Raw genomic sequence first — 56796 nt, 5'->3', positions numbered from 1 at the left:
CGTTGATATGTTCTTCAGGATGACAGGATGGATCATTGCAAGATCGACCGTGACCAGGATTGCACCCAATCCCGCCGTCGGCGCAGGCATCTTTTCCGCCTGCAGAAACGGCAGCACATGATGGGCCTCGTCGATGATCAACCAATGCGGCCTGCCCGAGTTCCTCCGCAGATGCCGGACGCTGCGCGCGAGGTTGGAAAACAGCCGCTTGCGCTCTTCGATGCTGAGCGCCAGCGTGCTGACGACGACGTTTATATCCGCCTGCAGCAGAAGGCGCAGGGCATCCTCGGTCGTGGGTGGTTCGCTGACCCCGCCGACCGTCACCGCATCCTTGAGCTGAAGATAGTCGCCCTCGGGATCGATGACGCAGAACTCCTGGCCCTTCTCCACCATGCGTTCGGTGAGCAGCGTCATGAAACTGGATTTGCCGCAGCCGGAATTTCCCGCAACGAGGATCAGCTCCTCCGGCGCGATATAAACCTTGTTACCCTGCTGATCGATACCGGCAAGGATGCCGCGCTTCGGCAGCGGCAGGATCCTGTGATCCTCCTCGACAAGGCGGCCGATCAGGTCCTTTACGCCGAGGCCGTGATCCCTTGCCAGCTCGATATCGACTTCGCGCTTGAGCGAAGGAACGGCGTTGGCGACGGCAGCCGAGCATCCGCAGGTGGCAAGAAAGGCATGGTCGTTCTCGGCATCGCCGATCGCGACGACGTTGAGCGGGGAGATGTCGAGATCCCTTAATGCCTGGCGCAATCCGGAAGCCTTGTTGACATTGGCAGGCAGCACCATCACCGCCCCCTTGTTGAAGGTGATCTGCATCTCCAGGCCTGTCTCGCGGATCGCCTGCATGACCAAGTGTTCATTCGGTTGCCAGGTGGCAACGATCGAGCGCCCCACAGAAATCGGCAGGACGCCCAATTCGGAAAGCCGGTTCAGAAACTGCTGCTGCGGCGGCGGCGCCAGCGAAACTTCCTGTCCGGTTGATGGATGGAAAAGCAGAGCTCCGTTTTCTGCGACGATGACGTCGAACACATCGAGATTGCGGCAAGCGTGCTGCAGGTCCACGATCTCACGGCCTGTCACCAACAGCAATTTCCGGCCGCTCTGCCGGACCCTTGAAAGTGCTTCGAGCGTCTCTTGTGTGACATGGCCGTTCTCGGCAATCGTGCCGTCATAGTCGACCGCGAGGGCAAGGAAGTACACCGGCAATCTCCTTCAGGATCTCGGATGAAATGCGTTATCGGGACAATGCTGCAGGCGCAGGGTCACGGACCATCCATACAGGCGGTCCGGGTGCGGCCGCCATGATCCCCGTCAATTATGGGAGTTTCAGCTTACGAGCCGGAATCAAAATCGAACCGACATGGACATGGCGCATGGATCGATGGGCGCCATCGCACGCCTGAAGTGGCGATCATGCTGCCAAGGTGGCATCGCCATCAGCTTGTCCCCCGGCATGCCGGACCCTATTGCAGCGACAAGGTCGTCCGGCTGCTTGCCGCGAGCCGTCACAGCAGGTCTGGAACGTAAGGTGCCGTACCATCACTCCGCGGAGCGATCAGGCGCTTCAGAGTAGCCGTCAACAGTTCTGAGAAGGATTCTGCACTCTTTGACCAACGCCGCTTACCGGCGTTGAGAACGGCCGCGCCGAACGAAGCGGGACGCTCAGCCCCGTTCGGCGTGGAATTGATGGAAGATAATCTCTACTCGGTCACGGCAAGGCTTGCGTGCATGCCTGCCTCATAGTGACCTTTGATATTGCAGAAGAGCATGTAGTTGCCGGGAACGAGTTTGACCTTGAGCGTTCCGTCCGCGCCGGGCTTCAAGTCGGAGACTTCGCCGAGGCTCTTCAACTGTTTCTCGTCGAGGCGGTGTTTCGCCTTGTTGAGTGGCATGGCCTGGTCAGCCGATTTAAGCTTAACCAGAACCATCTCGTGATTTTCGGTCATTGCATCATTGTGGACGGCGAATACGGTTTCACCTGCTTTCGCGGTTGATTGATCGAGTGCCAGGGTCATTGCGCCTCCACCTTCGCCTCCCTCGGTGACCTTGATCGTGGTTGCAGCGAAAGACGGAGTGGCGAGGCAGATAACTGCGAGTGCGGCAAGCGCGCTTTTGTAAAGTCTCATGCGATTTCGACCTTTCGTTAGACAGCCCGCGAACCGAATAGGTACTGACGCTGACGACCACCTGAACGAACATATCAAGCCGGAGACCCCAAACCCGGGCCTGACGAGCGAAAACCACATGGCGTTGGTCAGCGCATCGTCGAACCCCGGTTTGGCTCGGAATGGCACCTGTCTGGAATGCGTGGCAACGCCGATGATCGCACTTTCGTCGGACCTGCCCCCGACCGAGCTTCATGCGCGGGCGCAAACAGGTGCCAATGGAGCGTCCAGCATAAATTGATACAAGTTGCCGACGCTCGCGATTCTGACAATGGCGATGGAATCTGAGGTGAAACTTAGAATCATTGCTCCCGTCGTCACTGTGCACAGACCATTCGATGGGAACGAATTCTTCGATGACCGCAATCGATCGCTTTATCCGGATGATAATGCTGGCTGTCAAAGACAGCATAGGATTGCGCTCGGGTTTCATCGCATGGGGGGCCGGCATCACCGTCGCTATGATTTCGACCATTGCTCAAAATCCTGCGAGACCTTGCGCTGCGGTCAGGCTGGAGCGGTACGGCATCGATAGACCGGACCGTTCAACCGGGCTTTCGATGGCGAGCCATCTTCATGCTCGCTTGAACTCGTCGGTGAACCAACCCCTTACCTCCTGGCATGGCGATGACTCGCTCTCGAATTCGACATAGTGGCCATAGTCGCTGGCATCGAGCCAGTCGAGGAAGAGGCGAAAATCTGGAGCTTGATCCTTGCAGTGGGAGCGAGCATGCCATTTGTAGCATAACAGTCTGATGGCGTTCCGTGCTTCCAACTTTCCCACGCTCGTTCCAGTCACTTTCGCATTGCCGATCGATCAGTAGGTGGCCGGAACTCGCTCAACGTCAATCGTTGTCCCCACGCGAACCACGGAAAATACGCAAGCTGGTTCGCGCAGGCTTTAAGCATCGACACGCATTTTATGCAGTTGGGGCGTTTCAAAGGTGCGCTGGAAACGGTGGTCGAGATCGGATCTGCCGTTCTGACAAAAGTGGCCGACCGTCGATTGGAACCATGAACGGTGAGACAGCCGCCAGGGCCGAGAGATCGTGTGGCGAAGGGCGGGCGCCAACGGAAAGGCCGTAGGCAAATGGATTTCAACTCCGACCGCATTTCCACAGTCTTCGCGCTTGCCATCCGTCAGCCGGGACCTTTCGGTCGCGCTTGCCAGGAGTTCAGATTGTTGTCAGCAAACAGGAGCAGGCTATTCCTTCTGTTGGAGAATTGCGTTGCGAATATTGCTGGTCGAAGACAACGTTCTGTTCGGCGACGCCCTGAGGGAGCATCTCGCGGCGGCGGGTTGGACCGTGACCTGGGCAACCGGCTGCAGCCCTGCCGTAGACATGCTCCGCCTGTCGACATTTGATCTCGTATGTCTCGATCGGCGCCTACCGGATGGCGACGGCTTCGATATCCTTCGAAGCGGACTAATCTCTTGCCCGACACTCATCCTTTCGGCGTTCGATCAGCTGTCCGACGCGCTGGAGGCCCGCCGCTTGGGTGCGTCCGATTATGTGATCAAGCCGGTTAACCTGGATGCCATTTTGGATCGTCTTGCCGCGCTCGCCATGCAGCCAGCTCAGGCGCGGCGCGCGTGAGCGCTGATGTCGATCGAAAGGCCTCCAGACAGTCAGTGTCATCGTTCAGGTGCTTGTCAGCCAAATGACGCAGGTGATGCCCCGACCATTGGATTTGGAGGGCAGGAAATGAATTGGCTTCGTCTTCGTCGCATTTCGCTAGCCTCGGTGGTTGTCGCCGGGTCCGTCGGTCTGGCCTGCGGTGCTTACGCCGGCTACCTCCAGCTCAGCGACAATTTCCATCCGGTCATCGAGGGTGAGCTATACCGTTCCGCGCAGCCGACCGCGGACGAATTGGCCGCCTATGTCAGGGCGCATCGAATAAGGACCATCATCAATCTCCGCGGAACCCATCCGGGTACTCCATGGTATGACGACGAGGTGGCAATGGCCGATGGCCTCGGTGTCGAGCATGTCGACTTCGGCCTATCGGCTTCCAAGGTCGTTTCCGCACAACAGATCGACCAGCTCGTCACGGTCATGGAATCCGCGCCCCGGCCCATCCTGGTCCACTGCCAGTCCGGCGCGGACCGCAGCGGGCTTGTTTCTGCGCTGTTCGTACGAAGGATTGCCGGAATGGATGAGCGAACGGCTCAGGCGCAATTGTCGTTCTATTACGGTCACGTCGCAATCCCGGTGATCTCTGCTGCCTATGCAATGGATCAAAGCTGGCAAAACGCAGAGGCGCGCGACAGGAAGCACGCCCGGACAGTGGCGTTTGCGGCGTCGCTTCTACACTGAGGCTGCGGTCCGGGGTGGCATCTTTGATGGCCCCTGGTTCTGGGACAGCAATATCGCCGGCGAGGAGGCGAGATATGCTTGTCTGTTTCCCCTAAGCGCCGACGGCGTTTGATCAGACAATTTCAGTCTCGAAAGAAGATTGGACGACCTGTTTGTCACCTGAAGTTGACGCCCGCGATGCTGTCCTACAGACCATTCACGCAAGACAACCCTTACCGATGCTTTCGGCCGCCCGCCTGGTGGCGGCCTTCCTCGATCTGGCGGTATTTGCCTTGCTTTGCGGCCAAGGCGTTGATCCGCTGAAGGCGCAGGTGCTCAGCTTTGCGGTATTCCTGCTGTTTGCCGCAGCATCTTTCGTCAGGGCACGTCGGATCGGGAAGGTGGATGAGGCAAATGGAGCACCTGTCGCTCCGATCTGGTTCGGATTGATGATCGTCCAGCTGGTGGCATTGGCGATCCGGAGCGGCGTATTCGGTGTGGCATTCGTGACGCTCGGCCTTTCGCCTCTTCTGGCGATCGGACCAGCGATTGCCGCGAGCATTGCTGCGAGTTACGCGGGGCAGGTCCACATTGGGCCACAAGGCATCCTTCGCACGGGATGGCAACCGGCGCTTGTGATCGGGGCGATCATCTGCCTGGTGATCCTGAGGCTCCTGTTTCTGGGGCTGGTCAATCTCATTCCCGAAGAAACCTACTATTGGAACTACGCCCAGCACCTGGACATCGGATATCTTGATCATCCGCCGATGGTGGCCTGGCTCATCTGGCTTGGGACGCACACCTTCGGTGACAATGAATTCGGGGTGCGGATCGGCGCTTTTCTCAGTTGGTTTGCGACGGCAGCCTTCTCCTTCATGCTTGCGTTAAATCTCTTCGGCCGGCGGGCAGCGCTTGCCTCCTGTCTCCTCGTTTCAGTTATGCCGTTCTACTTTCTTTCCGGTTTCCTGATGGTGCCCGACGCCCCCTTGACCGCTGCCTGGGCGGGCACGCTCTTTTTCCTGGAACGGGCGCTGATCGGAGGCCGACGCTTTGGATGGCTCGGGGCAGGGGTCTTTATCGGGCTCGGAATGCTTTCGAAATACACGATTGCGCTGCTCGGCCCCGCTGCGCTTGCTTTTGTCCTTCTGGATCCGAAGGCGCGGCGCTGGCTTGCACGGCCGGATCCCTACGCGGCTGCAGTCCTTGCGGCAATCCTCTTCTCTCCGGTCGTCTACTGGAATGCAAAGCACGACTGGATGTCCTTCGCCTTCCAGGGATCGCGGCGTTTGAGCGAGGCGACGCACTTCTCGTTGCCGTCGCTTCTCGGCTACGCAGCCATCGTGCTCACGCCGACCGGTCTGGTCGCTGCGATCATCCTGCTCGTCTGCTGTACGGTTGCCATCTTCTCGTCGCGCAGCGCCCCGCAACGGCGAAAAGCCCTGTTTGCCGTCGTCTTTACACTGACACCACTCTACGCGTTTCTCGCCTTCAGCCTGTTTCACGAAAACAAGCCGAACTGGACGGGTCCCCTGTGGCTTTCCATTCTACCGTTTATGGCGGCAGCACTGGTCGAGCGGCCGCAACAAGAGCCATGGATCGCCACCCGCACGAGGGCAGCAGCAATCCCGACGATCGGAATCACGATCTCGGTGTTCGCACTGCTCCTGTCTTATGTCGCTCTCGGCGTCCCAGGGATCGGCTATCGCAACAACATCCGCACACTCCCCGTTGCATGGGACGAGTTCGGCAAAGCGGTGGCATCGATCGAACAGGCGGTGGCGACCAAGACAGACAAGCCGGTCGTGCTGATCGGAATGGACAAGTATTTCCTTGCCAGTGAGATGGCCTTCTACGTCCGCCCCCGGGGATCGCCCGCGGCCAATTCTATCGGACGCAGCGCGATCGGAAGCGATAGCCTTATGTATGATGTCTGGTTCCCACCCGATCTTAGCAGTGGGAACATCGCGCTCCTTGTCTCGCTGAGCAAGGCGGAACTGTCAAAGGATGATCTGGCAGCACGCTTCTCCGCGTTGAGCGACATCCACGAAGAGGTCGTCCGGAAGCGTGGAGCCGTCATCGGGAGCTTCTACTATCGGGTGGGCTACGATCTGAGCGGCTGCGGATCCGGCAGCCGGGGATGTCCGTCTACCGGCGACGACTGATCTCTTGCGACTGCGATGGCTGCCGAATTGCATTGGCCGGTTCAGCATCTTGTCAGGCTTTCATGAAACGGTGCGGCCATCGATAGTCGCTCTGGTGTCATGGCGGGCCACCGGGTGACGAAGATTCGTTGAAAGATCGGGAAAGCCGGGCATTGGTTTGCGCCACCGTTGGCCTTAGTATCAGGCCGGCGTCTTTTGCGAACGCGTCGATCCGACTGGCCCTTCCTCCTTGGGAATATGAGACGCACATGAGTTCATATTTTTCTGCTTCACTCGGTCACAGAGCGGAGAATTTGATATCCATCGGCACGTCCGGTCCCGAGCTTTCGATCGTCATTCCCACATTCAACGAGCGCGACAACATCGTCCCGACCATTGACCGCCTTCGCATGGCCCTTAAGGGCATCGCCTGGGAGGTCATTTTCGTGGACGACGATTCTGCCGACAGGACGCTCGATGTCGTGCGCAATCTGTCACAGCGCGACCGGCGCATCCGGGCCATTCGCCGCGTCAACCGCCGGGGGCTCGCAGGCGCCTGCGTAGAAGGAATTCTGTCTAGCTCGGCTCCTGTCGTTGCGGTGATGGACGCTGATCTCCAACATGACGAGACGCGACTTGCCAAGATGCTCGAGGTCATTCGTAGCGGCGAAGGCGATCTGGTCGTTGCCACAAGGCACGGCGAGGAACAGTCGTCTCAGGAGGCGATGACCCGCGTACGCCAGACGGGGAGCCGGGTTGCGATCCGGGCGGCGCAACGGCTCTTGGACGTGCGGACGACCGATCCGATGAGCGGCTTTTTCATGGTGAGGCGTTCGGTCGTGGAGACTGCTGCGCCAAAGCTCTCTCAGCAAGGCTTCAAGATTCTTCTCGATCTGATCGCATCGTCGCCCTCTAGCTTGAAGATTGCGGAAATTCCATATGTCTTCCGTCCGAGGCTTCACGGCGAAAGCAAGATGGATGCGTCGGTCGTGCTGGAATATCTGGGTCTGTTGCTCTCAAAGTGGTCCGGAGACCTTCTTTCGCCACGTATCCTGCTTTTCTGCATGGTGGGTTCGACGGGCGTCCTTATGCATCTGGCGGTCCTGCGCCTCATGCTTCTCCAAGGGATCACGTTTCCGATCGCTCAGCTTGCGGCGATGCTTGCAGCTGTTGTGTCGAACTACACGCTCAACAACGCCCTGACCTACAGGGACAGGCGCCGGAAAGGATGGCGGTTCGTGACCGGCCTCGTCCTCTTTTCGTTGCTTTGCAGTGTCGGTGTCGTCGCCGGTGTCGGGGTCTCGTCGCTCTTTTACAGCGAGCAGCCGAGATGGTGGCTCGCCGGCCTGGCAGGCGCAGTCATCGGATCGGCCTGGAACTACATCACCAGTTCCATGATCACCTGGCGCCATGCTCGATAAGACAGCCGGTCCGGCCTTCCGGATTGATGGAGACGTCGCGGTGGTGGCGGCGGTCGCCGCGCTCACGATATTCAGGCTGCTGGCCATGGCTCACATCGGGCTGGTTCCCGATGAAGCCTACTATTGGCTTTGGTCGAAAGCGCCGTCTGCCGGCTACTATGACCATCCACCCATGATCGCGTGGTGGATATGGCTCTCGACAAAAATCGCGGGCGAGGGCGCTTTTGGTGTTCGCCTGTTCCCGGTCCTTTCAATTGCCGTTACGTCTTGGGCGACCTACATGACGGCGATCGAGCTGTTCGGCGACAGGGCGATTGCAAGGACCGCAGCCATCTGGGTCAATGCGATGTTCCTGATTGGACTGGAACACGTGTTCGCAACGCCCGACGCACCGTCGACCATGTTCTGGGCCTTGACCACCCTTGCTCTTTCACGCCTTCGCCGAACCGGCTATGCGCCGATATGGCTCGTCGTCGGCCTGCTTGCGGGCGCGGGATGCGTCTCGAAATACACCAATCTCTTCCTCGGTCTGGGCATTCTCGCATGGCTGGCGCTGGATCCCGCGGCACGCCGTTTTCGATTCGATCCGTGGGTTTTTCTTGGAGGCGCCGTCGCTTTCCTGACGTTTCTGCCCGTGCTTGTCTGGAACGCGTTCCACCATTGGGTCTCGTTTGAAAAGCAGTTTGGAAGGATCGGGCACGGGGCGGCGGGTAACTCGCACACGGCTGAATTTCTTGCCGGACAAATCGGGCTGATCAATCCGGTCCTCGCCGTTCTCGCCTCAGTTACCGTCTGGACCTATCTTCGCCGGCGGCCCCTGTTTGCCAGGAGCCCGCAAACCTTCCTGATCGCACTCAACGCGCCGCTTTGTTTGTATATGATCGTCCAGTCGCTTCACGACCGCGTCCATCCGAACTGGACGGCGCCTCTCTACCCGGCTATGGCCATCCTGGCGTCGCTTGCGGCAACAGACGGCCTTTCGTCGACATGGCTCGTCAGGGTTTCGCGTTGGGCCACTCCGATCGGGATCGGGCTTACCAGTCTGATTTTGGCGGCTTATGCCACGCCCCTCGGTCGTAACGTCCCCTTGCGTTCACCGGCCGACAATGTCCTTGGCTGGCGTGGACTTTATCGAGGCCTGGACGACATGCGCCACCGAAATGCGGCCCAGTGGATCGCCACCACCGACTATGGCCTGACAGCAGAACTGGCGTTTCAGGCAAAGGGCGAAGTCCCGATCATCCAGATCGTTGACCGGCAGCGCTACACGTTCGAGAACCCGGATCCATCGGTCCTCGACAAGACCGGCCTTCTGGTCGTATCGGCAGCCGAAGAGGAGCGTTTCGACCGATACAAACAATGTTTCGGCGCGTCTTCTCCAGTGGAAACGATCCATCGTGAAGCCGGCGATCGACAGATCGAGCTCTATTTTGTCGTTACAGTTTCGCGTGCGCCGGCCGATCTGCTCTCAACAGGATGCGGCCTTTAAGAAGCATGGTCGGCTCGTCGCGGCTGCCGGTTCATGAAATCGGTCTTGCAACGATTTCGCAGATCGTCGCCGTCGCTCAGCAGGTTCTGTCGTCTGACGACCCACGACGAGGCTGGAGAAGCCGGGATCTCTCGCCTGGGTGGCGCGTCGCACCCTAAGGCTGTCGTGCATGTGGCCCGTTCGCGCATCCCCTGATGGTGGAATTCTCGGCCGCCCCGATGCCTGTTATATTTTGCTTGTCGGAAGTCGTCATGACACGCGTTCGGGCGGCAGCACGGCGACCGCCAGTCGACAGCATGGCCCTTGGCCGGGCGAGCGACGTTTGCGGAGGATTTTTCTCACATCCTTTTGAGAGAAGTCAAAGAATTTGAAGGGCATGGAGCTCAACGTCTTCAGGTACCTGTCAGGCTTGTTCGCCATCTTTTTGGCCAGCGGCATGGAGTGTCAGACAAATCAATGGTGAACCTCAACCTTCGAAGGATCTCATACGCTGTTGTCGTTGCCACCGGATCTGTTGCCGCAGGGTGCGGTGCCTATGTCGGCTACCTGCAGGTGAGCGGAAATTTTCATCAGGTCATTCCGGGCGAGCTTTATCGTTCCGGGCAGCCGAGCGCCGAGGACCTCGGAGCATATGTCCAGACTTACGGAATAAAAACCGTCGTAAACCTTCGTGGCTTCCACCCGGAGAAGGCTTGGTACAGAGACGAGGTTGCGATGTCGAAGGGACTCGGTGTGACACACATCGATTTCGGGATCTCCGCCTCAAAGGATCTACCGGCGGAAAAGGCGGCTCAACTGGTCGCCTTCATGAAGTCGGCGCCAAAGCCCATCCTCGTGCACTGCCAGTCAGGCGCGGACAGAAGCGGGCTTGTCGCCGCGCTTTATGTCCATCAGGTCGCAGGCCAGAGCGAGGAAACGGCGCGAGGCCAACTGTCCTTCTACTACGGGCATGTGGGTATCCCGCTGCTCTCCGCCGCCTATGCGATGGACCGCAGCTGGCAGGCGATAGAAACCCGCGACAATCATCAGATCTCGGCCGCCGCCAACCGGGTCGAAGCACTTCGCTGAACACCGCGACGATCGACAATCGCCCGGACGTCGGAGATCCCGTCCCCCGAGATCCCTAGCCATGAACGATAGAAGCTGATCAAGATGATGCCAACGAGATACTCGATCCCGCAGCGGCTGCTGCACTGGGCCATGGCCGCCCTGGTGTTTTTCAACCTGCTTTTTCCCGACGGAATGAACGTCTGGCATCGTATGGTCCGAAATGGACAGATACCGTCAGGCGCCGACATAGCAAGTGCCAATATCCATGCCTATGCGGGAATTGCCATCCTGCTGCTCGCCGTCCTTCGCCTCGCCCTGCGTACAATATCTGGGGTGCCGCCCGAGCCTGCCGGCCAACCCCTAATCTTCCATTACCTCGCATCGCTCACCCACATTCTCCTATACCTCCTCATATTTGCGATGCCTTTGACGGGGATTGCCGCCTATTATTTCGGTGCGAGCACAATCGGCTCATTGCATGCCGGACCGATCAAGGTGCTCTTGTGGATCACGATCTGTGCCCATGTTGCCGGTGCGCTGATGCAGCATTTCTACTGGAAGACGGACGTGCTGCGCCGAATGACGATCGGCTGAAAAAGATCAAGCGGCATGGGTGAGGCCAGGCGCGGACTGACCAACGTCATTGCGGCAGTCATTGGAATCCAACCAAGTGCCCGTTCCTTGTCTTGAACGCTGGAGCCGCCTCGGCAGCCTGGCAAAGGAAGCCAGGGAATTCTCGTGATGGTTTGTCGCCGAGACATGGACTTGGCTCATCGTTTGGTTGTGCAGTTCCGTCGCTGTCAGTATCCGGTACGCCCGAAACAAACTGATTATGCAGGTCACGGTGCTCATTCAAAATGAGGCCGGGAACGTGTCAGTGCGGCAATAGTCGCGGATATCGTCGTCAATAAGTTCGAAATAATATTGAGCGCATATTGCGAGCGACTTAGTACGGTCGCGAACGAGTTTACCTACCCAAAGGATCTTGCCGATGATTGATGACACGACCATTGCCCCTGCAATCGAAACCGCATCCGCGGATGCCGCTTCCACTGCAAAGGAAAAGAAGACTCGTGCGCCGAGAAAGCCCAAAGTTGCTCCAGAAGCGGTTGCTGATACTTCGGTAAGCGCGCCTGTCAAGAAGCCCCGTGGCCCGGCGAAAAAAGCAAAGGCGTCGCCGCCTGCAGCGGCTGCGCCGGTCGCTAAGGCATCTGCCCCGGAAAAGAAGCCGACAGCTGTCAAGACCGGGCCGGCTGAGCGTGGCCCGCCGCAAATCGAGGCCGCACCGGTTGAGACGGACGGTTTTGCAGATCTCCTGAAGCTTGAGGAAGAGAACCAGATGCTTCGCAAGGCACTCTCCGAAAAGCTTCGCGCAGAAAACGCCGAACTCCGCAAGAAACTCGGAACGGCTTGACCGCAGATTTACGGCAGAAGTCGTGACTAAAGACCGGGCTCGCATTGCAAGCCCGGCCTCCCGCTCAGTACTATGGGACCAAGCAAACGAGTCGGGAGTTTGGGATCGATGCGATCACCATGGCAGCTAATCAAGGGCCTTGCATCGCGCCGCAAGACCGAAGAAACCGATGCGACGCCGGATGAGGCGGCTGCCGCTGAGCCATCGGGTGAGGAGCTCGCGCCGAGCCAGGCGCTCCAACCTGAATTGAACGTGGTCCCGGCTTCAATCCCTGATTTAACCGTTGAAGAGAACGAGACGGACCGGCAGGTCGAGCCGACCGATGCCGAGACTGTGCCGCCCCCGCCAGTGCCGCAAATTGGTCCGTCGCCTTCTGAGCAGCCCCCGGAAAGTGCTGTCGAAAGACAGGATCATCCAACACCGGTCCTTTCCGCCATTCAGGTTGCCGAGAAAGATCCGGGTGCGGCAATTGTCACAGAAGGCCAGATAGAGCGGCGAACAAGAGCGCCTACGGCCCGAAAAGCCGTTGCCAGGCCGGCGGTCGTGACGATCGCAGTAGAGCAGCCGGTACAGGCAAAGAAGACGGTTCTCGACGAAGCGATGGAGCTGGACCGGGAAATTGAAGGCTTGAGATCGCAACTATCAGCCAAGCTCGTCGAGCAGAACCGGCAGCTGCGCCGAATGCTTGAGCGTTATAACGGCAGATGAACCTCGGCGCAGCGCTGCCGCACAGAGCACCTGTAAACTATTCACCAACCGGCCATCCCAGCCTAAGTAAACAGTTGCACCGTCGCAGGCAGGGGACAAGCTGGGATCCGGCCATGTCTTCCGATCAGTCGGACGACCAAGTCCCCGACGATTGCAGGCGCTGGAAGCAAACTATGACGGTCACCACTGCCAAGTCTACCAGCTTGGGCGCTGAAGGGGTGCGCTGTTGCATTGATCGATATGCAGCGGCTTTCGATACTTTCGGACCGCGTAGATGCCGTCGATAACGGAGCTCCGGTTCTGCAAATGAACTCCATGCGATCTGGCTGGGCGAATATTGATAAGGTCACAGCGCCCCTTGCGCTCAAACGGAGCAGGAAGGCGGTTATTATTGCTCGTCTGCTTTCGGTTTCGCGAATCGAACTCCGGCGCCGGCGCCGTTTTCTTGGATGAACTCGATCCCAGCTCGTTCGAATGCCGCCTGTATCGCTTGTATCGTGGCCGCATGGCCGGGTCGCCCTGCTTCTATTCGAGTGACGGTAGCCGCTGTAACGGCTGCGCGCTTGGCCAAGTCTCGGACACCCCATTTTAGCGCGGCTCGCGCCATCCGAACTTGATCACCTGATATCATATCATAACCTTGACATTATTTATGCAATCTTTCAGACTCTTTTGGCGATCGGAAAATCCGCGATCGCGGCCAAGCAAGGCGCTGCAAACACCCTGCTTGACCTACCACAATCTAGCTTGCTGGAGCTTGGATCATGGCTGATTCTGAGAATAGCAGAACTTTGTCTACAAACTCCCCTGGAAACTTGTTGTCGTCCGTGACGATCTTCCTGGGGACCTTGCCTGAAAAGATCGCCGTCGACGTTCCCGCCGAGGCAGCCCGCTGCATCGGCGAGGATACTGTGATTCACGCTTGGGGACGCTGGTATGCCGCCCACACCCGGCAGAACGAGCTGTCCCGGCGGCAGCAGCGGCTGGAAAGGAAGCTCTTGCGTAAGGTCGGTGGATTTCCGCTCGTCGAACTGACCGTTCCCGATCGGTCCACGCCTATTTCGGCTCGCACGGCTGACGAAATCGATCGCCTCCTGCCCGGGTTGGAGATGGAAGAGGCGCGCACCGTCGCCAAAGCCGAGCTGGCGAGCGTTCGAAACGCCTGGAACAAGGCCGATTCAGAATTGGGTTACAGCGCGGCCTACGCCGCCGAGAACCAAGCCGCTGATCGCACCATGGATCTCGCACACGCTCTTTTGCGCGCCCAAGCGCTCTCCATCATTGGCGTCATTGCAAAACTACATTGCCTTATCGAGATGGAAGAACCGAGCGTAAGCATTGGGGAGACCCCTGGCCGGAATTGCGCGCGGTTCTGCTCGATCTTCTGTTGCTAAACGAACGCGGGAGAGAGGAGGAGCGCGCATCGAGCCTCTCCTGACACCTCACAAACCGGAATCGAACGGGCCGGTCCGATGCTTATCTGTCGTTGGTGAGCAGAGGTTCCAGGCTTAGTTGAGTGGCTTCGTCAACCGACCGATCTCGCTTTCGCATGTGAGAGCCGGCTCGGTGCAAGGGCTCGCGACGCACCGGAACCTGTGGAAATACTACAATTGAAGCCGGATAAGGATGACAAGCCCGTGACACGTGGCAGTTCCGGTGCATAGGCTTTCCTGTATTTCGCAGGAGCTGTCATGACCACCACCAATGAAATCGCCGATAAGATCGCAGCCGATCATGGACTGACGAAGTCCCAGGGAAAGACGATCGTAGAAGCGGTGTTTGCCTCTATCATCGCAGCCGCCACCTCTGGCGCTGAAACGTCAATTCCAGGCTTCGGTAAGTTCAAGGTAAAGGATACGCCAGAGCGCGATGCGCGCAATCCCGCGACTGGCGCGGTCATCAAGGTCGCGGCCGCCAGGAAGCTCGGCTTCACACCTGCAAAGGCTGTGAAGGATTCGCTGAACAAGTAATAGCGGACTTGGGGGCGCGCTCGGCCACATCCTCCATCGGCGGGACCTTGCGTCAGCCAGGCGCCAAAGGCTGTGGAACAATGAGACGGGGAGACCGGCCAAGGGGCACTGGAATTAAATGTCCGCAGCGGGAGAGATGTATCTCGCCCAAATGGTTTGGCAACAAGGCTTTCGCCAAGTCGACGGCGGCGCGCTCGGGTAGGGGATCTCTTCCCCTTCGGTGTTGCGGGTATCGTCCATGAAATGTTAAACGGCGACCATGCTTGATGGAACACGTCGGAGTTGAAGTTGGGGCTGCGCATAGAAGGCAACGTGGTCATCGTCGACCATGATATTACAGAGCACCTCGCCACCACAGCGGAGGGAAACCCAACAAGAGATGATCTCGATGATTTCACTGTTTTCAGTGTTTTTCAGCGCAAGCGCACATCCGCAAAGCAGGCGAGACAGCGTGAGACGCGCGTCCTTGGTGACAACTGCCCTCTGATCTATGCACTGAAGCAGCGCGACGGACTGAGCGTGGGCTTATCCAGCATTAAATTGCTCAACGCGCATATTCCCACAATTCTGGATGCAGTGGTTGGCCACCTAGAGGGCCAATTCGATTCGATCGTCCCGATGCCATCGTCCTCGCCGTTGGCGTTGATACTCGCTAAGAGACTTTCGCGTTTATCGAAGCGGCCATACTTCAAGGGGGTCTTTCTGAAGGCAACGAATGCGCAAGCATCGGCAGTTGTATCTGCTGCGATCGCTGAGGACCCCCGGGCTTTCGAGCGTCATGAGTGGCGGCCAAACAAAGCCAGCAGTTTCCATCAGTGACGAACACATCGCGTGCCTTGAGTGCTGCGAAGACTTTAAATCCCCAAGTGCTCTCGATAAGGCATTGAACGGCACCGGGTCGATAGCTAATTCGGCCTTGCTCGTCACCCTTGGCCAGCCCAGCCTCGAAAGTCTGTTTTCGGTGCTCAACGGGTCACAAACGCAGCCGATCAATTATAGGCCGAATGACAAGATTTGCATTCGTTCGTCACGTCCGACAACGCCTTACGAAATCCGGCCTTGGTCATCGGCGCTTGACTTGTGGCGTTTGCCGTGGCGGCAAGCTGCTTGAAGCGAGATGCCAGATCCTTTTCTTTCGCGCCACCTTGACCGGTGAACATATCGCTGGCGGCCCGAGCGTCAACGGCATAGCGTTCCATGATCCTATTTGCGGAAGCAGTATCGAAGTTGGTGAGAACATCCTTGGCCGAATTTGTGTTGTCGCGCATGTCCCCCATGAGGCTCTTCAAAGATGCTGCCAAGGCGGGTCCAACCGCACAACCGAGAACCAGGACGACTACGAGAGAATAGGTGGAACAGAATTTGGATCGGTTAGCTTTTGTCATCGATTTCAATCCTTCGATCTACGCACTTGAAGATGAGTACGTTCCCATCTAAGGCGTCCGCCACGGCCTGGCGGCGAAACACTCGCAAGTCGCGGCGGCTTGCCAAGGTTGCCTGCCTGCCATGCCTGGCTTGTTTTCCGGCCGCACGACACAGATGACCGATCCAGCTGACGGCCACCTGAATATATTATCCAGGGGGTGCCCATCGTGACGTCGAACAATCCGCTCTAATCCTGCGGGGTCGATCTCTGCGTGAAGGACGACGCCATCATTGTCACGACTGTGACCATCAGTCGCCCATGATCTGGCCGGCAGCCTTTCCGGTTATGACCATGTTGGTGGCAAAGCGGGATCTCTTTGGAAAGGTGGCGACGGTCAACCAGGCAGGAAAGGTGCTACGGATTTCGCCGACACCTGGCCCGAGCTCGTTGCTGCGGGTTTGGGCATGCCCGACCGTCAATCAGGTGAATGGGCGATCTGGAAAAGCTTTTAAATCGCGAAACTGCGCTCATGCGCAATTTTCCTTCAAATCTCGTTGACGGGTGTATAGGCTTTGAAGCTGCTGGAGGACGGTTATGGGCAAAGTTCTAAAATTTGAACCCGTGTCGAAAGACGTTTTCGCATCCCCGGGACGTAGGCGATTGCCGAAGAGCCCAGATGCGGATTTGTCTTGGCTTCCCAATCCCGGGTCGATCTCACCGGTAGACGTTCAACGGGTTCGTGAGCCCGTGCCTCAACAACAAGGCAAAATGAAATGGCCGGTCATGGCAATAGTGATTGCAATCTGTGCTGCGGTAGCGTTTTTGTTTTTTGTGTTTCACATATCTGGGCAGGTGGCTTATTCGGCTCGTGCAAATCTCCTGCCCGCCTTTCTCGGCCAATAGCTGTCCGGCTTCCTTCTCAGGAACTCGCTGTTTGCGATTTTCATGGTTCCAAGCATCCTTGACTTGGGGTGAAGGCGATGATTTCAGGGACCCGAGAATTTCATATCCTGTGCTGTGTCGAGATTTGAGAGTTTTCGATATTCTGCTAACGTGTGCTCATGAGTGTTATTGATATGGTCCGAGTGATAGCTTGGATCTCGTTGGCGACCATGGGTTTCTTGGCGCTTGCGCCGTTGCGCTGGCGCCCGCGCGCTATTGCCACCGCAAACGTCGACAGTCTTTCGATGTTCGTGCTGTTGTCGATGCTTTTTGCATTTTCTTATCCCGACGACCGGCGCGTGGTTGCAATATTCTGTATTGTCGGCGCCATAGTGTCCGAGATTTTGCTTCTCATCTCACCAAGGCGCGATCCCAGGGTCAACGACGCGCTACTGAAGGCGCTTGGCGGCTTAACCGGTGTTGTGATTGGGGCAGTCATTTTACAAATCATATCGTTCGGCCATCGCTGATCACGGCAAGGGGCTTTCTACGGTCCCATTTTCGCAAGGCGTGATGCCTGTTCGGTCTTTGGTGGCAATGCCTCGCTGCGACAAGGGGAGCTCAAGTCTAACCCGAGCAGGATATCACCGAATCCGACCGCAAGGGATGCAGGTATAACTCCTCTAAACGCCTAACCGCTGACCGTATAGACCGCTAAGGACGGTCCCCCAATACCGGCGAGTGCCGAGCAGGCCGGAATGCCGATCGTTACCTTGTCTTGAAGGGCTGGGTCGCTGAGGGCTAAAAGCCCGGTGAATAGGCGCACGGTGCGACAATCTGGCAGACCGCCCCCAGCCTGCCTGTCGAGAGATCGTGTGCTTCGGCTTGCGTGCGCCTCGAGCGACGTCAGAGGGAAAGCCGACTGCGAGATTCAGCGAACAAAGATAAAACATAAATGTCCACGCCTGCTCTTGAGAAATAGTTAATATATAATATATTAGATCATATAATGAGCTATCTCTATGGAGTCAGCAATGCATATCACCGCAATATCCGAGAAACTCTCGGTCTCATCGCAGCCGAGCATGGAGGACATACGGTCGCTTCGGGGCAAAGGATTCACCACGCTCATCAACAACCGGCCGAATGACGAAGATCCTGCACAGCCCGGAACGCTGGCCGAGCAGCGGGAAGCAAAGCACTGCGACCTTTCCTATGCGTTCATTCCGGTCACGACCAGTACCATCACCGAGGCGGATGTGCGAGCCTTCCAGCGCGCTGTCAATGGATCGGAAGGTCTGGTGTTCGCCCATTGCAAGACCGGCACGCGCTCAGTCAGTCTCTACCTGATCGGAGAGGCGCTCGACGGTCGCATGTCCGCGGATGAGATCGTTGAATTCGGACGAAGCCGCGGCGTCGAAACAGGCGTCGCTGCGGCTTGGCTCAAGCGACATGCAGCGCGCCGTCCACAGGTGAAGGGTTTCTTCGACAAGCGCACCTGGAGCGTTCAGTACGTGGTTTCCGATCCGGCGACCCGAGTGTGCGCCGTCATAGACCCTGTCCTCGATTTCGATGAGAAGTCAGGTGCAACGGCGACCTTCAATGCCGACGCGATCCTCGACTACGTCCGCGACAACGGGCTCACTGTCGAATGGATTCTCGATACCCACCCGCATGCCGACCATTTTTCGGCGGCCCAGTATCTGAAGGAGAGGACGGGCGCGCAGACGGCGATCGGCGAGCACGTTGTGGACGTCCAGAAGCTGTGGAGTGGCATCTACAACTGGCCCGAGCTTGCCACCGACGGCTCGCAATGGGACCGCCTCTTCGCCGATGGGGATGCGCTCAAGGTCGGATCGATCGATGCGAAAGTGCTGTTCTCGCCCGGACATACACTCGCCTCTATCACCTATGTGATTGGCGACGCGGCCTTCGTGCACGACACGCTCTTCATGCCCGATAGCGGCACGGCGCGTGCCGACTTCCCCGGCGGCGACGCACGGGTTTTGTGGAAGTCGATCCAAGAGATCCTCTCGCTCCCGGACGAGACGCGGATTTTCACCGGCCACGACTATCAGCCCGATGGCCGGGCCCCTCGTTGGGAAAGCACGGTGGCCGAGCAGAAGAAGTCCAATCCGCATCTTGCTGGCGTGAGTGACGAAGAGTTCGTGGCGCTGCGGGCGAGGCGGGACAGGACACTGCCAATGCCGAAGCTCATCCTGCATGCCTTGCAGGTAAACATCTGCGGTGGGCGGCTCCCGGAGCCTGAAGCGAACGGCAGGCGCTACCTCAAGTTTCCGCTCGATGCATTGCAGGGAGCGGTATGGGAATGAGCACTGACCTGAACGCGATGATGAAGGCCGGGCTTTCTCCAGCCGAGATCGCCAGTCGGGCCGGAGAGGTCGCCAACCTCTTGAAGACGCTGTCCCATCCCGCACGCCTGATGATCGTCTGTAGCCTGATGGAAGGCGAGTATTCGGTCGGCGAGCTGGAAGGGAAGGTAGACGTCCACCAGCCGCATCTGTCGCAGCATCTGACGGTGCTGCGCGGCTCCGGCATCGTCGAAACGCGTAGGGAGAAAAAACAGATCTTCTATCGCCTGACGGAGGAGAAGGCCGCCCGACTGGTTGCTGCCCTCTATGACATCTTCTGTGTGGAGGAAGAAAAATGAGTGCGCATCTTCCTTCATTGGTTGGGGGCATGCTCATCGGTGCCTCAGCAGTCATGCTACTGCTCCTCAACGGGCGGATCGCCGGGATCAGCGGGATCGTCGGGCGTCTCGTCCAAGGCGTCGGCCTGGCCACCAATCTCCCCTTTGTCATCGGGCTGCTGCTGGGACCGCTCGCCTACCTGATCATATTCGGCGGCTGGCCGATCGTGCAGATCTCCACCGGCTGGCCGCTGATCATCGTCGCCGGACTGCTCGTCGGCTTTGGCTCTCGCATGGGATCGGGCTGCACCAGCGGCCACGGCGTGCTCGGGCTTGCGCGCTTGTCGCCGCGTTCCATGGTGGCGGTCGCCACGTTCCTGACGGCCGGCGTGGCCGCCGTCGCTATTGTGCGAGGTCTCGGATTATGAACCGGGACATCTCGCAATTCGTTGCCGCTCTCGCCTCGGGCATCGTCTTCGGCTTCGGCCTGTCGCTCTCCGGCATGCTGAACCCGGCCCGGGTCCAGGGCTTCCTGGACGTCTTCGGTGTTTGGGACCCGAGTCTCGCCTTCGTCCTCGGCGGCGCCGTCGTCGTTGCCTTCCTCGGCATACGAGTGATGAAGCGGATGCGGCATCCGGTCTTTGACAATACGTTCCATGTGCCGACGAACCGGCGGATCGATGCACCTCTGGTCGCCGGTTCGGCTTTGTTCGGTCTGGGCTGGGGCATCGGTGGCTTCTGTCCGGGACCCGCGGTCGCCGCCCTATCCGTCGGCATCCCGCAGGCGATTCTATTTGTCATCGCCATGCTTTCTGGAATGATCTTGTATGACAAAGTATGGAGCAGAAGCTCATGAGCACCTCCATCCTCGCGGCGGCCGGCTCCGGCGGGATCGTCGGCTTCATGCTCGGTCTGCTTGGCGGCGGCGGGTCCATCCTGGCGACTCCGCTACTCCTTTACGTCGTTGGCGTGGCGCAGCCCCATGTCGCCATTGGCACAGGTGCGCTTGCCGTCTCCATGAACGCGTTTGCGAACTTCGCAAGTCATGCGATCAAGGGTCACGTCTGGTGGCGCTGCGCGGCCGTCTTCTCCACGCTCGGCGTCGTCGGCGCGCTTGGCGGTTCTAGTTTAGGTAAGGCCATGGATGGCGATCGCCTGATCTTTCTTTTCGGTGTTCTGATGGTCGTCGTTGGCATCTTGATGCTGAGGCCGAAGAAGTCGGCTTCGATAGAATGCCGACCGATCGACCTCAGAATGTGCCTCACGACCGCAGCCGTGGCGCTCGCCGCCGGCGCCGCATCCGGCTTCTTCGGAATCGGCGGCGGATTCCTGATCGTTCCCGGTCTGATGCTGGCGACCGGCATGCCGATGATCAATGCGATCGGCACATCTCTCCTCTCTGTCGGTGCGTTCGGATTGGCGACCGCCCTGAACTACGCAAGTTCGGGTCTGGTGGACTGGTGGCTCGCCGCTGAGTTCATCGGCGGCGGCATCGTCGGCGGTGTGCTCGGCATGCTGCTCGCCATACGCCTCAGCGGTTATAAGGACATCCTCAACCGCCTGTTTTCCGCACTCATCTTCATCGTTGCCGGTTACATCCTCTATCGGAACTGGGGAACGTTGATGATTGGCTGATCCGGCACGTTGACTGCGATGAGCCGACTTAGGTCCAATGGTGATGCCGTTCCTCATGCCGGCGGCATGCACTGCTGGGACCTTAGCATCCCCGCGTCTGGACCGCACCATAGATGTAATCGTCAGGCAACCGAGCTCACCGTCTCTCGGGTCGCTGAACCCGATACGGTTCTATCGAAATCATGTTCGAGGTTTCAGCGAAAGTGTCCGGCGCCGGGTGTTCTCGTGCTGCGAAGACTGGCGCAATCACGTGGAGCGCAGAATTCGTACGATCGGAACGGAACCTGCAATTCGGCTTTCCGGGGAAGGCCGACGAAGCGCTTCGCAGCAAGTCCAATACTCCGTCGGCGTTCTCAGCGGCCGGCGCTCTGGCCGCCGTCAACGTGCAGGATCTCGCCCGTGACGAACTCTGCTGACTCCAGGAATACAACGGCGCTGGCCACTTCGCTCGCTTTGCCAATGCGACCAAGCGGATGTAAGGAGCCCAGCATTTCGTGATGTTCCTTAGAATGCATAGGGGTGTCGGTGACGCCCGGCGCGACTGCGTTCACCCGAATGCCCTTCTTGGCATATTCGATCGCCAGTACACGTGTTACGGCGTTCAAACCACCCTTGGTAAGGGCAGCCAGCGCCGTGTGGCCGCCGCTGATGCCGTTGTCGATGCTGCCGGTGATATTCACCACATGGCCGCTCGAATGCTTTTCCATTTCAGCGAGGGTCAGCTTGGTAATGTGGAAGAAGCCGGCCATGTTCACGTTCATGACGGCGTTATAGTCCTCGATATTGTTTTCGGTGAAAGGCTTGCCGATAAAGATCCCAGCGTTGTTCACCAACGTGTCGATCCGGCCAAACTGCGTGACGGCTTCCGAGACGATACGCTGGGCGGTCCCAGGATCGCCGATATCACCCGCGACGGTCAGGATGTTCGGATCTTCCGATGGTTTGATCGTGCGCGAGGTCGCGACAACGCGGTAGCCGAGCTTTCGAAACGCCAAGACGATTTCGGCGCCGATGCCCTGCGAAGCGCCGGTGACGATTGCAACTTTAGTCATGAACTTTGTCCTTCCAGGAATTATTTTGGTCACGGCTTGCGGAAGATGGCCGCGCCAAGGGGCTGCCGACAGAATATTGTTTGTTTCCCCGTTCGCGATAATTGGGCTTAACTCGAAGGCACCTTTCGGAAAATACGAGAGATGGGAGCAGGGGGCTCGCCCGACGAATGCGGGCGCTGTCTATCCCGTCGACGTGATGGCACAGGGCGATTCATTTCTTTTGCCGCGGCAAGAATGGGATGGGATCTGGGAATGCGAATTGCGCAGCATCTGCTGCGGTGAGTGAAACTGGGAATCGTTCCAGGACTATGGGAGCGCAGCGCAAGTCTTCGCCGAACCGAGCACTGATGATATCGTTAGGAGGCTAAGATCGGGCGCGAAGACGAAAGGGTGGCAGTGAGATATGCGGAAGGGTGACTGGGTAGCGGGCCTGTCCCTTAGCGCTCTTATACTTCCAGAAGCGATAGCCTATGCCGGGATCGCGGGCGTCGCTGCCCAGCACGCTATCTACGCCGCCGTCATCGGCTGCGTGGCCTATTCCCTGGTTGGGCGAAGCCGTTTTGCGATCGTAACACCCACGTCTTCATCCGCGGCAATCCTCGCCGCGACACTGGCGGCCGTCCCAGGCGCTGGAGACGACAAGACCGTGCTCATGTCGCTCGTGGTCGCTTTGGTGTCGTTAATCTTTCTCTCGGCCTCACTGCTGAGGCTGGGTAATCTGGCTGTATTCGTTTCACGACCTGTCCTGCGCGGTTTCGCCTTCGGTTTGGCGATCACGATTATTCTGAAACAGGTTCCGGAACTGGTTGGGTATCCGATTGCCGCGCCCGGCGTCCCGCGGTTGGTCACCGGAATCGTCCACGCGCTTCCACGCTGGCATGTTCCAAGTGTGATTATCGGATTGCTGGCGCTTGGCGCTCTCATGGTGTTCCGACGCTTTCCCGCGCTGCCCGGCTCGCTTCTGGTTCTCGCAATCGGTATCGCCACGTCCTGGGCCTTGAATTTACCAGGCCGAGGCGTCGCGGTCGTTGGTGTGATCGACTTTGTGCCGCGCTGGCCCCAAATTGAATTGGCAAGGTGGTCGCAGATTCGGGAGGTATTTCCTTACACGCTTCCTCTGGCACTGATCCTGTTTGCCGAATCCTGGGGAACGATCCGTTCCCTATCCTTGCGACACGGTGAAACCGTCAGCCCGAACCGGGAAGTGGGCGCGATCGGCGTAGCGAACCTAATCAGCGCAGTCGTTCAGGGGATGCCGGTCGGAGCCGGGTTCTCGGCGGGGCAGGCGAGCGAGGCGGCCGGAGCAGAAAGCCGGGCAACGGCAGCAATTGCTGCGGCAGCCCTTGCCTTCCTCGTATTCTTTTTCGCGAGCGAGATCGCATTCCTACCGAAGCCAGTCCTAGCGGCAGTGGTCATTGCTGCTCTTTCCCACGCCGTCGATCCTTCTGCATTGATCCACTTGTGGCGTCTGAAGAGGGACTTGATCATCGCTCTGGCAGCGGCGGTAGGCGTCATCTTCCTGGGCGTCATTGATGGCGTCGTCCTCGCAATTGTCATTTCCATGGCTGCGCTGTTACAACGGCTTGCCTATCCGCATGTTGCCCAACTCGGACGGCTCCGCGGGAGCCATGATTTCGTCGACATCGCTCGACACCCCGATGCGGCGGCGGTTGAGGGTATTGGCATTTGGCGACCCTCGCAGCAGTTGTTCTTCGCCAACGCGGATCCGGTGTTTGCCGCCATCAAGAAAAACATCGAAAAGGATTCCTCGGTTCGCGCGGTGGTCATCAGTCTGGAGGAGAGCATCGATCTGGATAGCACGGCGCTTGAATCGCTTCTCGAATTTGACGGCGCAATCAGTGGTCGAGGAATGAAGGTTCAGTACGCCCGGGTGCATGATCGCGTGCGGGATCTATTCATGTCTACGGGCAGCGATCTTCAGGAGCGGTGCAGCTTCAGCGTCGATGATGCGGTTTCCGCAGTGGTCTAGAGCATCAGCTGCGAGCGGGCACTGAAATGAAAGCAAATTATTGCGCTTCTTCCTGACTATTCACGATTGAACTCGTCCGCCAGGAAGTCGATCAGGGCCCGGACACGGTGGCTGGCCGCGCTGCCGTCGGTAACAGCGTAAAGGTTGGCATTATCCGGAAGAAACCCATCGAGGGCAGGGACGAGAGCGCCCGATGACAGTTCTTCTCGAATATCCCAAACAGGGCTCAGGAAGACGCCATATCCCTTGAGCGCCCATCTTTTCAGGATCGAGCCATCGTTCGTCACGCGGTTTCCGGACACCCTTACCGAGACAGACTTTCCGCCTTCGACAAAATGCCACGTTGAGAAAGTCGTACCGGGCCGGGACACCATGAGGCAGATGTGGGCTCCGAGATCCTCGGGATGTAATGGCATGCCTCGTGCCTGCCAATACGAAGGCGCTGCAGAGATCACTCGCTGGCCGCGCAGGATAAGGCGTGCCTTGAGGGATGAATCTCTTAGAGGTCCGTTCCGTATTGCAAGATCGATATTGTGCTCGACAAGGTCCATGACGGTATCGGAAATATGCAGATCGATGGAAATGCCGGAGTGTAGTTCCATGAAACGGTCTATCGCCGGAACGACCTTGCTTCTTCCGAAGTCGACTGTAGACGTCATCTTGATCGTGCCTCGCAGCGGCCCATCCTTGACCCCGCCAACGGAAGCATCCCAATCCGCGAGCAACTTTCGGGCGTCGGACAAAAACTGAAGTCCTTCATGGGTAAACGAGAGACGACGCGTTGACCGTCTGATCAACGTCGTTCCCGCTTGATTTTCCAACTGCTGGAGGGCGGCGGTGGCTGTCGATGTCGCAACGGCGTGCTGTCGCGCGGCTGCCGAAAGGCTCCCCACCTCGGCGATGCCAACAAACAATCGAAGAGCCTCTAACGTGTCCAATTTTCGAAAATCTCGAAGAGTGCGCCGAGATCATATAGAACTATCCCTGGGATCGAAACGATCAATCGAGCGACCACAGCGCTTAAAATCTTTCATCTCTAACAGAGAACCGACGCCAGTCTTAGCGGATCAGGCTGCGATCCGCTGCATCGACCCGCTGTAGACAATCCGGTCGATCACCGCTCGCCGGACGGCGCCAACCGGACAGTTTTTGAAGTTTCGGCCGCCGATCGTAGACCATGTGATATGTCTTAGACAGTCGTAGACGTAGCGGCCCGAAACGGCGTTGGCGACGAGGATGTTGCGGCTGAGCTTGCGATAGATCGGCGCATGATGCCGCTCCACGGACAAGCCATCCCGTTACCGGAAACTTTGCGTCTGACAAGGCGGAATCGGGGTCGAATGACGAGGGTGAGCAGATTCTAGTAGTGAGAGACGCTGTAATCTCCAAAGCGAAACCATTGAAATCATTGTCATGTCGCACTTGAAGATAGAATTTATAATTAGCCGGCTAATGTCACAGCTATTTAAAGATGAGACAAAGTAAGCAATTTAGAAACGCGACGCCATACTATCCAATGTTACTGAATATGCAAGATTCTATAGTTATGGATACGCAAGCGCGAGCCGCCGTCCGGGTGGAGCTGGTCAGGGTTGCGCAGCCCGGTCGGCGGCGGATGGCTCGGGCGCAATCATATACTTTAGCTTTCTCAACCGGATCGCTCACATCACTCGGCGACACGCCAGCTCACCAACGCTTGCCGCCGTCGGGCGATGACGGCAGGATCCTTCGTAAAATCCGTCTTTCGTCCAGGCTTGGTGCCGCGTTTCTGATAACCGTTGCTCACGCTGCCATCGGGAATGCCGAACATGTGATCCGTCTGTCCGCCTCGACGCGGGCCACTTTTGCTGCGCTGCTGCTGACGCCCAGCCTGCAGCTCAGCGACGATCGAAAGCATGTCGTCCAGCCGCTTGTTCTCGACCACCTCGGATCGGTGTACTGACCGTAACGTATCAAACGTCCTGTAGGGCAGGGAGGCTTCTCCGTCTGTGATCTCAAGTCGTCCGTCAGGATAATCGCAAACGACAACCTTCTTGCCCGTCAGCGCCGTTGCGCGCTCTGTCGGATCGAGGATGAACATCACCTTGTCATAGCGCAGCGTCAAGGAATGCGACAGCTTGCGAACCTCCTTGCGGCACATGGCACCATCCAGGTTCTCGTGATCGGCCAGCGGTCGATGCATGTCCTTCGGATTGCGTGGAGGCTTGCCAAAACGCGCGTTGAAATCCGCCATGAACTCCGGCGCATAGGCGTTGGCCGCCTCGATCGTATCGATACCGCGAAGCCGCAGTTCCTTCACCAGCCGATCCTGCAGCGTCTGATTGGCCCTTTCTACGCGGCCTTTGGCCTGCGGGGTGTTGGCGCAGATAATGTCGATGTTGAGCTCATACAGTGCCCGACCGAATTGCGTCAGACCGCTCGTCCGGTCCGTCATCGAGGCATGCGTGCTGCGGAAGATGCCATGCTTGTCGCTGTAGAACGCGATCGGCTTGCCCCATTGCTGCAAATAAGCCTTCGTCGCGTGCAGATAGTCGAAGGTGTTCTCTGAAGTCGCAAAGCGCAGATGCAACAGCTTGCCGGTGGCATCGTCGATATAAACGAGCAGGGCGCATTTGCGGCCACGGTTCTCGAACCACCAATGAAGCGAGCCGTCGATCTGAACGAGTTCGCCGAAACAATCGCGCCGGCCGCGCGGCTGGAAAACCCGCTTCTTACGTTCGCGTCGCGACACCCAGATGCCGGCTTCCATCATCCACTGGCGCAGTGTCTCCTTGCTGACGGCAATCCGGTGGCGTTCGATCAGCTTCTCGGCCGCCAGCGTTGGGCCAAAATCCGCGTAATGCTCACGCACAAGGTCGAGAGCCAGATTGCGGAAGTCCTCACTGTGGCGCCGGTTGCTCGGACGGCCGCGCTTCTTCGAAACGAGACCGTCAGCGCCATTCTCGTCATAGGCTTGCAGCAGCCGATGGACCTGGCTGCGACTGAGCCCAAGCAGCGCAGCCGCCCGTGTGACCGTCAGGCTGCCTTGGCGAACCCGCTGAATTTGTTCAAGACGATGCAATTCCTTTTGAGACATGACAATCAAACAAGACATGACGACTCCGAACAAAGATGACCTCGGCCACGATGCACGTCGCTAATCTTGCTTCCCAATGCTGACGCTCGACCAGCATCCCAAGAGGCGACGACTGTCGCATCTCTAACTGGCCTATGTGTCGCATCTCTAAAATGCCATTACAGCTAAAGATCAGATAATAGGAATTATGGAACGATCAGGCGAGGATAAGGAACGCGGTCTCCAGGCTGCTGAGTTAGACCCTATTGGCCGGAGCTGATGGCTCCGGCCAGTGCCTTTGCAACATAGCAAACCGTTCGTCAGGAACATCTCGCCGCTCAATCGTAGAGAGCGTATACGCGGACATTTCAGGGTGCGTTCAGTTTGTTCCAGTATTTGACCGCCTTCCGTCGGACACAAGCGCCGAAGATGTGTGCGCTCAAAGGGTTTCAAGTTGAATATCGAATATCGCCGCCGATCGATTTCTGACGCATCGCGGCCAGACATGCCCTACCGGGCAGATATCGACGGTCTAAGAGCAATCGCCATTCTGCCCGTCGTCTTCTACCATGCCGGAGTTTCGGGCTTTGGCGGCGGGTTCGTCGGCGTCGACGTCTTCTTCGTGATCTCCGGCTTCCTGATGGCAGGCCTGGTCGGGGGAGAACTCGAACGCAACGAATTCAGCCTGATACGCTTTTACGAGCGTCGCATCCGGCGGATTTTCCCGGCGCTGTTCGCTGTCATGATTGCATGTGCGGTCGCTGCCTGGCTGCTGCTGATGCCGGTCGAGATGGAGTATTTCGCGCGCAGCCTGAAGGCGGCGGCAATGTTCGGTTCGAACTTCCAGTTCAAAAGGAAACCGGATATTTCGACATCGCGGCGCAGACGAAGCCTCTGCTGCATACCTGGTCACTCGCCGTCGAAGAGCAGTTCTATATCCTCTTCCCGCTGCTTCTTATCGCAATCCATCGGTTCGCGCCCCGGCGGCTGACCGCTGTTTTAGTGATCTTGTTCGTGGCCTCGCTGGTGGCCAGCGCCTGGATGGTCGAGCGCTCCCAGAGTGCCGCCTTCTATCTGCTTCCGTTCCGGGCGTGGGAATTGCTGCTGGGATCGCTGGTCGCACTCAATCCACTGCCGCAGAGGATTGCCGACCTGCCGAAAGAAGCCCTGGTGGCCCTTGGCCTGGCGCTGATCGCCGTTGCGGTCTTCGGGTTCGATGACCGCATGGCTTTTCCCGGCATCGCGGCGCTGTTGCCCTGCCTTGGAGCGGCGCTCGCTATCCAGTTCGGGAATGGCAGCCGGGTGACTGCGAAACTGCTGCGCTTTCCGCCGCTGGTGTCAGTGGGCCTGATCTCCTATTCCCTCTATCTCTGGCATTGGCCGCTGATCGTCTTCACAAGAATGCTGAGCGGTTATTCGCTGGGCCTTGTGACGACCCTCCTCGTCGTCCTTGGCTCGATTGCGACCCTATCCTGGGCCTTCATCGAACGCCCGTTCCGGGGAAATCGAAGCCATATCGGACGGAAGTCCGTCTTTGGCGGCGCGATCGTGGTTGCCGTTGGAGCAGTTATTCTCGGCAATACCGTCGTCCATATGAAGGGTATTCCCGGCCGCCTGCCTGACAGCGTTCAGAAGATATACGCGGCGACGTACGATGCAGGGCCATATGGCGTCTCGCCCTGCTTTATCGATGACAATGGCGGTCCATCGATTTCCGATATTCGTGCAGGCAAGCTTTGCAATGTCGGCGCTCAGTCATCGCAAGACCCGGCTTTCGTCGTCTGGGGCGACTCGCATTCCGGCGCAATGGCCCCGGCGATCGGCGTTGCCGCTCGCGCTGCCGGCGTTTCCGGACTGTTTGCCGGGCATGCGTCGTGTCCGCCGCTTCCGGGCGTCCCGCTTTCAGCGCGTGGTGATACCGAGCGATGCGGCGCGTTCAACGACGCGGTCAAGGACCTGATCCTATCCCGGCACATTCCGCTGGTTTTCCTGGCCGCCTACTGGCCGAAATACATCCACGACGCCGAGCTGCCAAACGAAGGCGTCTATTTCGATCCCTCCGTTCCGCCGCCAGTGGCAGACAAGTCGGCCCCGATCAAGGCGGCTTTGTCGCGGTTGCTGGATGACCTGAAGAAGGCCGGAACCCGCGTCATTCTCGTTCACGATGTTCCGGAAATGGGCCACTACATTCCAGAAGCCGCGGCCAAGGCGGCCATGGAAGGAACGTCAACCGATCTCGCGCCGCCCTGGGACTATTTAAACAAGAGGCAGGCGCTTTCCCGGGAAGTCCTGACTCAACTCGCGCAAACCTATAATGCGGAGATCGTCGATCCGCTGCCTGCCTTCTGTGCCAACCAGCATTGCGATGCGCTTCTCGGCATGATGGCACATCTGAGTGTGTCTGGCCCACCCTTTCGGACTTGGCCGACAAGCTGAATGTCGCAAACGGCAGCTGAGGCGTGGTAGTTCAGCGACGATGGCTCATGCGTTGTCAGGGTGAAGGCGAGTAGGCCCAAGGTCTGATCTTGAAACGCGCGAGCAGGGGCCCTGGCCGCTGCACCGGAGAAGCTCACATTCGAGCAGCGGTCACTTCGCCCTTTAGTGCTCAACAGGGAAAATGACAGACTTGACGCTTCCTCCCAATGCTATCTTGAAGGCGCATGTTGCCTCTCGTGATCTACTATCGCTCTATTATGAGAGGCAGAACCGTCTGCTTGCCGTTGAGCATCGGCACGGGAGAGTTCGATCCCCGGCCTGTTCTACGAGCTTGCACCCGAGGGGACATTCGGCAGGCCACTTTCTCCCATATGGCCAAAAGCCCGGTCGCTTCTCAGGCGCATGAATACCCATCCTTTGGTCGTCATCCAATCCACGGAGATCACACGACTTCTTGCTGGCCGCACCCCAAGATCTCCAGCCACGGAAATCTCAACCAGCTATCCTGGGAAACCCTACCCTCGCTTCGGATAAAGGACCTGAGTGATGGAGAGGAGACAGACATGGATGATCAGGAACACGATCGCAAAGGCGAGAAGCCTGACACTTCGGAAGAGCGCCTTCAGATCGACCAGCCAATCCAGGAGTCCAGCGCACAGGAAGCGACAAGGCCAAGCGTCAGCGACAAGGAACCGGTGACCCCGATTGATGGCGGTCGACAAGGTTCAACGAAATGAGCCAGCCTGTCGTGCACCGGACCGAGTTGCGCTATCGCAGCTCGGTTGCTATGAATTGCTGCCGATCAACGGCAGGCATTGGAGGCGGCAGTGGCGAACGGAACAGTCAAATTTTTCAATCAGGACAAAGGTTTCGGTTTCATAACGCCTGATGCAGGAGGTCAGGACGTGTTTGTCCATGCGACGGCCATCCAGGGGTCGACGCTTCTCCGCGATGGTCAGAAGGTGTCTTACGATCTCGGTCAGGATCGCAAGACTGGCAAGTCGAAAGCCGAGAACGTCAGAGCGATCTGAACTTCCAGTGCACAGAGTTTGAAAGGGGAATGTTACTAAAGCAGCCGTCACCGATGCAGGCGGATGACGACCGGGGATTGCTGGTGATGGGGAAGCGGAAGAGCCGGCGCGATGCGTGGGCGGCTTTCATGAAAGGCCGCGGGCCACCCTACGAAATCCATCCTGCATCCGGAACCTCGACGCGGCTCGTTTATTGGCAGATCCTACTTCTGTGATTGTCTGCATCATCTGCCCCGCTTTGCGCGGCATTTTTCGGAACCAATCGAGTCGCCGGGCATTCGATCAATAGCTCACCCCCAGGGTGAGTGGAGCCAAGCGCCAACGCACCCACACCGAAAGCGCTTGGCTTCCTACATCCTATGGGAAAAACGATCGCACCATGTGGTTGACGTTACAACGATCGGACATTTTCGGACGGTAGGTGGTGTTCAATGTCGGCAACCGCATGTGCGATCTTGGCTGCTTTCGCGATCTTTCTTTTCCTTCGCTTTCAACTGGATGTGCGGTGGATGATCTACGGGCTCATGGCTTTGGCTGGCGTGGCTGCATGGGCTTTCTGCGAGAGCTTGGAAGAACGCCGGACTGATGACGAAGACTGATGATTGAGTCTATGGCGGCGGCCTTTTTTGCGCCGTCGCGCACCGTCTTTGCGGAACATCTATTCCGCTTCGCGCGACGATCGGGATCGGCGAGGAGTTGCGGTCACAATCGACATTCGTCTCTCCCTGAGGAGGACAGTTCCCTGGACGCCGTCATAGGTGGACAAGCCATCTATTTTGCGCTTTTGGTGATCATTCGATTGTCGGGGCGGCGCACGCTAGGCCAGATGACGCCGTTCGACCTGGTGACTATCCTGGCAATCTCGGAGACAACCCAGCAGGCAATTCTCGGCGACATGACGCTGCGCTCTTTCGCGAAGTCCATCCTCTACCTCGGAACCAATCCCGATACGAGACGCGAAAGCTCCATATATCTTTCGAACTCAGGCCTTGAAGGTATCGACACGCATAGAGCGGACTACATCGCGCTCGATCTCCAGACACATTCTCGAATACTCCTCAAACAGATCCGCTTCGGAAGGATTCAGCCTCATAATCTCTCGGGTTTCGACAGCAAGCTTGTAGGCCTCGAAAAGTTCAAGTTGCCATGGATGATGAGCGATCATGATCCTGTTTCGGATCTGAGGCAGCCGCATGGCGAGGAGCTTTCGTCCTAACTCACTACGATTCAAACCTCGTACTCCCGACGTTGGTTGATGGCCCCAAATCGTAACATCTGTTTTCCCTTGGCGAACTCGGACCAAGGTCGGATCAGCCCCATGCGACTGAAGTCCGGCGGTGTCCCTGCCACGGAACGCGTTTGAGGTTCGATCGTTCTTTGGCAGCGGTCAGAGGAACTGCACCGGGATGCAGACATTCAAAATCATTGGCAGGACGAGGAAATGAACGCATTCGCCAAACTTGCCCTTGCTATTGCCGGTTCAATAAGCGCCGGCATCGCCCTCCTATCAATCGCATCCATCTGCCTGGCGGACCCCGAAGCTCACAGGTTTGACGGGCTTTCCACATCCGATCTTTGGACGACCAAACCAATTCGTGTCGATCGCGCCAAACAAAATTATAAGCGGCTTCCGGCGGTTTACTCGAGCTATGTTACGGACGCCGCCAAGGGCACGAGCCCCATCGAACAGCCCGCGTTGGCTTCCACGAAAGTCCCTTTGGTCAGCGCGGCACTATCAAGTTCACACATGAACTGGTGCACCGAGCGCTATCGTTCCTATGAGCCCGCCAACAACACCTATCGCGCGTTCAGCGGAGAAAAACGAACTTGCGTGTCGCCTTATCTTGCTCAGCAACCGGCGACAGAAGTGAAGGCAGATCAAGCCGAGCCGCCGGCGCAAGATGGAAGTACGATCAATCGCGCCGCCGAAGCTTGGTGCGCTTCGCGCTACCAGTCGTACCGTGCTGACGACAATACATATCAGCCTTATGATGGGCCGCGGCAGCGATGCGCACCGCCTTCCACGATCATTGCCTCGCTGGAGGATAGCCGGTACTGATCAAAAAACCTCTCGTACATGCCGGTGTGGGTCGACCGTGCAGGTGATTTTGGGCCAGCGCCAGGCATTATGGAGAGTTCGTGATCGAAACGGCGCGCCGAGTGAATGAACGCCGCCGGGGCCACAAATGAGCGAAATGCGCCTGGGCTCCACTGCTGGATCGGCGGGACTTAAACGGGATCGCCAGCCCAGTCCTCATCTCCATGGCGTACTCGGATCACCGGGACGTCTCCACTTTCTTCCATCTGGTAAACAATAAGGTGGGCTTTGAAAGGGCGGATGCGAACTGGCGGCGATACCATTTCTCACTCACGCGCCATGCGCGGATTTGCGGCAATGAGATCAAACACCGAAAATAGGTCACCATAAGAACGCTGGCGTGGGCAGATCCGAACACGTGGACCCCTTGTTCAGCGATACCACTCTTGAGCCCGTCATCGAGGAAGCGTTGCATGGTTGCCATCTTATCGTTGCGCTCCTGGTCCTTCCTGATCAGGTCACGCACATAGCCACTCGAATTGGAATATCGCCCGGTTCTCGCTCGCTGCTCGACACAGTCTTCGTTCGATCCGCTGAAGATACGTTCATCGTAGCCGTTCGAGTCTTCCTGTTGCGTCCACGGTAGCTGACTTTGGCAAAGTTTGTCAAAGGCGGAGAACGTGTCGTCGCTGCGACAACCGCGGCAGCTAGGCTTGCAGCGCAGGTTTTGACTTCTGTCGACTGGGCCACCGCGCTTAAGGCCGAATTTGGTGCCACACGCGTTCTCGATCTCGGACCTGGCCATGCACTCGCCGAGATTGCGCGCTCTGCACTTCCCGATGTCCGATGCTACCCCGTCGGCGCTTACTAAGTTCATCGACAGTTCCAAGAAAGCTTAGCCTGGCATGTATCACGGCGCGCGGGTTCATGGCACCAGCACGGCGGCACCGTTGATGCGGCCGTAGCGAAGATCGGAAAGCGCCTCGTTGGCCTCGTCAAGGCGATATGCCGTCGTATGCGTGCGCACGCCAGCCGCCCTTGCAATGGGAAAAAACTCATCGCCGTCGGCACGGGTAAGGTTGGCGACCGACATCAGTTGCCGTTCTCCCCAAAGCACCGCATAGGGCATGGAGGGTATGTCGCTCATGTGGATGCCGCCGCAGACGACCCTGCCTCCCTTGCGCACGGCCTTAAGAGCCGCAGGCACCAGTTTCCCGACTGGCGCAAAGATGATCGCTGCATCAAGCTCGACCGGCGGTGGCTCGTCGGAACTTCCCGCCCATTTCGCGCCAAGGTCGCGAGCGAATGCCTGTGCGTTACTATCGTCAGGGCTTGTGAACGCATAGACGTCCCTTCGCTGCCAGATGCTGATCTGCGCAACGATATGTGCTGCCGCGCCAAACCCGTATAGCCCGATCTTTTTTCCGTCGCCGGCCTTTTTGAGGCATCGCCAGCCGATCAAACCTGCGCATAACAACGGTGCGAGAGAAACGGGATCCGCGTCGGGATCAAGGTCGAAACCGAATGCGGCATCCGCCACCACAACGGACGAAAAGCCTCCGTCTCGGCTGTACCCTGTAAACAGCGGACGGTCGCAGAGGTTCTCCGCGCCGGTTCGACAAAAGAGACAGACGCCACAGGTATGGCCCAGCCAGGGCACGCCCACGCGGCGCCCAAGTCGATCCGGATCGACCCCCTCCCCGACGGCGTCGACGATCCCGACGATCTCGTGACCCGGGACAATCGGCAGTTTCGGATCCGGCAGATCTCCGTCGACGACATGCAGGTCGGTTCGACAGACCGCGCACGCTTCGACTCTCAGCCTGATCTCGCCCAGCGAGGGGATCGGATCCGGCCTCTCGGTCAATCTCAACGGTGCACCGATCGTTTCAAGAATCATTGCTCTCATCGTCTTGCTCCTTGCTGATCGGCAGAGAGGTATACCTTGGCAAATAACCGGCCTCCCGTCGGATCATCCACAGTCCTGGCGCCATAGGAAGCCAGAAGGTGAATCCACGCAAAATGAGGGTGGCCGCCAAGCTTGCTTCGAGGCGTCCACCGAAAAAGACCAGCATCGCGACACAGGTGCCCTCGAAGGACCCGAGCCCGAGCGGTATAGGAGACACGGTTGCGGCGACCGATGCAAACACAAAGCTGATGAATGCGGCCTCAGGGCTTATCATAAGATGGATCGAACGCGCCGCGCACCAGAGCGTTGCGCTGTCGATCAAAAATATAGCCGATTGCAGAGCGATCGTCTCGACGACGAGGCGGTTGCTCTGCAACATGTCCACATGCACCTTCAGCAGCAGATCCACTATTCTTGCGACGGGACGATAATCCCTTGCGAAAGACGGGATAAATCTCCCACGTGAGACCGCAACGGCGAGCACGACGCCCGCCGACGTCAAGACGACAGTCACGAAGGCGATCAAAAGCGCCGCCCAAGCATTGCTGAAACGGTTCATGTGCCACAACAGCATGAAAGCGGACAATGCCACGAACAGGTAGGCGACGTAGTAGGAAAGGGTCGCGGCAATTAAAGCGGTCGCTCCGATCGAGGCTGGGACGCCTCGGCGATTGAGCCCCCTTACGACGATGAGGTTCCCGCTCATGCCGCCAGAGGGCACCGCCTGGTTGGCAAACAGCTCCACCAGGGCCAGTCCAAAGAGATCCCGTATCGGAATGACGATGCCAGCGCCAGCCAACACCTGCCTCCATAGAGCCGCGGTGCAGAAATAGGTCGCCGCCTGGACGGCGAAGGCCACCGCGAGCCATGCGGGATCCGCGGTGGCAAGGATGTCGGCAAAGAAACGCAAGTCGGCGAAATTCAAAATGAATATGCAAAGCCCCGCCAGTGCGACGATCGCAAGGCCCCAGCGCCAGAACAGCGCAACCATGCCGACCTTTGGCCGGCCTTCCGCTGTGGGTGCGTGTATATCGTGTGGCTTGCGTGCCCCCAATGGCGTCAGATGGTCTGCGGTTTCAGGTCGAAGGACGTCGCGCATGGCAATATCATTCCGTCTCTGCAGCATTTGCAACGTGATTGCGATCGGCCTCGTCCAACAGTGACGCGAAAACGATCCGTATGGAGCAGTTTCTTCCACCTCTCTTCTCTAGCGACATTGACGCTGGTCAATGTCCGCTGACCAAACCCGTGCTTGATGATCCGATATAGGAGGAAGCTGATGATCGATCAGGAAGATGAAATAGCCCGGCGGGAGCGTGACACCACGAAGCTGTTTCCGCGATCCCCCGATCGCAGCACCATGAAAGCCTATCTCGTCGGTGGTGGTATCGCCTCCCTTGCCGCCGCCGCCTTTCTTATCCGCGACGGTCACCTTCATGGCCACAATATCACGATCTTCGAGGAGCTCGACCGATTAGGAGGAAGCCTTGATGCCTCCGGCTCAGCCGACAAAGGATATATTTTGCGCGGCGGCCGGATGTTTGAGGAGCACTATCGATGCACCTTCGACCTGTTCTCCTCCATACCAACGCTCGACGGATCGCAGACAGTCAGCCAGGAGATCCTTCAGTGGAACGAGGTCGTCAGGACGGCATCAAAGGCTCGCCTGGTTCGTAATGGCCAGGCGATCGATCGGCCTCCGTTCGGCCTTGCGGAGCGGCACATCCTGGCGCTTGAGCGTCTCGCCATCGAACCGGAAACGTTGCTGGCAGCAACCTGCATTCAGGATCATTTCGAGGCCTCGTTTTTCGAGACGAACTTCTGGCTCATGTGGTGTACGACGTTTGCTTTCCAGCCGTGGCATTCCGCTGTCGAGTTCAAGCGCTATCTGCTGCGCTTCGTCCACATGATCGACGGTTTCAACGAGCTCAAGGGCATCATGCGGACCGTCTTCAATCAGCAGGATTCACTCGTGCGACCCCTCAAGGCATGGCTGGACGAGCATGGCGTCCGCTGCGTTCTCGATGCGACCGTCAAGAGATCGATGTCCGGCCCGGTCCGTCGCAGTCGGTAGAGCGAATCGTATATGAGCAAAACGGTGCTATCGTTGAGCAGATCGTCGATCCCGCAGATCTTGTCTTCGTCACGTTGGGGTCGATGACGGAAGCATCGGCTGTCGGAACCCCCGAACATCCCGCTCTTCTTCTCGACAAATACGATGGCGGCGCCTGGAAGCTATGGGAATCGTTGGCTGAAGGTCGTCCCGAACTCGGGCGCCCATCCGCCTTTTGCGGTCAAGTCTCCCGTTCCAAATGGGTTTCGTTCACCGGTACATGCCATCGCCCTGACTTCTTCGAACTCATCCGGGATCTCACCGGAAACGTCCCAGGCGAAGGCGGACTCGTGACATTTGCAGACTCGGCTTGGTTGATGTCGATCGTCCTGCCTCACCAACCTCATTTCATCGATCAGCCAAAAGACGTTGATGTCTTTTGGGGCTACGGTCTTTCGGTCGAACGCACCGGCGACTTCGTATCCAAGCCGATGGAGCAGTGCGGCGGCGACGAGATCCTGCAGGAATTGCTGGGCCACCTAGGAGCCGGACATCTCGACGATAAGCGGCTTGGCAAAATTACCGTCATTCCCGGCATGATGCCGTTCATCACAAGCCAGTTTCTCTGCCGAGAGAAAGGCGACCGGCCGGATGTCGTGCCGGACGGATGGCAGAACCTCGGGCTTCTCGGTCAATTCGTCGAGCTGCCGGATGATGTCGTCTTCACTGTGGAATATTCCGTTCGATCCGCGCAGGCGGCGGTCGCCCGACTTCTCCGTCTTCGGAGCGAGCCGCCCCCCCGTGTTCAAGGGTCAGCTCCAACCAAGCACGCTGTTTAGAGCTTTCAGGGCCTTGCACGATCTTGGGCACTGAGGCCGTAGCCCGATATTGTTGCGCCCATCTTTGCCTACCCCGGCTGCTTCCTTGTCCAGGGCGGCGGAAACCCTGACGACGCCGCGCACGTGCTTGCGATAAGCCTGTGGGCAATCCGGAGTGCAAGTCGTGAATGGACTTCAACAGATGCCGTCGGCCAAGACGCCGAGGGGATGAAGGGACCCCTGCGGCCCCCGCAAAACCCTCTTCAGCAGCACTGTCCACCGATCGCTGCCTGTTTCTCCGATCCTATGATCAAGATCAAAGCAGGCGAGCAGAACCCGCTCTACCCTCCTCGCGAGAGGCGACGGGCTTACATAGACGGGCCACATAATCGATGTCGCCATTGAACCCGAGGAACGATCATGAACGCTCTTGAGAAGCCGAACGCGGTGCTGACAAAGGACGAACTCCACAAGATAGACGCGTGGTGGCGAGCCGCAAACTACCTCAATGTCGGCCAGATCTATCTTGCCGCCAATCCTCTGCTTCGCGAAAAGCTTACGGTCGAGCACATCAAACCCAGGCTACTTGGACATTGGGGGACGTCGCCAGGCCTGAACCTCATCTATGTCCATATGAACCGGTTGATCAAGAAACTCGATCTCAATGCCATCTACATGGCAGGCCCCGGTCACGGTGGACCGGCAATGATCGCCAATGTCTATCTGGAAGGCAGCTATAGCGAATTCTATCCTGACGTGACCAGGGACCAAGCCGGCATGCTCCGGCTCTTCCGGCAGTTTTCGACGCCTGGCGGGGTTCCGAGCCATGTAAGCGTTCCAACCCCCGGTTCCATCCACGAAGGTGGCGAGCTCGGCTACGTGCTGGTGCATGCCTTCGGCGCGGTGATGGACAATCCCGATCTGATCGTCACCGCCGTGGTTGGTGACGGCGAATCCGAAACGGGCCCCCTTGCGGGAAGCTGGAAAAGCGTTGACTTCATCAATCCGGCCCGCGACGGCGCCGTTCTGCCGATCCTTCATCTGAATGGTTATAAGATCGCCGGGCCGACCGTCTGGGCCCGCCACAACGACAAGGACCTGGCGAGTTTTTTCGAAGGACAGGGTTATGAACCCCATTTCGTCGAGGGCAATATCCCGCAGGCCGTCCATCAGGACTTTGCTGGCACGCTTGAGGCCTGCATCGTCAAAATCCGCGAGATCCAGGCATCGGCCCGCAACGGTGCAATCGGCGCAAGACCCCGTTGGCCGCTCATCGTGCTGCGAACCCCCAAAGGCTGGACCGGCCCAAAGGTCGTCGACGGGCTTCCGATCGAGGGCACGTTCCGCGCGCATCAAGTTCCTGTGTCGGAAGTTCTGACAAAACCTCAGCATTTGCAGATCCTCGAGGACTGGATGCGCAGCTACCGGCCTGACGAACTTTTCGACGAAAACGGAACGTTCCGTCAAGAATACGCCGAACTTGCACCGGCCGGCGAACGTCGGATGGGCTCCAATCCCCATGCAAACGGCGGCAGGCTGACCGTGCCGCTCAACCTGCCTGACTTCAACAATTATGCCTTCAAGTCCACATATCGCGCGAAAGAGAGGCTGGGATCGACCGCGGTTCTCGGCGAATATCTCAGAGACATATACAGGGCCAATCCGCACAATTTCCGATTGTTCTGCCCGGATGAAACCAATTCGAACCGCCTCGGCGCCGTTTTTGAGGTTTCCGACCGTTGTCTTGTCAGCGAAATTCTGCCCGGCGACGATCACGTATCGCATGACGGGCGTGTGATGGAAGTGTTGAGTGAACACTGCTGCCACGGCTGGCTGGAAGGCTATACGCTGACGGGCCGTCACGGGCTTTTTGCAAGCTACGAGGCTTTCGCCATGATCGTCGATTCCATGTCGATGCAGCATGGAAAATGGATCGAGCATGCCAAACGCGTGCCATGGCGAGCCGACATCCCGTCACTCAACTACCTCCTCACCTCGACCTGCTGGCGAAACGATCACAACGGTTTCAGTCACCAGGGTCCCGGCTTCATCGACACGATCATTCACCGCAAGCCGACGGTCGCGCGGGTGTACCTTCCGCCGGATGCGAATTGCCTTTTGTCCATTGCAGACCATTGTTTCCAAAGTCGCAATTATCTTAACCTGATTGTCATCGACAAGCAGCCGCAACTGCAATGGCTGACGATGGACGAGGCCAAGGCCCACTGCGCGAAAGGCGCAGGCGTCTGGGACATGTACAGTAATGAGCCGGACGAACCTGACGTCGTTCTGGCCTGCGCCGGTGACATCCCGACCCAGGAAACGATCGCGGCTGCCTGGATGCTGCGCCAGTACGCGCCGAATATCAAAGTGCGGGTCGTCAACGTCGTCGACCTGATGCGGCTCTGCCCGGCAGACCGTCATTCGCATGGCATGAGCGACACCGATTTTACGGAAGTATTCACGGCCACCGCGCCTGTTGTCTTTGCTTTTCACGGATATCCTGGCGTGATCCATGATCTGCTGCATGGACGGCAGGCACATGATCGCTTTCACGTTCGCGGTTATCTCGAGGAGGGCACGACCACGACGCCCTTCGACATGGTTGTCCTAAACAAGATCAGCCGACTGCATCTGTGCCTGGATGTCCTGCGCTACGTGCCGAACATGCTGTTGAGCAATGCAGGACTTGCCGCTCGGTGCACTTCTCTTCTTGAACGGCATCATGCCTACATTTGCGACCGGTTCGACGATTTGCCGGAAATCAAGGAGTGGGTCTGGTCGGACTAAAAACGGACGGTTCGTTATCCGTGACGGTGGCGGCCGCAAGTCGCCGGCCCGACAGTTCCTCGTTCGACGTGACAAATCGCCGGTCGATCGGACTGTTAAGCGGTTGATGCCGTTCACCCTTTGAAACGAGCGGCGCAAAGGCGGCTCTTAGTCGGCCACCGATCCGGTGGTCTCGACGCCGATAAGTTTGGCAAGGGCCGCGGAAGCCAGTCGAACCCTCAAAGAATCGGCTCGGCTTGTAAGGATGATCGGAACGCGGGCTCCGAGCACGAGACCGGCGGCGTCGGCTCCTGCAAAGTAAATCAATTGCTTTGCCAGCATGTTGCCGGCTTCAAGGTTCGGGGCGACGAGGATATCCGCCCGGCCAACGACGGGAGATACGATTTCCTTTATCCGAGCGGCATCCGGATCGATGGCGCTGTCGAACGCGAGAGGACCATCCACCCTGGCGCCCGTGATCTGCCCGCGCAACGCCATAACCATCAGCGCTGCAGCCTCTATTGTCGCAGGCATCGACGGCTCTACCGTTTCTACGGCCGCAAGGACGGCGACGAGCGGCTCGGCAACTCCAACGCGGTGCATGAAGTCGATGGCGTTTTGGCAGATGTCTCGTTTTTCGATCAGCGTTGGAGCGATGTTGATCGCCGCGTCGGTGATGACCAGCAACTTGTCGTAGGACGGGACGTCCGCGACATAGACGTGGCTGATGCGGCGATCAGTCGTAATCCCCGAAGATTTCGCGACGATGGCACCGAGGAACTCGCTGCTGTGCAAACTCCCTTTCATCAAGGCCCGGGTCTTTCCATGCGCTGCCAGTTCGACTGCGCGAGCGGCCGCCGCATGACTATGCTCGGTCGGTTCGATCAGCATCCCTTCCAGGGATACACCCGCCTCCGCCGCTGCTGCGCGGATCTTCCTTTCAGGCCCGACAAGCAGCGGCGCGAGCAGATGTTCGTCGCGAGCCTCCACCGCAGCCAGAATTGCCTGGGGGCTGCAGGGATGCACGACCGCCGTCGGCAACGGGGGCGTACACCTTGCGCGGACCATGAACGGATTGAACCGACCGGGTGCGATCGGACGAGCTTCGCAAGGATCGGCAGCCCGCAACGATTCGCTCGTGAGTGGCGGCAAATCCTGGCTACCTGCTGGCGCGCGCATCCACCCCTCCGGATCTCTGTCACCGCACCATCGCGGAGACGGGTAGTCAATGATGCTCATATCAGGAGGGCTGATTCATTGACCGGCATCAATCCCTTGGAAATTGGCAAGGCCTTCGCCGGGGGGGGGTGAATTCCAGGGCGGATGGACGGACGAGAGGGGCTCAGCCTCGGGTGCGCCTTTGATCAATGCCAATGCAAGGCCCGCCTAGGAGCAGCAAGGATTGCTTGATATTTGATGATGCGACAATGGGCCCCGGGGGCTAATCGTGCCGGGAGTTTCGTCGTTGGTCGGAGAAGATCGACATGAGAATGCTAGAGGAGAGAAGACGAGCGTAGGAAGGCGCCGATATCCTGCGTCATGAACGGTCTTTCCTGGTGAAGGCTCGTCGAGATCGCGAGCCGGCGGGACGGTCGCCACGAAAATCGGTCGCACGGATGTCGAAGCCTACGTAAACGAGGTCGAGAAGATCGGTCTTGAACATGGTGATACACGCCTCGTTGAAAAGATCGTAGCGGACTTTGCCGCGGCCGATCAGGCGGTCAGCGAGACGGACCTTCGCAAGAAAATGCATGACTTGCTGTATACGGCAGCCGAAGAGACCGAGCGGGAAACCCCAGCAGGGGGATCCGGTCTTCGACCTGAGCCCCGACACCTGAGCCCCGACACCCGAGCCCCGACCGGCCTTTGCTCGGTAAGCAGAGTACGTGTGTCCGGTTTGAAAAGCATCCATCGCCTTGGCCGAACCGACGCGCCGACTGCGACGACGCGACGAAACGGCGATGGCGCGAGACATTTGGCGCAAGTCATTGGAAGCTGCTTTGGTTCGCACCAGCCACCCACCTGGAAGGAAAATCCGCGGACAATCGGTCGGTCTCGGGCCCGGCTCGTCAACGAATTAGACGTTATCTTCGCTTATCTCGCTATATTGAGCGAAGTGGCGCTCGCGACCCGGGGATTGAACGCCGCCGGTACCACCTGGGTGGCATCATCGGAGCAAGACTGTGCCTCCTTCATCTTACCTGCCCGAGCATCTGCTCCGAGCATCTGCGATGCCGTCAGTGTAGCACAGAAGCTCCTTACGCTCCCGTTTCGCGTTCTCATGGTGCCTGGAGCGAGCGCTCGACGCGACCGCCTCCCGCGCCTCCACCGGGTGACTTGAACAGGAGCACGCCCACAACAGTCCCGATCATGATGATCAGGATGACCAGTACAAGTCTCGATATGATCGCATCGAAGATCTTCACAATCATCGCGGTCAAAATCTTGGGGCTGCCGAAGTCGTCGCGAATATTCATGAGTCGCTCCGCCATCAAAATTGCCGGGTCCTGCGAGAGTGGATTGTCGTGCTAGAGGCTGACGCGGCTCCCTACCGGACCTGCGATCCTAATCATGTTCACGACCCCACCGACCCCTCGAACGCTTTCTGCCGCCACTCTTGCGGCTTCGCGTTCGAGTTCCGATCCGGCCTCACCACGCAAGGTGACGATACCTTTCGAAACAGTTGTCGCCACGCTGGCGGGCGAGATTTCCAGCTCCGCTTCCAGACGGCTGCGCACGGCGGTCTTCAGAGCCTCGTCGCCGGCGGCGGTGCAATCGGCGGGAATTTCGAGAAGGGCGCGCATCAAATCACGGCGGCTGATCATCCCCACGAGCCTTCCGCCATCTAAGACCGGCACATGCTTGATCCCGTGCGCCTGCAGGAGCTCAGCAAGCTGGCTTGCCGTGGCGGTCGGCGTGGCGCTGACAACGGGGGTCGTCATGACGTCCTTGATACGCCAGCTTCGCGCCTTGACGTAGTTCGCCAGCGCGTCGTCCCGGTCGCGACTATGTGGCACCGCACGCCTCGACCACGAAGATGCGACACGGCGCAGCAGGTCGCCTTCACTGACAATGCCGGTCACCCTTCCTTCATGATCGACGACGGGAACGGCGCCGATCTTGCTCGCATTGACGATCTCGATTGCTTCCCTGACGTTGTGCCCCTCGTCGATCGTCTCACAGGCATTGTCATGATATCTCTCGCCAGCATCGGCTCGCCTCCATTGATGGTGAGCCGATCAGACGCTCGATGCAAAATGCCTGCGTTGATATGAATCAAGAGCGCCGCAGAATTCTTGGACTTAAAGCTTGTTCGAAATCGGGATGCTTTCTTGGCCGGCAACCCCTTGACGTTTCAGGGCACTCGCTTTTTGCGGTTGGGCTGGTTTCAGCTCAATTCCCTCCCCGTCGTCGCGTCGATTCCCTCTGCTTGGCATTGGCAAGATCATCGGCAGGAGACAGATTGATCGAGCGCAATGCGTGGGTCTCCTCAAGAGGCAAGATAGCGCAGTTTTATCTCGGGAGGCCAGCATGAAGCCCCAATTCCATCTTCCCTTGTCGACCTATCCCGACCCCAGCTCCTTCACCATCGTCGACAACGCGATTGATCTTGCCCGTCAGCACGGTGCCGACCTTGTAGCAAGCATACCGAAGGTGCGGGTACCGCCGATCCACCAGCCTTTTCCGACTGCGATCGACTTCGACAAATGGCGGGCGGAGGGGGAAGGATATAGCCTGCGCAGCGGATCGTCGCTGAAAGAGCATATAAGCTCTGCGGCCTCGCAGACCGGCATGGAGGTTCGGATCCATAGTTTCGAGGCGCAGGACGCGAGCGTGCACGACATGCTTTCCGAAATTTCCAGAGTTCACGATCTGTCGATCGTGGAGGCGTCGGAAATCACCCGCAATCTTTCCGAAGCACTTCTGTTTGGGAGCGGACGACCACTTGTGCTATATCCGGTTTCCAATGTTTGCGGTCGCGTAGATACCGTTGCAATCGCCTGGGACGGAAGCGCTGCTGCGGCGCGTGCGATCTCGAGCGCACGCCTGTTCATCGATCGAGCAATCAAGGTGCAGGTGGTCTCCGTTACCGACGATAAGCCGATTGACGAAGGTAACCGCGCGCTTTTGATTGCCGGCCTGGAACATTCAGGATTGACGGTGGAAGACGTGCGTATCCATGCCCGCGCAGACACGCCCGCCGCTGCCATCCAATCGGCAGCGCTTGAACGGAACGCGGACATCCTGGTCGCCGGTGGCTTCGGCCATTCCCGCTTTCGTGAATTCATCCTCGGAGGTGTCACCCGCGAACTGCTCGCCAAGTGCGAGCTGCCGGTCCTTCTTGCCCACTAGCCTGATTGATTGACGCAGACGCCTTCGGGGCCTGAGTGGCAGGGTTGTTCGGCGCAACAGGGCAGGAATTCTTATCCTAGCGACGTCCGGAAAACCGATAAGTCAAGCGAGCGACCGGGCGCAGCTGATGCAGAATGCAGTATAAGGAACGGCAGCAAGACGATCCTTGCCAATCTCTTCATGGCACTTCGCGCACCTCCCGTAGGCGCCGTTATCCAATCTTTCCAGTGCTGCGTCGATTGCGGCAATCTGCTCGGCCGCTTCGGCCTGCATGCGACGAAGAACTTCATCATTCTCAACCTGTGTGGCGCGCTCCTGGCTGTCAGGCTCGAGCAAGACACGCAGATCGGCGTCGATCGCGGCAAGACGCCGGTCAAGATCTGCTCTCATGCCGCTCAACGTCGCTCGCGTTGCCTTGGTGTCCATTGTCGCTTTCCTTTTTTGGTTGGTTCGGGATTGGGCTGCTGCTCTGCCGCGGGAGAATGAGCGTTTCATTAGGCTGAGCCGGACGCTTTGATCCTGCTCAAACTTCGAAGCCCTGAATACTTCTATGGATAGCATATCGTTTTCCCGTCGGTCGGACAGAGCCAACTCTTCGGGCGGGTCGCGAAAACGCCAATGGTCTGCGCACCATAATGTTCAGCGACCCGGGGCGCCCCTTACCAGCCCGAGGTGCGCTCGATCCGAAAGGCTGTTCATTCTATGATGGATTTCCCATCCGGCCCGAGATACCGAGTGCGCAAGCCGTGGTCGCGTACGCGGTTTAAGAAACTGTTCACGTCCGTCAGCGAGAAGGGCCTTTCGCCTTCAAGATCGAGGATCGAATTTCCTCTTGCCCATAATCTGCCTTGCGGCGTCAGAGGTTTGAGGTGCCAGATCCCCGCGTCGTCGGTGTATAGCTCGAAGTCGGCTCTTTTGGATGGGTCGGCAGTCTCGGAAGGTTCGCTCCATCCTGGCCCGTCCGGCTCTGGCGCTTCGACGAAAATACCCTCGGCGGCGCAAAGCTCGCCACGCACCTGTTCCAAAATCGAAAAGCCAGCCATCGAATCCTCCATTGCATCTTGGACAACGATGATGAAAACCGAAGATTGATGGGCTTGCCTTGATGCGGATCAAGTTTGTGCCGGTCCGATTACGACAAAACCGGCACAAGCATTGCCGGCACGGTCTGAGGAGGCTTCGAGTAGTCGCAAAGGCGATCCTTCCTGTAACTGTTGTTCGAGCTGAGAACCTGCTGGCAGATATGGCGGTGCTCAATGCCGGCTGAGAAGAGATCTCCCCCCGATCTCAAACCGGTGGCCTTTTGAGCTTCACTGGGCCGGTGAAGCTCGGTCGCACGACTGTGGACGTTTTCGGGCTGAACGGGCTGGTTGTCATCCGCACGCGAAGGCTTGGATCAAACGGTGCCGACGTCCTCATCCCGGCTCCCGGCAATCAGCGCCCCGGACTTTATATCGTCCGCTTTACCGCATATTCGTCCCGGGGGACCCTCGATCGCAAGTCCCTCGGCGGTCCAAATTTCTGACCGGCCGTCGCTCGATACCGAGCTGGCTCACGGCGGAAGCTTTGGAAAATAGATATCGGCGGCGACCGTCGTGCTTGCTTGCCTCGTCGTTCTTGAGGGAGAGCCGCTAGGAAACGGCCAACTGCCTGCGTCGAGAGCGTGAACAAGGGTTGACTTAAGTCAATGTCGCCCGGCCTTTAAGATGTGAGCCTCAAAATGACAAGCGCCCGTGCTTGTCTCTGGCCTGCCCGGCCAGGAGAGGCCCGTATCCTGGGGACCGTGCGGGCCTCTCATCCACCCTCGCGCCATGTCCTTGCCTCCGCGATTCGCGCTAATGATTGTTCTTGGGGTCAGGTTGCGGCCATGTCCCGTAGCAAACGGCTGCAGGGTGCTCACGGCGAGCCGTTGGTGTCATCTGCGAAAAAAAGTCGAAGTCAGCGGCTTCTTCCAAATAGCCTGCACACCAAAGCTCCAAACTCTGACCGCGCAATCAAAGATGCCAGACTGGCGATGCATACGGTTTTGCACACGCGACCCTGATGGGCACCGATCATGCGACGAGCCATTGATCCTCGTCAACGACATCCTCTTCTGCCGCCTTATTCTGGAACGGTCGACAGAGATTGAAGGAGAAGATCATGGACGACATCGCTTTGAGGCAGAACATTCTCGACGCCCTCGAATATGAACCGAGCCTGGATGCCGCGGATATCGGTGTCACTTCGGATAATGGCATCGTCACGCTCACGGGGCGCGTTCAAACCTATGCCGAAAAAGAGAACGCCGAACGCATCGTCAAGCGCATTAAGGGCGTGCGCGGGATCGTTCAGGGGATAGACGTCCGTATTTATGGTGCGAAGCCCACAGATGATGATGACATAGCGCGACGCGCTGCCAACATGATCGACTGGAACGTCTCCATTCCAAGCGGCGCCGTGCAAGTCCGGGTCATCAAAGGCTGGATCACGCTCAGTGGGAAGGTCGCCTGGCAGTTTCAGAAGTCGGCTGCGTCCGACGCCATGCGTCACCTTGATGGCGTGATCGGCGTTTCCAATCTGATCGATGTGATGCCGCGCGCCACCACCGGCGATGTAAAAGCGCGTATAGAGAAGGCTTTGGAGCGCGACGCGGAACTGGAAGCCCAGGCTATCGGGGTAGACGTCTCCGGTGGGAAGGTCACCCTGAGGGGCAAAGTCAGGACCTGGTCCGAACGCCAGGCCGCCGAGCGCGCCGCATGGTCGGCCAAGGGCGTGACGGCTCTGGACGACCAGCTCTCAATCGGCTGACAGTCAGCCTTGGAACAAGGCGGGGACGGCACCGCCTTCTCGCTTTCGACAGGAGATGTCACCATGACCTCAGACACGTCTCGAAACAGTGAAGCGCTTCTGGCCGGCGCAGGGTATCCGCCGCCCTCTCCCGCAGAATCCGCCGGTGATTTTCAACTTGACCGGTCCAGCAACGACAGTTGGCGCATTACCGCTATGTCGGAACGCGCCCGCCAATGGATCAAGCGAGAATTCTGCGGCCCGCTTTGTCAATGTCTCAACGACAGCTTCGTCGTCGACATGCTGAGCGCCGATCGCTTTCTCAAGCAGGCTCATGCGATGGGCTTTCGAACGGAATATATCGGCCCTCATGGCAAGATTGTACTGAGGCGAACGCACACGGTTACCGTATCTTTTTCGCCCGAACGTTTCCATGTGGCGCCGGCGAATCTATTGCCGAGAGGCGGATGAGATCCGAATATCGTGCCGCCCGCCCGGCGCGATTGCGCCTATCGACGTGAGCTTGGTAAAGGTCCTTGAAACGGTCTCCACCGTCAATCCGAGGCAATGAGGTAATCGGGATATCCGCGCGCGTCATCGGCAGATGAAGGAGAGACTAGGGGCTGCGCCGTCAGACGAACCCCGTTGCGCTGCTTCAGAAGGAAGCGACAGAGGCGCTCTTCGGCAACTTGCAGGACAGCAACACTATCTGGTCCGGAGCGACGGCCACCTCGTCGCAAAGCCGCGATGGGACGTCGGCGCGCAGATGCCGAGCGGCGGAAAGTTCGTCTTCGAACGTACTCTTTCCCATCCGTCGATAGGTGACATCCGTCACCGCCTCACGGCAGCTGGTCGAGGTGGTGAAGCTCGCGGAACAGCAATCGGACCGGGCGCTCCGGTCCTGTGTCCGGCGCAATCCCGCCCGATGTCGACGAGGGAGGAATCTTCCCCTCCCCCACTTCGTCTCAGATGATTTGAAGATGACTGTCGACGACGGAAACGCCCGGCACAGACCATGCGGCCTGTTCCGCAAGTGCTTTTTCGCTCCAGGTTCGCACGCCTCCCTTGAGCACAACCGTCTTGTCGGCGACGTCGATTTCTATCCCGTCGAGCTCGCTTTCTGCGCGACGGCGAAGCGCCTGCTCTATCTTGCCCTTGACGTCGGCTGCGGTCGGCTGCGGCCGGATCGTCAGAAGGTTGATGACGCCAGATACGCCACTCAGCTTCTGGACAGCGTTCTGAGCTGCCATCCGCTGGAAATGCCACCGAACTTCGCCGGAGAGCGTGACCCACCCTTTCTGAACCTTGACTTCGATCGCGCCTTCGGGAAGCGCCGTATCCCATGCGATAATGTCGAGCGCGCGCGCCGCTATCTCGTCGTCGGCACGTTTCTTCTGCGCGGGAAGGCGAACCTCGATTTCCTCTGCGATGGCTCGAACGCCCTTGACGCGTTGGGCCGCCGTTTCGGCGGCCAATTTGTCGGCGTAATTTTTCACATGCCCGGACAAAGTGACGATGCCGTCATCGACCGACACCCCGATATTGGCAGCGTCGATCCTCGGGTCGAATTCCAGCTCGTCGAGGACGTCCTGGCGAATTTGAAGATCATTCATGTCTTCCTCCTGCGAAAAATTTGCTCGAGGCATTCGCCTCGAATGGATTTTGTGCCTTTGGCTGTCAGCGGCATTGAGCGTGGTCAAAGTCCGCGTTGAAGCCCACTCAATGCGCGAGAAAAAGCGGGAGCGTCGTGTCTTCCACCATCGATCGCGTGACGCCGCCAAACAGTCGTTGCTGCAGACGGGAATGATTGTAGGCGCCCATGACGACCATATCGGCGGATACGTCGATGGCGTGCTGGCGAAGTACCTCCTCGACCCGCTTGCCGCCGCTGGCGACGCGGTCGACGTCGGTCTTGACGCCATGCCTTGCCAGGAATGTTGCGATATCGGCGCCAGGTTCTTCGCCATTGGCCGCTCGCGATGCCAGCGGGTCGACCAGCGTCACATGAACGGACTCCGCCTGTTTCAGAAACTCCATCGACTGACGTGCAGCCCGTGCAGCCTCGTCGCTGGAGTCCCAGGCGAGCAGGATGGAACGGGGCGACAGTTCCACAACATGTCTTTTGGGATTGATCAGGATCGGTGTTGGCGACTGAAATAGAGCGCCGTCGATGATTTTCCGGCGAAGTCCTTCATCCGCAGCCGCCTGCGCGCCGACAAGAACGAGGTCGGCATAAAGCGCCAGTTCAGCGATGTCTTCGTCCGCCCAGGCGAATTCCGTATACACCTCCTGGACCTCGTAGGATGTTTGGCTTCGCGCGAGCACAGCCTTTATTTCCTCCGACTTCTTGTAAAGACGATCCGCGGCCTCCTCCTGCAATTGCGCGCAGAGCGCCGAGACATCCTCATAGCGTCCCATCGGCGGCGGCGCTGCGTCCATCGAAATGAGCAATGCCACGAGGTGGGCTCCACGACTTTCACAGAAGGAAATCGCCCCTTTCAGGTCCTCTTCGAATTGATTGACGTCCAGCACGCACAAGACTGTTCTGATTGACATGCCCGGTTCCCCTCTTTTCTGAATAGGATCCCCAAAGCTTAAACGGTCCCCGCCGGCTTTCCTTGATCCTCATCAATGTGCGATGCGGCATTTGAGGTAGCGTCGAGACTGCAAAGGAGAATCCGATGGCGGAGCCGACGATTCATTTTCATGGCGCGGCCGGATCGGTGACGGGATCCTGTTTCGTGCTGGAACACGAGGGCACGCGGACGATGATTGACTGCGGCATGTTCCAGGGATCGAAGACCGAAAAGGAACTGAATTACCGGCCATTTGCCTTCGTCCCGCAGGCGATAGACAACGTCATACTGACACATGCTCATATCGACCACTCCGGCCTCATTCCCAAGCTGGTGAAGGCCGGCCTGCAGGCACCCATCTACGCCACTCAGGCAACGATAGACCTGTGCGGGATCATGCTTCAGGACTCCGCACACATACAGGAGTCCGAGGTCGAGCAACTGAACCGGCGCAATCGCCGGCGCCAGCGTGCGCAGCTAGAACCGATCTACACGGCTGAAGACGCACGCGTGGCGATGACGCAGTTCCGTGCTGTCGATTATGAGACGTGGCAGGAGCTTGCCGGAGGCCTTCGCTTCCGGTTCTGGGATGCCGGCCATCTCCTCGGCTCTGCCTCGATCGAGATCGAAATAACCGGGGCCGAAGCACCGATCCGGCTATTGTTCTCAGGCGATATCGGACCAAGACACAAACTGCTCGAAACCGCAGCCGTCGCACCACGGGGATTCGAATATGTGATCTGCGAAAGCACCTACGGGGACCGGGAGCGATCGGCGGTGTCGGACGCAGCGAGGCGAGCATTGTTGTGCGATATCGTCAGAAAGGCGCATCGGCGGAACGGCGCGCTGTTAATCCCGTCATTTGCCGTCGAACGAACTCAGGAACTGCTTGCCGATCTCAACGTCCTGATCGACGAGGGCAGTCTGCCCGCGTGTCCGATCATCATAGATTCACCGCTTGCGTCAAGGGCGACCGAGGTTTTCCAGCGCCATGCAGCAACCCTTGCCAACGGCAAACTGTTGGTCAAAGCCTTGAAGTCGAAGACCGTGCGTTTCACGGAGACGGCGGAGCAGTCGAAGGCGCTGGACCTGATGCGCGGCTTTCATATCGTCATTGCGGCAAGCGGCATGTGCGAGGCCGGACGAATCCGGCACCGAAATTGGTTCCGTTTCAACGGGTTCGCTCGTCTCGGAATATGGCGTGCCTGCCTTCCTACTGCGGAAAAAACCGCGTAGCGCGGGCCGAGGCAGGGGTCCAGAACCGCGCACGCGGGAAACAGGTTGTGCAACGTCCTGGATATCGGAGACGTGTCACCGATCAACCCCATCGACGAACATGCGGCCCTCAGAGATTCGGATAAAGCGTTGGCCTGCCGACAACGGTAGACTGCCAGAGGGTTACCCCAAGCGCGCCTCCCTTGGGGCCCACCCCGCCTTGATTTCGATCTTTCGGCGCTCTCGACCGTCCTCGGCAGGGCGGTTCAGGACGAAAGCTAGGTTGCCTCGATCTTGTCTTTTTCGGCTACGGACAGACGAGGGGCGCTTTTCCGAAACGTTTCGAAGGGTGCTCGCAAATCCAATGCTTGCCCTTCTCGAAGGACCCGTTCTTATAAGTCACGGATGTCGAAGGCGATCCGTGACGTGTACTTCGTCCGGTTGGGCACGGGGCCGCATGCTCTTCCTCTTAGCCGGACATTGGCAGGCTAATGATGAGGAACGTTAGGCCGACACCGATGAGGACGATTATGAATGGACCAGCTGTGCGGGCGATCAGTTTTAACATGGTCTGTTCCAAGCGATTGCCACGTGTTCCTTCACCGCCCCTTTTGTCGACGAGGCCTCGTTGATACCCTTGAGCGGACATATGATCCTCCCTTGCCAACCCAATGCTGATGCTCAGCGAGCCCGGCGGCGGTCCCTAATCATTGAGGCTCAAGCTTGCAGCGTCACGCTTACGGGCGCCTTACAGGAGTTTGGCGAGAGCGTGACGTCTTTCAATCGTGCCGGTTCGGCCTTGTTCTGAGCGCTCGGCGAGGGATCAGCTTGATGCCATTGGCCAGACATCGACGTCCCATTATCCATTCAACGACGGTCTCCGCTCGCGATCGTACCCGATCAACAAAGACTTCAACATCGAAAGATCCGGCGCCGTTGAAGCTCACGCCCGGTTCATCAAGCAGTGCTAGGGACCGGGATAGTGCCCATTCAGCGGGCGATGAGAACTGCGGAGGCACGATGTATTCAAATCCAGGCAAAGAAGGCTACGCGGGACGACCGGTTGAACCGATGGACATGGTCGCGCCGCCCGAGCTCAAAGGTGTTGTTGTGCCGTTCCTCGCAAGCTGCCTTTGGCTCCTGATGATGTCGGCGTCCTTGATTGAAAGTTACGCTTATCGCTATGCCGGCGGTCTGTTGGTCTGTCTTGCGCTCTTTCGATACTGGAAGACCGAGAGAAAGCCGGCCATCAGCCGCACCGGGTGGATCTGCCTCGCCTGGGGCGGCTATGCCCTCATGCGATTCCTGGCGCAATTCGTCCTTCTTTCCGATCATCCGCTCGGGGACCATGACCTTTTGTTCCTCATGCCCCTCGCCTTTCCGCCCCTGGCATTGATATTCTTGCAATGCTGGTCGCAGATGGAGCGACTGATCACCATTCACTTCATCCTGGCCCTTGCCGTTCTCTTGTTCACAACCCGGTTCGGGGCGATTTTTAATGGCGAGACGATCCGGCCACTTATTCAGCATAATCAGATCCATGGCGCCGTCTGCTGCGGGATCCTGATGATCGGTTCCATCCTCTGGATGCTTCATTATCGAACCGGCGAACGCAGTTCACCGTGGATGGCGGCTTCTGCGTCGATCATTTGTCCCCTGATCGTCGCTGTCTGTCTTGTTGCGGTCTATGGGGCGAAATCCAAGGGGGTCTGGCTTTCACTCGGCCTCACTTTCCCCTTCGTCATCCTGGTCATCATGCGCCTGCTCAAATTCCAAAAAGGGTTACTTGCGCTCGCCGTCATTGTCGGGCTCCTCGCTATCGGGATCTACGGCGTTCGAGACAATATTGATCGAACGGCGGGCCCGACATTCTCCTCGACCATGGCGATGCTGGAAAGTTTTGGCGGGCATGACGGCGTCAGTTCGGCTGTCGCGCAAACGATCAAAGACGGCGCGACCCCCATCTCGATGGATGAACGCTTGCAGCTCTGGTCAAACGCCTGGCAACTGTTCTCGATGGCGCCGCTGTTCGGCTGGGGCAGCGAATGGCTGACGCTGTGGCCGCGGACGCATTATCAGGTCAATTACACGATCATGCACAATGGCTATCTCGAGATCCTCGTCCGCTACGGTGTCGTCGGCTTTGTAGCCTTCGCTGCCATGCTTGTCTCATCCTGCATATCGGTCTATCGCGCGGCATGCTTTCGCATCATTCCCGCTACAGCATTCAACGCATATTGGCTAATCCTGCTGTTTTTCGGCTTTACGATCCTTAGCAATTCCAACAACCGATTGGCGATAGGCGAGAGTCTCGCCCTTCTCAGTTCGGCGTTCGCCTTGGCCTGCGAAGCGAAGGTCCTTTCCGTTAATGGGAGCAAGAAGACTGGATGACGCAGATGGACGATCGATCGGCGATCTCTCCACCTCGACCTCCGGCATTCTTCAACGTCGAGTGGTCGACCTGAGGGGCCACCGAACACTTCCCCTTCCGGCTATCGTGGGGCGGATCGGCGGCTATTCACGTTAAATCGCCAAATGAGTTCGCAAACCTAAGGTCGAAGCTCGCCGAGGCGATTGCCGAGCGCTCGGTGTTTGGCGACAAATCACGGTTGCGCCTGGCAGACTCCGGCTAGACCGCTATGCCCAGGAGAGCGCCGATCCCTGCTGTTAGCGCCATGGCAAACACACCCCAGAAAGTCACACGCGCGCTGGCTTTCAAAATACTGGCACCCCCCGCTTTGGCGCCAATGGCGCCGAGAAGGGCCAGGGAGATCAACGATGCGATGGCGACAGCGTAGACCGCTGTCTGCGGGGACGAAAGGATGACGACCAGAAGCGGCAATGCCGCCCCGACCGCGAAGGTCACCGCCGAGGTCAAAGCCGCTTCGATCGGACGGGCCGCCATATGCTCGGCAATTCCGAGCTCATCCCGAGAATGGGCCTCCAGCGCGTTTTTGGCCGTCAGTTGTTCCGCGACCTTTCTCGCCAGGTCGTGAGTGAGACCTCGGCCGACATAAATATCTGTCAATTCCTCGAGCTCCGCCTCGGGCTGGGTCAGAAGCTCCCCACGCTCGCGCGCGAGATCAGCTTTCTCCGTGTCGGCCTGTGAGCTGACCGAGACAAATTCACCCGCTGCCATCGACATGGCGCCCGCGACCAAGCCTGCGACCCCCGCGATAAGCACCTGCGAAGTCCCCGCCGACGCCGATGCAACGCCCATGATGAGACTGGCCGTCGAGACGATACCGTCATTTGCGCCAAGGACGGCAGCCCGCAGCCAGCCAATGCGAGCAACGAGATGTCGTTCTGAATGCAATCTGCTCATCCATTTACCTCCCATCGCTGCGGGCTGCAAAAAAACTCGGCTACGCTTAACACAGAGGAACAGCCCAAGGTAGGACGCCTTCCTCGACGGGGTGTTCGCCCATCCGGCTTTTCGATCCCCGCCAAGTTGGGGTTCAGCCGGAGCCGAAGGCGAAAGATGAGCTCAGCCATAAGACTTTCGGGCAATTCTTTCATCAAAGAGAACAGATCGCCTTGCTTGGCTGCTATGGATCTTCATCGTGGACCCTGCCGCCCCAAGCAGTCACGCGGGCACGCTTGGACAGTCATCAAGGTTCTAGAATTCCGATAAAGGATGTAATCGACGACCACAAAGACGGGTGCCCCAAAGAGGCGATTGAGGATGTTCTTACATCCGCTGACTCGTGTGGCGAGCAGCATCCCGAACACGCCGCCGCCGATGAACTTCACAGCGAGCCACCAATCGACTACGTGGTCTAACGATGATGATGCTTGAAGCTTCGATCTTTGACGCATGTCAATTTGTCGCCTGCCGCGCGTGAGTGACCGACCGCAGAGCCATATCCATCGTGGCGGCCATAAGGCACGAATATGAGTTTGTTGATTTCCGCGCAGAACTGAGCCGACTCAGTTCTGCGCGGAATCAAAAGTCTGTGGGTCGATGGTCAAAGCTCTCTTCTCGTTGTTCCGCCCCTATCCGCGCTTGACGGAATCGCCCGGTTTTCGCCTGCCGACCTCTGCGCTCGTCCGCGATGACGTTCCAAGCAGTAGAAGATTGTCTTCGACAAACTGGGGCACGCGGCACATCCGTTTCATCAGGCCATTGCGGATAACGAAAATGATGCCCGAACCACTTTTCAGAAGTCGGATCCCCCGGCAGATCCGGTGCGTTTCGTAGCGCCAGAACGGATCTCGGAGGGCAGGTTACCCATCACTTCCGGACGCTATACTTTGCTCGTGAACCAGACTGTCGGCGTCCCAACCACTCCTCCATTCCGCATCGCCTCTCCTAACTCTTCCAACTTTGTGAAGGCCTGAGCAGCCTCTAGAGTCGCGAATTCATGGGTCACGGTAACGTCATTGGGGTTGTCGATGGCTTGATACACTGCCTCCGCTGTTACGCCGTTCGCCTTCTGGATCGCAGAAAACGTGTCGTAGACTTTCCGCCAAGTCCTGTAGTCCGAGACAGCGTGCCTCACGAATAATGTCGTCATGTCATCCTCCCAGTAGCTATTCATATCGCCATTCTGACGTTCGAAGTAGCGTTCACGAAGCGGAATTCTGTAGTTTCCCGTTAAGATTGAGCAAGGATCACTAGGGTCTCCGGCAGCACTCCGTCATACTCCATCGCATCCGCAGCTTCCTTGGTCTTCATAAACTCAGCCAAGCGGCCCATGTCGGCAACCTCCATGACCAAGCCAACTCTTTTCGACGCTTGCGGATCGACAAACGTGCGAATATTTGTACAGCCAATGGGTTCGAAAATCTCTTTGCGGCGCGGTGAAGCGAGCCAGTGATTGACGTCTTTGACATCATGGTAGGCCAATATGGTAGGCATCACTTCCTCCTCTTGTGGCCCCCCGAAATGAAGGGCGAACAGAACATTACGCCCCGCTTGGCCCCAATAAAATTACCCGGATGGGCGGGGCGCTTCGTGCACCTACCCGTCGATAAAGGTGACCGACCGACAGTAAAGGTACAAACTACCTATCTGCGTTCAATCCGGACCATCAGGGCATATTTCTTTTGCTGTAAACTTGGCGACGGAAGTGGACTGAAGCAGTCGCGATATGGCTGGTGTTTCTTGCTGCGCCCAGGGTGGCCTGGGAAGCGTCACGGCTATGATAGGGTTGCATACGTTCGTGCAAAGCCTTCAACGGCCATTTTCGTTGAGGGCGGGGGTCCCTAGTCAACCTTCATTCAAGCGTCTTTGAGCTGCCCGTCATCGCTCTGGCTGTTGAAAATTTATGCGGGAAAAAACTTCTAGTTGAAACTCACTGCGTTTTATTACAGATTGTGCGATTAATGGGATTAAGTCCTTGCCTCTTTCCGAGGCAGAGCGCAGGCGGGTTCGTGCGTAGTTGCACTGTGCTGTTGTAAAACAAGGAGACGGCGCAGTGAGTGTAAAGCTACCCAATCCCATCGACGAGCTGGGATTTGTGCCACTATCAAAGACCGGCGCCGAACTGCTGTTCGAGCTGATCTCCCAGCGTTACGAGCGCGGCGCCACCTTGA

General features: G+C 58.3%; 53 protein-coding genes and 7 pseudogenes (1 of these 60 only partly in view). 34 read left to right on the top strand and 26 right to left on the bottom strand.

From position 1 onward, the window contains the following. On the bottom strand, positions 1–1206 hold the 5' portion of the coding sequence (locus tag EV561_RS29180) for an HAD-IIB family hydrolase (protein WP_132527074.1). Its footprint begins 597 nt before the window's first position; the window shows 1206 of its 1803 coding nt (coding positions 1–1206); the start codon lies at positions 1204–1206; the stop codon falls past the left edge of the window. A gap of 500 nt (positions 1207–1706) precedes the next feature. Further along, positions 1707–2132 (bottom strand): plastocyanin/azurin family copper-binding protein, encoded by a 426-nt coding sequence (locus EV561_RS29175; protein WP_132527072.1) that lies wholly within the window; start codon positions 2130–2132, stop codon positions 1707–1709. 1268 nt (positions 2133–3400) lie between these two features. Between EV561_RS29175 and EV561_RS29170 the strand changes: the two genes are divergently transcribed. The 9 genes from EV561_RS29170 (at position 3401) to EV561_RS29130 (ending at position 12691) form a co-directional block, all read left to right on the top strand. After that, complete coding sequence (locus tag EV561_RS29170; protein ID WP_165927952.1) at positions 3401–3769, top strand: response regulator; 369 nt, start codon at positions 3401–3403, stop codon at positions 3767–3769. Between the two features lie 108 nt (positions 3770–3877). Continuing rightward, positions 3878–4489, top strand: a complete 612-nt coding sequence (locus tag EV561_RS29165) for a tyrosine-protein phosphatase (RefSeq protein ID WP_132527068.1) — start codon at positions 3878–3880, stop codon at positions 4487–4489. A gap of 152 nt (positions 4490–4641) precedes the next feature. Continuing rightward, positions 4642–6630 carry a glycosyltransferase family 39 protein gene (locus EV561_RS29160; RefSeq protein ID WP_132527066.1) on the top strand — a complete coding sequence of 663 codons (1989 nt, stop codon included), beginning with the start codon at positions 4642–4644 and terminating at the stop codon, positions 6628–6630. Positions 6631–6878: 248 nt separating this feature from the next. Then, complete coding sequence (locus EV561_RS29155; protein ID WP_132527064.1) at positions 6879–8030, top strand: glycosyltransferase family 2 protein; 1152 nt, start codon at positions 6879–6881, stop codon at positions 8028–8030. Then, positions 8020–9519, top strand: coding sequence for a glycosyltransferase family 39 protein (locus EV561_RS29150; protein WP_132527062.1), 1500 nt, complete (start codon positions 8020–8022; stop codon positions 9517–9519). The genes EV561_RS29155 and EV561_RS29150 overlap by 11 nt, the downstream gene beginning before the upstream one ends. A gap of 441 nt (positions 9520–9960) precedes the next feature. Further along, complete coding sequence (locus EV561_RS29145) at positions 9961–10587, top strand: dual specificity protein phosphatase family protein (RefSeq protein WP_245513041.1); 627 nt, start codon at positions 9961–9963, stop codon at positions 10585–10587. A gap of 84 nt (positions 10588–10671) precedes the next feature. Beyond that, positions 10672–11163: a cytochrome b/b6 domain-containing protein gene (locus EV561_RS29140; protein WP_245513039.1), complete on the top strand. Its 492-nt coding sequence runs from the start codon at positions 10672–10674 to the stop codon at positions 11161–11163. 397 nt (positions 11164–11560) lie between these two features. Next, the gene (locus tag EV561_RS29135; protein ID WP_132527060.1) at positions 11561–11983 is read left to right on the top strand and encodes a hypothetical protein; all 423 of its coding nucleotides are present in this window, start codon (positions 11561–11563) and stop codon (positions 11981–11983) included. A 108-nt stretch (positions 11984–12091) separates the two neighbouring features. Next, positions 12092–12691: a hypothetical protein gene (locus tag EV561_RS29130; RefSeq protein WP_132527058.1), complete on the top strand. Its 600-nt coding sequence runs from the start codon at positions 12092–12094 to the stop codon at positions 12689–12691. Positions 12692–13079: 388 nt separating this feature from the next. Here the strand turns inward: EV561_RS29130 and EV561_RS29125 are convergent, their stop codons facing one another. Continuing rightward, positions 13080–13322, bottom strand: coding sequence for a helix-turn-helix transcriptional regulator (locus EV561_RS29125; protein ID WP_281026227.1), 243 nt, complete (start codon positions 13320–13322; stop codon positions 13080–13082). 187 nt (positions 13323–13509) lie between these two features. On the opposite strand from EV561_RS29125, the gene EV561_RS29120 reads away from it, so the two are divergent. The 3 genes from EV561_RS29120 to EV561_RS29110 all read left to right on the top strand — a co-directional run bounded on the left by EV561_RS29120 (position 13510) and on the right by EV561_RS29110 (position 15480). Then, the gene (locus tag EV561_RS29120; RefSeq protein ID WP_132527054.1) at positions 13510–14085 is read left to right on the top strand and encodes a hypothetical protein; all 576 of its coding nucleotides are present in this window, start codon (positions 13510–13512) and stop codon (positions 14083–14085) included. A gap of 297 nt (positions 14086–14382) precedes the next feature. Next, positions 14383–14661, top strand: coding sequence for an HU family DNA-binding protein (locus tag EV561_RS29115; RefSeq protein WP_132527052.1), 279 nt, complete (start codon positions 14383–14385; stop codon positions 14659–14661). A 288-nt stretch (positions 14662–14949) separates the two neighbouring features. Next, positions 14950–15480 carry a hypothetical protein gene (locus EV561_RS29110; protein ID WP_132527050.1) on the top strand — a complete coding sequence of 177 codons (531 nt, stop codon included), beginning with the start codon at positions 14950–14952 and terminating at the stop codon, positions 15478–15480. A 170-nt stretch (positions 15481–15650) separates the two neighbouring features. Here EV561_RS29110 and EV561_RS29105 read toward each other — a convergent pair whose 3' ends face one another. Next, a complete protein-coding gene (locus EV561_RS29105; RefSeq protein WP_165927951.1) occupies positions 15651–15938 on the bottom strand; it encodes a cytochrome c in 288 nt (95 codons plus the stop codon). A 1150-nt stretch (positions 15939–17088) separates the two neighbouring features. On the opposite strand from EV561_RS29105, the gene EV561_RS29100 reads away from it, so the two are divergent. From EV561_RS29100 to EV561_RS29075, 6 genes are all read left to right on the top strand, one after another. Next, entirely contained in the window at positions 17089–17439 is a 351-nt protein-coding gene (locus EV561_RS29100) for a VanZ family protein (protein ID WP_132527046.1), read from the top strand. A 504-nt stretch (positions 17440–17943) separates the two neighbouring features. Further along, on the top strand, positions 17944–19242 hold the full coding sequence (gene blh / locus EV561_RS29095) for a bifunctional sulfur transferase/dioxygenase Blh (RefSeq protein WP_132527044.1): 1299 nt from the start codon (positions 17944–17946) through the stop codon (positions 19240–19242). Then, positions 19233–19580, top strand: coding sequence for a sulfite-sensing transcriptional repressor BigR (gene bigR / locus EV561_RS29090; protein ID WP_132527042.1), 348 nt, complete (start codon positions 19233–19235; stop codon positions 19578–19580). The genes blh and bigR overlap by 10 nt, the downstream gene beginning before the upstream one ends. Next, positions 19577–19987 (top strand): YeeE/YedE family protein, encoded by a 411-nt coding sequence (locus EV561_RS29085; RefSeq protein WP_132527040.1) that lies wholly within the window; start codon positions 19577–19579, stop codon positions 19985–19987. The genes bigR and EV561_RS29085 overlap by 4 nt, the downstream gene beginning before the upstream one ends. Next, entirely contained in the window at positions 19984–20415 is a 432-nt protein-coding gene (locus EV561_RS29080; protein ID WP_132527038.1) for a YeeE/YedE family protein, read from the top strand. Before EV561_RS29085 ends, EV561_RS29080 begins: the two co-directional genes overlap by 4 nt. Then, complete coding sequence (locus EV561_RS29075) at positions 20412–21194, top strand: sulfite exporter TauE/SafE family protein (protein WP_245513037.1); 783 nt, start codon at positions 20412–20414, stop codon at positions 21192–21194. Before EV561_RS29080 ends, EV561_RS29075 begins: the two co-directional genes overlap by 4 nt. 353 nt (positions 21195–21547) lie before the next feature. Here EV561_RS29075 and EV561_RS29070 read toward each other — a convergent pair whose 3' ends face one another. Then, positions 21548–22246, bottom strand: a complete 699-nt coding sequence (locus EV561_RS29070) for an SDR family oxidoreductase (RefSeq protein WP_132527034.1) — start codon at positions 22244–22246, stop codon at positions 21548–21550. Positions 22247–22649: 403 nt separating this feature from the next. Here EV561_RS29070 and EV561_RS29065 point away from each other — a divergent pair, with 403 nt between their 5' ends. Continuing rightward, complete coding sequence (locus EV561_RS29065) at positions 22650–24236, top strand: SulP family inorganic anion transporter (RefSeq protein ID WP_132527032.1); 1587 nt, start codon at positions 22650–22652, stop codon at positions 24234–24236. A gap of 56 nt (positions 24237–24292) precedes the next feature. On the opposite strand, the gene EV561_RS29060 is transcribed toward EV561_RS29065, so the two are convergent. The 4 genes and pseudogenes from EV561_RS29060 to EV561_RS29050 form a co-directional block, all read right to left on the bottom strand. After that, complete coding sequence (locus EV561_RS29060) at positions 24293–24979, bottom strand: substrate binding domain-containing protein (protein WP_245513051.1); 687 nt, start codon at positions 24977–24979, stop codon at positions 24293–24295. 21 nt (positions 24980–25000) lie between these two features. After that, positions 25001–25174, bottom strand: a pseudogene (locus tag EV561_RS38490) (LysR family transcriptional regulator); the annotation flags it as partial. 129 nt (positions 25175–25303) lie between these two features. Beyond that, a complete protein-coding gene (locus tag EV561_RS29055) occupies positions 25304–25519 on the bottom strand; it encodes a hypothetical protein (protein WP_132527028.1) in 216 nt (71 codons plus the stop codon). Between the two features lie 383 nt (positions 25520–25902). After that, a complete protein-coding gene (locus tag EV561_RS29050) occupies positions 25903–27330 on the bottom strand; it encodes an ISNCY family transposase (RefSeq protein WP_132527026.1) in 1428 nt (475 codons plus the stop codon). Between the two features lie 415 nt (positions 27331–27745). Between EV561_RS29050 and EV561_RS38485 the strand changes: the two genes are divergently transcribed. The 6 genes from EV561_RS38485 (at position 27746) to EV561_RS29030 (ending at position 32817) form a co-directional block, all read left to right on the top strand. Next, entirely contained in the window at positions 27746–28282 is a 537-nt protein-coding gene (locus EV561_RS38485; protein ID WP_281026226.1) for an acyltransferase, read from the top strand. Then, positions 28165–29727 carry an acyltransferase family protein gene (locus tag EV561_RS38480; protein WP_281026228.1) on the top strand — a complete coding sequence of 521 codons (1563 nt, stop codon included), beginning with the start codon at positions 28165–28167 and terminating at the stop codon, positions 29725–29727. Before EV561_RS38485 ends, EV561_RS38480 begins: the two co-directional genes overlap by 118 nt. A gap of 563 nt (positions 29728–30290) precedes the next feature. Further along, positions 30291–30464 carry a hypothetical protein gene (locus EV561_RS37350; protein ID WP_165927949.1) on the top strand — a complete coding sequence of 58 codons (174 nt, stop codon included), beginning with the start codon at positions 30291–30293 and terminating at the stop codon, positions 30462–30464. Between the two features lie 90 nt (positions 30465–30554). Continuing rightward, positions 30555–30758 carry a cold-shock protein gene (locus EV561_RS29040; protein ID WP_132527024.1) on the top strand — a complete coding sequence of 68 codons (204 nt, stop codon included), beginning with the start codon at positions 30555–30557 and terminating at the stop codon, positions 30756–30758. A gap of 742 nt (positions 30759–31500) precedes the next feature. Further along, positions 31501–31974 (top strand): hypothetical protein, encoded by a 474-nt coding sequence (locus EV561_RS37345; RefSeq protein WP_245513047.1) that lies wholly within the window; start codon positions 31501–31503, stop codon positions 31972–31974. A gap of 225 nt (positions 31975–32199) precedes the next feature. Next, on the top strand, positions 32200–32817 hold the full coding sequence (locus EV561_RS29030) for a BA14K family protein (RefSeq protein WP_132527022.1): 618 nt from the start codon (positions 32200–32202) through the stop codon (positions 32815–32817). A 170-nt stretch (positions 32818–32987) separates the two neighbouring features. On the opposite strand, the pseudogene EV561_RS29025 reads toward EV561_RS29030, so the two are convergent. The 4 genes and pseudogenes from EV561_RS29025 to EV561_RS29015 all read right to left on the bottom strand — a co-directional run bounded on the left by EV561_RS29025 (position 32988) and on the right by EV561_RS29015 (position 35804). Beyond that, a pseudogene (locus EV561_RS29025) lies at positions 32988–33235 on the bottom strand (type II toxin-antitoxin system RelE/ParE family toxin). Then, positions 33233–33405 (bottom strand): annotated as a pseudogene (locus EV561_RS38045) (type II toxin-antitoxin system ParD family antitoxin); the annotation flags it as partial. The pseudogenes EV561_RS38045 and EV561_RS29025, both read right to left, overlap by 3 nt. 316 nt (positions 33406–33721) lie before the next feature. After that, positions 33722–34705, bottom strand: coding sequence for a zinc-dependent alcohol dehydrogenase family protein (locus tag EV561_RS29020; RefSeq protein ID WP_132527020.1), 984 nt, complete (start codon positions 34703–34705; stop codon positions 33722–33724). Next, a complete protein-coding gene (locus tag EV561_RS29015; protein WP_245513034.1) occupies positions 34686–35804 on the bottom strand; it encodes a lysylphosphatidylglycerol synthase transmembrane domain-containing protein in 1119 nt (372 codons plus the stop codon). Before EV561_RS29015 ends, EV561_RS29020 begins: the two co-directional genes overlap by 20 nt. 180 nt (positions 35805–35984) lie before the next feature. Here EV561_RS29015 and EV561_RS38590 point away from each other — a divergent pair, with 180 nt between their 5' ends. The 3 genes from EV561_RS38590 to EV561_RS29005 all read left to right on the top strand — a co-directional run bounded on the left by EV561_RS38590 (position 35985) and on the right by EV561_RS29005 (position 40366). Continuing rightward, positions 35985–36779, top strand: a complete 795-nt coding sequence (locus EV561_RS38590) for an oleate hydratase (protein WP_348633764.1) — start codon at positions 35985–35987, stop codon at positions 36777–36779. Further along, entirely contained in the window at positions 36695–37597 is a 903-nt protein-coding gene (locus EV561_RS38585) for an oleate hydratase (RefSeq protein WP_348633763.1), read from the top strand. Before EV561_RS38590 ends, EV561_RS38585 begins: the two co-directional genes overlap by 85 nt. Before the next feature lie 399 nt (positions 37598–37996). Beyond that, the gene (locus EV561_RS29005) at positions 37997–40366 is read left to right on the top strand and encodes a phosphoketolase family protein (protein WP_132527018.1); all 2370 of its coding nucleotides are present in this window, start codon (positions 37997–37999) and stop codon (positions 40364–40366) included. 147 nt (positions 40367–40513) lie between these two features. On the opposite strand, the pseudogene EV561_RS29000 reads toward EV561_RS29005, so the two are convergent. The 4 genes and pseudogenes from EV561_RS29000 to EV561_RS28985 all read right to left on the bottom strand — a co-directional run. Then, positions 40514–41377: pseudogene (locus EV561_RS29000) on the bottom strand (bifunctional enoyl-CoA hydratase/phosphate acetyltransferase); the annotation flags it as partial. Positions 41378–41882: 505 nt separating this feature from the next. Beyond that, complete coding sequence (locus tag EV561_RS38040; RefSeq protein ID WP_245513032.1) at positions 41883–42098, bottom strand: hypothetical protein; 216 nt, start codon at positions 42096–42098, stop codon at positions 41883–41885. Positions 42099–42624: 526 nt separating this feature from the next. Next, the gene (locus EV561_RS28990; RefSeq protein WP_132527014.1) at positions 42625–42822 is read right to left on the bottom strand and encodes a hypothetical protein; all 198 of its coding nucleotides are present in this window, start codon (positions 42820–42822) and stop codon (positions 42625–42627) included. A 51-nt stretch (positions 42823–42873) separates the two neighbouring features. Next, positions 42874–43428, bottom strand: a complete 555-nt coding sequence (locus EV561_RS28985; protein ID WP_245513030.1) for a CBS domain-containing protein — start codon at positions 43426–43428, stop codon at positions 42874–42876. A gap of 448 nt (positions 43429–43876) precedes the next feature. On the opposite strand from EV561_RS28985, the gene EV561_RS28980 reads away from it, so the two are divergent. Then, positions 43877–44698: a universal stress protein gene (locus tag EV561_RS28980; protein ID WP_132527012.1), complete on the top strand. Its 822-nt coding sequence runs from the start codon at positions 43877–43879 to the stop codon at positions 44696–44698. A gap of 102 nt (positions 44699–44800) precedes the next feature. On the opposite strand, the gene EV561_RS28975 is transcribed toward EV561_RS28980, so the two are convergent. Both EV561_RS28975 and EV561_RS28970 read right to left on the bottom strand, forming a co-directional pair. Further along, positions 44801–45124, bottom strand: coding sequence for a TraR/DksA C4-type zinc finger protein (locus EV561_RS28975; protein ID WP_132527010.1), 324 nt, complete (start codon positions 45122–45124; stop codon positions 44801–44803). Between the two features lie 269 nt (positions 45125–45393). Beyond that, entirely contained in the window at positions 45394–45741 is a 348-nt protein-coding gene (locus EV561_RS28970; protein ID WP_132527008.1) for a hypothetical protein, read from the bottom strand. Positions 45742–46840: 1099 nt separating this feature from the next. Between EV561_RS28970 and EV561_RS28965 the strand changes: the two genes are divergently transcribed. Both EV561_RS28965 and EV561_RS28960 read left to right on the top strand, forming a co-directional pair. Continuing rightward, on the top strand, positions 46841–47488 hold the full coding sequence (locus EV561_RS28965; RefSeq protein ID WP_132527006.1) for a BON domain-containing protein: 648 nt from the start codon (positions 46841–46843) through the stop codon (positions 47486–47488). Between the two features lie 63 nt (positions 47489–47551). Then, on the top strand, positions 47552–47938 hold the full coding sequence (locus tag EV561_RS28960) for a hypothetical protein (RefSeq protein ID WP_207910612.1): 387 nt from the start codon (positions 47552–47554) through the stop codon (positions 47936–47938). 494 nt (positions 47939–48432) lie between these two features. On the opposite strand, the gene EV561_RS28950 is transcribed toward EV561_RS28960, so the two are convergent. Together EV561_RS28950 and EV561_RS28945 are read right to left on the bottom strand one after the other, a co-directional pair. Next, entirely contained in the window at positions 48433–49080 is a 648-nt protein-coding gene (locus tag EV561_RS28950; RefSeq protein WP_132527004.1) for a BON domain-containing protein, read from the bottom strand. Between the two features lie 106 nt (positions 49081–49186). After that, positions 49187–50023, bottom strand: a complete 837-nt coding sequence (locus tag EV561_RS28945) for a universal stress protein (protein WP_132527002.1) — start codon at positions 50021–50023, stop codon at positions 49187–49189. A gap of 125 nt (positions 50024–50148) precedes the next feature. On the opposite strand from EV561_RS28945, the pseudogene EV561_RS28940 reads away from it, so the two are divergent. After that, positions 50149–51207, top strand: a pseudogene (locus EV561_RS28940) (MBL fold metallo-hydrolase); the annotation flags it as partial. A 1077-nt stretch (positions 51208–52284) separates the two neighbouring features. On the opposite strand, the gene EV561_RS37655 reads toward EV561_RS28940, so the two are convergent. Beyond that, complete coding sequence (locus EV561_RS37655) at positions 52285–52800, bottom strand: hypothetical protein (RefSeq protein WP_207910611.1); 516 nt, start codon at positions 52798–52800, stop codon at positions 52285–52287. 24 nt (positions 52801–52824) lie between these two features. On the opposite strand from EV561_RS37655, the gene EV561_RS37650 reads away from it, so the two are divergent. Continuing rightward, positions 52825–53649 carry an O-antigen ligase family protein gene (locus EV561_RS37650; protein ID WP_207910610.1) on the top strand — a complete coding sequence of 275 codons (825 nt, stop codon included), beginning with the start codon at positions 52825–52827 and terminating at the stop codon, positions 53647–53649. 238 nt (positions 53650–53887) lie between these two features. On the opposite strand, the gene EV561_RS28930 is transcribed toward EV561_RS37650, so the two are convergent. The 4 genes and pseudogenes from EV561_RS28930 to EV561_RS28915 form a co-directional block, all read right to left on the bottom strand. Further along, positions 53888–54583, bottom strand: coding sequence for a VIT family protein (locus EV561_RS28930; protein ID WP_132526996.1), 696 nt, complete (start codon positions 54581–54583; stop codon positions 53888–53890). A gap of 233 nt (positions 54584–54816) precedes the next feature. Beyond that, a pseudogene (locus tag EV561_RS38030) lies at positions 54817–55050 on the bottom strand (hypothetical protein); the annotation flags it as partial. Between the two features lie 455 nt (positions 55051–55505). Next, a complete protein-coding gene (locus EV561_RS28920) occupies positions 55506–55775 on the bottom strand; it encodes a cyclase (protein ID WP_132526994.1) in 270 nt (89 codons plus the stop codon). Between the two features lie 80 nt (positions 55776–55855). Further along, a complete protein-coding gene (locus EV561_RS28915) occupies positions 55856–56119 on the bottom strand; it encodes a hypothetical protein (RefSeq protein ID WP_132526992.1) in 264 nt (87 codons plus the stop codon). A 583-nt stretch (positions 56120–56702) separates the two neighbouring features. On the opposite strand from EV561_RS28915, the pseudogene EV561_RS28910 reads away from it, so the two are divergent. Continuing rightward, positions 56703–56796, top strand: a pseudogene (locus EV561_RS28910) (ATP-binding protein); the annotation flags it as partial.

Source organism: Rhizobium sp. BK376, from assembly GCF_004341625.1.
Classification (GTDB): domain Bacteria; phylum Pseudomonadota; class Alphaproteobacteria; order Rhizobiales; family Rhizobiaceae; genus Rhizobium.
This window is presented reverse-complemented; position numbering and strand designations above follow the sequence as displayed.

Bases quoted from the DNA above. Each gene is read 5' to 3' on its own strand.
- EV561_RS37350 (WP_165927949.1), top strand. From the start codon at position 30,291: ATGGATGATCAGGAACACGATCGCAAAGGCGAGAAGCCTGACACTTCG.
- EV561_RS29020 (WP_132527020.1), bottom strand. From the start codon at position 34,705: ATGAGAGCAATGATTCTTGAAACGATCGGTGCACCGTTGAGATTGACC.
- EV561_RS28945 (WP_132527002.1), bottom strand. From the start codon at position 50,023: ATGTCAATCAGAACAGTCTTGTGCGTGCTGGACGTCAATCAATTCGAA.
- EV561_RS38040 (WP_245513032.1), bottom strand. From the start codon at position 42,098: ATGCATTTTCTTGCGAAGGTCCGTCTCGCTGACCGCCTGATCGGCCGC.
- blh (WP_132527044.1), top strand. From the start codon at position 17,944: ATGCATATCACCGCAATATCCGAGAAACTCTCGGTCTCATCGCAGCCG.
- EV561_RS38590 (WP_348633764.1), top strand. From the start codon at position 35,985: ATGATCGATCAGGAAGATGAAATAGCCCGGCGGGAGCGTGACACCACG.
- EV561_RS29005 (WP_132527018.1), top strand. From the start codon at position 37,997: ATGAACGCTCTTGAGAAGCCGAACGCGGTGCTGACAAAGGACGAACTC.
- EV561_RS28950 (WP_132527004.1), bottom strand. From the start codon at position 49,080: ATGAATGATCTTCAAATTCGCCAGGACGTCCTCGACGAGCTGGAATTC.
- EV561_RS37650 (WP_207910610.1), top strand. From the start codon at position 52,825: ATGATCGGTTCCATCCTCTGGATGCTTCATTATCGAACCGGCGAACGC.
- EV561_RS29125 (WP_281026227.1), bottom strand. From the start codon at position 13,322: ATGATATCAGGTGATCAAGTTCGGATGGCGCGAGCCGCGCTAAAATGG.
- EV561_RS29075 (WP_245513037.1), top strand. From the start codon at position 20,412: ATGAGCACCTCCATCCTCGCGGCGGCCGGCTCCGGCGGGATCGTCGGC.
- EV561_RS28980 (WP_132527012.1), top strand. From the start codon at position 43,877: ATGAAGCCCCAATTCCATCTTCCCTTGTCGACCTATCCCGACCCCAGC.
- bigR (WP_132527042.1), top strand. From the start codon at position 19,233: ATGGGAATGAGCACTGACCTGAACGCGATGATGAAGGCCGGGCTTTCT.
- EV561_RS38585 (WP_348633763.1), top strand. From the start codon at position 36,695: ATGGCTGGACGAGCATGGCGTCCGCTGCGTTCTCGATGCGACCGTCAA.
- EV561_RS29030 (WP_132527022.1), top strand. From the start codon at position 32,200: ATGAACGCATTCGCCAAACTTGCCCTTGCTATTGCCGGTTCAATAAGC.
- EV561_RS28970 (WP_132527008.1), bottom strand. From the start codon at position 45,741: ATGGCTGGCTTTTCGATTTTGGAACAGGTGCGTGGCGAGCTTTGCGCC.
- EV561_RS29070 (WP_132527034.1), bottom strand. From the start codon at position 22,246: ATGACTAAAGTTGCAATCGTCACCGGCGCTTCGCAGGGCATCGGCGCC.
- EV561_RS29165 (WP_132527068.1), top strand. From the start codon at position 3,878: ATGAATTGGCTTCGTCTTCGTCGCATTTCGCTAGCCTCGGTGGTTGTC.
- EV561_RS29130 (WP_132527058.1), top strand. From the start codon at position 12,092: ATGCGATCACCATGGCAGCTAATCAAGGGCCTTGCATCGCGCCGCAAG.
- EV561_RS29050 (WP_132527026.1), bottom strand. From the start codon at position 27,330: ATGTCTTGTTTGATTGTCATGTCTCAAAAGGAATTGCATCGTCTTGAA.
- EV561_RS28965 (WP_132527006.1), top strand. From the start codon at position 46,841: ATGGACGACATCGCTTTGAGGCAGAACATTCTCGACGCCCTCGAATAT.
- EV561_RS29135 (WP_132527060.1), top strand. From the start codon at position 11,561: ATGATTGATGACACGACCATTGCCCCTGCAATCGAAACCGCATCCGCG.
- EV561_RS29115 (WP_132527052.1), top strand. From the start codon at position 14,383: ATGACCACCACCAATGAAATCGCCGATAAGATCGCAGCCGATCATGGA.
- EV561_RS29085 (WP_132527040.1), top strand. From the start codon at position 19,577: ATGAGTGCGCATCTTCCTTCATTGGTTGGGGGCATGCTCATCGGTGCC.
- EV561_RS29015 (WP_245513034.1), bottom strand. From the start codon at position 35,804: ATGCGCGACGTCCTTCGACCTGAAACCGCAGACCATCTGACGCCATTG.
- EV561_RS37655 (WP_207910611.1), bottom strand. From the start codon at position 52,800: ATGGATCTGATTATGCTGAATAAGTGGCCGGATCGTCTCGCCATTAAA.
- EV561_RS29105 (WP_165927951.1), bottom strand. From the start codon at position 15,938: ATGGGGGACATGCGCGACAACACAAATTCGGCCAAGGATGTTCTCACC.
- EV561_RS29155 (WP_132527064.1), top strand. From the start codon at position 6,879: ATGAGTTCATATTTTTCTGCTTCACTCGGTCACAGAGCGGAGAATTTG.
- EV561_RS28930 (WP_132526996.1), bottom strand. From the start codon at position 54,583: ATGAGCAGATTGCATTCAGAACGACATCTCGTTGCTCGCATTGGCTGG.
- EV561_RS28915 (WP_132526992.1), bottom strand. From the start codon at position 56,119: ATGCCTACCATATTGGCCTACCATGATGTCAAAGACGTCAATCACTGG.
- EV561_RS28920 (WP_132526994.1), bottom strand. From the start codon at position 55,775: ATGACGACATTATTCGTGAGGCACGCTGTCTCGGACTACAGGACTTGG.
- EV561_RS29150 (WP_132527062.1), top strand. From the start codon at position 8,020: ATGCTCGATAAGACAGCCGGTCCGGCCTTCCGGATTGATGGAGACGTC.
- EV561_RS29080 (WP_132527038.1), top strand. From the start codon at position 19,984: ATGAACCGGGACATCTCGCAATTCGTTGCCGCTCTCGCCTCGGGCATC.
- EV561_RS28975 (WP_132527010.1), bottom strand. From the start codon at position 45,124: ATGGACACCAAGGCAACGCGAGCGACGTTGAGCGGCATGAGAGCAGAT.
- EV561_RS29175 (WP_132527072.1), bottom strand. From the start codon at position 2,132: ATGAGACTTTACAAAAGCGCGCTTGCCGCACTCGCAGTTATCTGCCTC.
- EV561_RS29100 (WP_132527046.1), top strand. From the start codon at position 17,089: ATGAGTGTTATTGATATGGTCCGAGTGATAGCTTGGATCTCGTTGGCG.
- EV561_RS29065 (WP_132527032.1), top strand. From the start codon at position 22,650: ATGCGGAAGGGTGACTGGGTAGCGGGCCTGTCCCTTAGCGCTCTTATA.
- EV561_RS28960 (WP_207910612.1), top strand. From the start codon at position 47,552: ATGACCTCAGACACGTCTCGAAACAGTGAAGCGCTTCTGGCCGGCGCA.
- EV561_RS29140 (WP_245513039.1), top strand. From the start codon at position 10,672: ATGATGCCAACGAGATACTCGATCCCGCAGCGGCTGCTGCACTGGGCC.
- EV561_RS28990 (WP_132527014.1), bottom strand. From the start codon at position 42,822: ATGAATATTCGCGACGACTTCGGCAGCCCCAAGATTTTGACCGCGATG.